Genomic DNA, 48,431 nt, shown 5'->3' on the forward strand with positions numbered 1-48,431 from the left:
TGATGGGCAGAACCACATCAAATTGACAGCCAGCTTCGGGGTGACTCAGCTCCGACCGGCCGACCAGAATATCGAGGCGGCGCTCGCCCGCGCTGACACTGCTCTCTATGCAGCGAAGCACTCTGGAAGGAACTGCGTCAAGAGTTTTGCGGTGCTGGAACGCGAGGGGGGCAAGCTGAGCGCCTGATGATCCCGAGCCCATTCCCCATGCGGATCACAGGAAGATGGCGCACGGCGACAGTAGTGACATAAACTGGAACAGAAGGTTGACCCCGGGGGTTTTAGAGTCCTCTCTGATTGGGGTCGTTGAGGTCAAGGTGCTCCTGCACTTTTTCCTGGACCGTTCCGCAGGTCACTCGCTTCTCTTCGCGGTCGGCGCCTTGGGCGCCGCATGATGGGGTCAGGAGAGAGAGGCGTCTCAATCTGTTTCACGACCCTTGCCGTGGTTTTGGTTGGCAGGCTCGGGACTCTCAACGAGATCGCCTCGCCCGTCGTCCCCACGAAACGATCCGGGCATCGCCCTTTCGGGCAAAAACTCGGTTCTTGTTCCTTGCTCCTTTGCCCGTTAGCCCGGTTCACGCCGCCGCAGCGGCAGGCTCCTTTCCAAAGCGGAATTCGGTGGCGTCGACCCACATGCGGTGCAGGATGACCGCCAGCTTGCGAGCCACCGCCACGCGCGCCCGCGCCATGCCGCGGCGTCGGGCGATGTTCATGCCCCAGGCGCGCAAGCTCGACCATTTCTTCGAGCGCACGAGCAGCGAATGCGCGGCCTCATAGGGAGCGGTGCCGGCGAGTTCGTCGCCGCAGCGGCTGACCTTGCCCTGGATGTCGGTCTCGCCGGACTGGTAGCGCGCCGGCGTCAGCCCCAGATGTGCGCCCACCGCCCGCGACGAGCCGAACCGCTCCGGCCGGTCGATCGCGGCGCGGAACGTAAGCGCCGTGATCGGCCCGACGCCGCCGGTCCGAAGAGCAAAAGGGCTGCCATGTCCTGCCGCGGCGCTGGGTCGTTGAGCGGACCTTCGGCTGGATGATGCGCTGGCGCCGCCTGGTGCGCGACTACGAGCAACGCATCGACGTCTCGACCGCAATGATCCACATCGCAATGGGCGGTGTGCCCATTCGACGAAACGCTCATCCATGACTTTCCAAACAGATGGGGTGACTGGGGTTTCTGCCGAGCCCGGATAAGGGCGGCTGCAACTGTCGTGATGTGAGAACGTGGTCGATGTCGATTCGCCACAAGCATCGGGAAGGAGCAGCCATGAAGTACTTTGCCGGACTGGACGTGTTTTTGGAAGAGACCGCGATCTGCATCGTCGACGAGAGCGGGCGGATCGTCAAGGAAACGCGCGCTGCGAGCGAGCCGGATACGCTGAGCGAAGCATTGCGCAAAGTCGGGCTGCCGCTGGGACGAGTCGGCCTGGAAGCCTGCTCGCTGACGGCTTGGCTGCACGACGAGTTGCGCGCCGAAGCTAGCCGGCTATCTGCATCGAGACGCGTTAGGCTTGCGGCCGACGATCTTCTTGTTGGCGTCATAACCCCTTGTTTCGGCTTGCAGAGCCTTGTCCGTCTGGCTGTCGATCACCGCCGCCGTCGGGCTGGCTTCGCGGCCCTGCTGCTCCCGGTCGAGCATCAGTTCGACATCATGGATGGTCTGGAACAGGAAGCGGCGCGTCAGTTCGCGGAACCAGCCATAAACCGTCCGCCAATGGCCAAAGTGGATCGGCAGCATCCGCCAGCCGCAGCCCGAACGCACCATATAGCGCACCGCGTTGATGACCTCGCGGAAATCGACCTCGCGCGGCCGGCCAAGCGTTCCTGGCTCCGGCATCAGCGGCGCGATCCGCGACCATTCCTCGTCCGTCAAATCCGGCGGATACCGCTTGGTCTTCCGGGCGATCTTGGCCATCCGGCCTCGGGTCTCATCTGTCCACATCCAAAGTGTGAATCACATTCAACCCTCAAACGAAACCCCTCCGACCCAGTTTCCAAACAGTCTCATAGGCGAGCGACGGATAAAGCGGACGACCAATCGATCCGATTTACCGCCACAGAAAGTGCGCGTATGTTACTTTAGGTGCGGTGTCAACCAACTGTTGACCAATTGCGCTGGGGAGTAATCATGACGGAGCGTTCAGCTGTTATCCAGACACAAAGCGGCAGCGCCGACGTCGGTTGGTCAACGCTTGACGGAGTTGTGGTCAATATTACCCAGACAGGTCCCCCGCCTCTTATTTCCGCGCAGATGCATTTTTCTGTGGATCAAGCGTGCCAGCTAACTTCAGTGCTACTGGCAGCGTGCCGAACCGCTGGATCGGAATTGAAAAAGCTTGAACCCGATTCCTCGGATGAACTTCTGGCCTTGGCAGAACGGCTCCGTTCCGATCAGAAAAATTTGACTCCTACTGACCTGCGCGTAGCCGCCGGCTATCTCGAACTGCTCCTTAAATTTGGCGCGGGCAATGCACTTGGGGCTCGCGAGGGATAAGTCCACTTCTTTATGATGTCTGGGATCGCGGAGGCGGGCTGAGGCCTGCCGAACAGATACCCCTGGCCGTGGTCGCATCCGAGGGCCGCGACAATACCCTCGATTTCCACATCTTCGATGCCTTCGGCAACCACGCTCAGCCCAAGTTCGTGAGCAAGATGGGTAATCGAGCGCACTACACTGCGAGCACGACGGCTGCTATTCAGTTGTTTGACAAACGACATGTCAATCTTGATCTCGTCCAGCGGAAATTGAGAAAGGTGCGACAATGACGCATAACCGGTACCAAAATCATCCAGTGATATTTTGAACCCGGCATCTCGCAAGCGAGTTAGAATGGTTTCAAAATCATTGTTGCTGTCCCCGAGAACAACGTCTTCTGTTATTTCGAGTTTCAGTTGTTCAGCGTTGACCGAGTTCGCCAAAGTCTCACGGCACAGAAAATCCACAAAATTGGGATTTCGAAGTTGGCCTGTGGTCAGGTTGACGCTTATACGGATTTCCGGCCAGTCCGAAAGATGCTGGATGACTTGAAGAAGCACAACCTGTGAGAGCGCCTCCCCCATGCCCCAGTCTTTCAGGAGCGGAAGGAAGTGCGCCGGGGTGAGCAGACCGAGGTCCGGGTGCTGCCATCGGATCAGGGCTTCGAACCCCAACAAGGACTTGTCTTTCAGGCTCACGATTGGCTGAAAGTAGGTCTCGAACTCGTTGCGAACGATGCCCGAGCGACCCTGGTTGAACAACTTCTTGCGCTGCTGCGCTGCGTCGCGCAGATTGTCCGTGTAGAATACGTATCGGTTTCGGCCGCCATTTTTTGCCCGGTATAGAGCCAGGTCAGCGGCCTTGAGCAGTGATGCGGGCGCAACCGCGTCGGTGGGATAGAAGGCGATTCCAACCGACGCGGCGGAATGCACCTGTTCGCCGTCAATCGGGTAAGGCTGGTCAAGAAGGCCAAGAAGTTCCTCCGCAAGCGGAACGACGCTCCAAGGCTGTTCGACCGCAAGGAGCAAAGCGAATTCGTCGCCTCCCATTCGAGCAGCGATGGTCGAGGGATTCCGCGAGGTCAAACTCGATAAGCGTTCCGCCACCTGCTTGATCACGAGATCGCCAATATCGTGACCAGAGGTGTCGTTGATTTCCTTGAAGTTGTCCAAGTCCAGTAGCAACAGCGCTACCGTGCATCCCGTCTTGTGTTCCGCGAATGCCTTGCTGATATGATCAATCATGGATCGGCGGTTTCTCAGGCCGGTAAGCTCGTCAGTCTCGGCGAACCCCTTCAGCTGCATTTCGAGCAGCTTTTTTTCTGTTATTTCCTGATGTGAGACGACGGCTCCCAGAGATTGTTTGCCCTGACTATTATCGGAGCCGAATCGAAGCGGCGTTGCCCGGGTCAAGAACCAGCGTTGTTCGGTATGCGAATGACAAGGATACTCGGCCTCGAACCGTTGACGCTTTCCATCCAGCACCTGCCGAATTGCTGTTGCAATTCGATGAGCCGCTTCAGAATCGTCGCCACCCGCCTTCCTGCAAATCTCCAGGTAGTTTACGCCGATGTACGAACCGATGCCGCCGTTGCGGGACGAGAATTGTTTCCAAGCGGCGTTTTCGGCCCGAACGATTCCGTCATGATCGATGACACAAATGCTCGCCGTCAGCGCGTCAACTACGGACAGCGCCACTTGGTCCTCGGATAGCCAGTTCATCCTTTTGCCACCTCCCCATATGGGTTGAGCGGCATCGAAGCGCACTGAAGCTTAAGATAGCTTGAAGATCGAATTCTTCGCGCCAGTTCGGCCGTCGCTTCGGCACCAGCAAACGCACATGCCGCTCACGTTTGAAGAAAATCATAAAACCACCGGAACTATTCCTCCGCGACAACGCTCTAGTAATATCTGAATTTGTACTCTTCCGATCCAGCATAATTGTGACCAGAATTCAAACGACTCACAAATAATTGAGCAAATTGAATAACTTACGGAACTTTGCGCGGAGGCTTTCGTTGCTACTCCCATGCGGAAATGATTTCGCATCAAATCCCAAAATGGAGAGTTCGATGCAACACAATCAGACAGAGTCTCGTGCTGGACCTTTGTCCGCACAGAAATCCAGGAGGACCGTCCTCCAATGGACCGGCGGAGTCGTCGCCACGCTTGCCATATTCGGCGGCAGCCTTCCGAACTTCGGCATCACGCCGGCGTTGGCGGCTGATCTAGGCGAAGGCGATATCGGCATATTGAACTATGCCTACGCCTTGGAGCAGCTTGAAGCAGCTTTCTACACCAAGGTGATCGAAAGCCCCTACGGGGAGATGAGCGGTGACGAGAAGGCAATCCTCACTGACATCCGCGATCATGAAGTCGCGCATCGTGATTTCCTGAAAGGCGCGCTCGCCGACAAGGCAATCCCTGATCTCGAAGTGGACTTTTCCAAGGTCGATTTTGCCAGCCGTGAAAGCGTCCTGACTACAGCCAAGACGTTCGAAGACCTCGGCGTTGCCGCCTATAATGGCGCGGGGAAATTGCTCGAGAAGGGCGACTACCTTGTCGCCGCAGGTCGTATAGTATCGGTCGAAGCGCGACATGCGGCTACGATCCGCGATCTGCTACAACCTGGCAGCGTTGCATTCGCGGGCCCTGACGTGGTCGACAAGAACGGCCTCGACGGAGCGTTGGAGCCTGCGAAGGTTCTCGCCGCCGCTGATCCGTTCATCAAAACCGAAGTCACGGCAAAGAGCCTCTAGGAGGAATGATCATGAACACCAACACCAACACGATCCTTGGCGCGCTCGACCCCGATTTGGCGAGCCGTCTGGTTACAAGCCGTCGCGGCCTCTTCTCCCATGCGGCGTTGTCGCTTGGCGCACTTGCCTCGGCTCCGCTGGTCCTTGCCGCAGCATCGAAGCAGGCTTTTGCGGCAGGGTTGCCGCAACAGATCGTCGATACGTTGAACTTCGCACTGACGCTCGAACATATCGAGGATGCATTCTACCGTTCCGCTCTGGAGAAGGATTTCATCCCCGCCGAACACAAGGCAGTGTTCCAGCAGATCGGCCTGCATGAAGCGGCACACGTGGCCTTCCTGTCCGGCGCTCTCGGAGCGGCGGCTGTCAAGCGTCCAGAAGCCGACTTCACGGCGGGCGGAAAGTATGCCGATGTGTTCTCGAATTTCGAAACTTTCTTGACCCTATCGCAGACCTTCGAAGACCTCGGTGTGGCCGCCTACAAGGGTCAGGCCGGAAATCTGATGGAGAATGACGACATCCTTACGGCCGCGCTCCAGATCCATTCGGTCGAAGCACGTCATGCCGCTCAGGTCCGCCGGATAGGGGGCAAGAAGGCTTGGGATGGTGCATTCGATGAGCCGATGACCAAGGAAGCTGTGCTTGCTGCGGCAATGCCGTTTTTGAAGGCTTAACAAGCGCGCCTACGCCTACATGCCTCGCCGCCAACTGCGGCGGGGCATTCATGTTCTCACGTCTTCCAGCCTCATGACGTTTTGCCAATGTCGTCTCTTCGGCGGAAATCACACTTATGGCGAACCACAGTTACGCTGTGAACGAATGTTCGCTATAGGGAGCTAACCCTGCTACGATGGATTAGAGCCATTGCGCCCACATTGATGCTTTGGACAACGGCTTCTGCCGAGTGAAGGCTTGCGCCGCAGGTTTTCGGCCCCAGAGGCCCCTTCATGTCCCCTGTGTATGGCTGCCCATAACGCCGCCCCTCGCCGTCTCGGGGTGGGCGACCTAATCCGCAGAAACTGTGTCCTTGTGATTCGTGCCACCACTAGCAGGCTGTTGAGGAAGTCAGTTGCGCGCGCAGACGAAGCCTGAATCGTCGCCGTTATGGATGTAGAAGTGCCCGACGAGGCGGCCGGCGATACCGATGGTGGCCCATCCGCGACCGCAGGCGGGGTCATTGTCGTCTTTTCCTTCCCAGGAAAACTCCGCGCAGGCCGATCCGTCGCGCGCGCCGTAGCGGACGTCGAGGAAGCCCTTGAGCGCGCCGAAGGCGATCTCGCCGTCCGCCGCACCCTTGAACTGAGATGCGCTTCCTCGACGAGGTCCAGGAAGTCATCGTCCCAGTTGTCTGATTGGGTGTCAGTCGCTGGTTTGGGAAGTTGCCGGTGTGGTCAATAACCTTAGCTGAGCACAAGCGGGCGACACGGTTGAGCGTGCCTGCTGCCAGCTGGGCTCGCAAATCGCCAAACGTCGAGATTCCCGCAACAAACGTTCCATGACCGTGATCATCAGCAGTTCCCAGAGTGTCAGGGACTGCGATCGAACCAACAATAAGGTCTTCAATCAACGGATGGTCATTTACGCCGCTGTCGATGATGCCGATCAGCGGCGCGTTCTCGGGAAGTTCTGCGAGATCCGGCAGGTCAGCAATCGTCAGGTCGATCATTTGCGCACACTGGTCGTATCGAGTGTAGGAAGGAAGTCGATTTCGGCAATTTCATCGATGGTCAGCAGCGTTTGTGCCACCGCGCCGTCGCATCGGACGCGGATCAGTGTGGTGCTCGGGCCGATGTATCGGTCGAGCTCCTCGCCGTTTCGCGCCTCGACATAGGCTGCGATGTCGTCGACTTTGCGGGTGCGGGCCTAACGCCGGCCGAGGTCCCAGATTTCTATGTCGAGAACATAGTCGGTGCCCGGCCGAAAATTGTCGACCTCCGTGAGTCCCTCCTCGCGTGCGCGCATCCCGATGCGATCGCGGGGTTCAATCGCATCGATCGATTCAATTGCCGCTATGAAAGCCGCGTAGGCAGGGTTTTTCTGGCCGGAAGGAGTGCCCCGGCCATAAGCCTCAAGCCTCTCTCGAAAGGCACGGATCTCATCAGTTGAAGAGAAAAGCACAAGGGTTCGGTCTTCGTCGCTCGAGAGCAGGGTGAGACCAACCCGGTTCCACTCTTCCTCTTGAAGAGCACCGGTCATTTGTACTTTCAGGATCAGGTGTCAACGGCGGAGCAATTCCAGGCCACCGCGGCGGAGTAAAAGCAGGCCACGATCGTGTCCCAGGACGTGGTGTAGCTTGGTAGCGCGGTGGTCATCGGCGCTTTCCGGTAGGGTCTGGTTGCGACACCAACTCCTGCTGGGAAGGAACACCGATGACCGACGACATGATGAACCTGCGCGCGCTTGTGGAGAAGACACCCGACGCCGATCTCCTGCGCGATATGATCGGCTTTGCCGCCGAGAAGCTGATGGAGATGGAGGTCGGAGCCGCGACCGGCGCCGCCTGGGGCGAGAAGAGCCCGCTGGCGGTATCTGCGCGACGAGCGGGACGTCCCGGAAACCGTCATCTGGGCAGCCATCCGGCAGGATCGGATTCGCGAGGGACCGCGTGGCAGCATCTGGGCCGCTCATGTCGATGACGACGGCGTCGTCACCGGCTGGGAAGAACGCGGATCGGAATGGCGGGGCTTTGCCAGCGGCGGCGCAAAGGTCTTGTTTCGACTCGGATCGATCGGCGCCACCCGGCTCTGCGTCACTGAGGCGGCGATCGACGCGATGAGCCTCGCCGCGATCGAAAGCCTTCGGTCCGACAGCCTCTATCTCAGCACCGGTGGTGGATGGGCGCCGGCCACTGAAGCGGCAATTCGGGCGCTTGCGGCCCGTCCCAATGTGCAGCTCGTCGCCGCAACCGACAACAATGCGCAAGGCGAGGTCTATGCCGGCCGTATCGAGGCGATCGCCGTTGCCGCGAGCTGCGGCTACGAGCGGCTGGCGTCTGCACACGAGGATTGGAACGAAGAACTGCGTGCGTCCAGGAGGACCGAGTGGGACGGGTGAGAGGAGAAGGAAACCGGGCTGCCGCATGCCCGCCGTCCGCGTCAAGGGTGAAGCTTCGCCCGGCTAGCGCCGGCCCTTGACCCGGCCGGACGGAGAGGCGGCCGCGGGGAGGGGTCAGGAAGGGCTGAAGTGACGGCGAAATCGGAAGGATGAGCCGCGCTTCAGCCCCGGCAAGGCTGAAGGAGCCGCTCCCATGCTTCACCTCTCCTCAATCCGCAAGATCTTCCAGGGCGTCGCCTACCGGCGCCAGATGTTTCGCATGTTCGATCGCCATGCGCAGCGCCCCAACCCCTGGGAAAACGACGCCAGCGCGCTTTACGCCGGCGAATGGTTCGAGATCGGTGCGGTCGACCACGACTATATGTTGGAGATCCTGCCGCCCCTCTGGATGCGCGGCAATATGTTCGCGATGCGCGAATTCCTGACCGACAGCGTTACCTGTGTTTTCTTCGCGCTGACGATCGACGGCCAACTCCGCCACTTCCACAGCTATTGCGACCTTTTCGACAAGGGATCACCCGAGCGGATGCGCAATGCGATCGTCGATCGGGAATCGCGGCCGCTGAAGGCGATGACACGGACCGAGCGCCTCGATCACATCTGGAGCGTGACCCATGATGATTATCGCGGCTATGCCGGTGAACGCTGGCCGGAGCATGCACGTGGAGAGCGCACCATTTCCGTCTACGGCGGAAGCCGGGGCACGACGTTGAAGCTGCTCGACGATCTCACCGACGAAGAGATCTCCGCCAAGCTCCCGGTGCATCTGCGCACCCTCCCCGACGCGATCGCGGCGTGAGGAGACGGCCATGTTCACGTTTTCCATTCTCGGCGTTCGCAAGGTCATCGAACGCGGAAAGGCGGATGCCGCCGCCAATGGCGGATTCCGCAACCCGTGCTACGGCCTCAAGCCCGGCAAGGGCGAGAACCCCGGCCTCTGGCTGGTCGGAGACCAAGGTGTCTACATCATGTCGAACGGAAAACTTGGCCACGGTGACCGCCCGCTCGTGGTCTATTCGGACGAGTGCCACCCGGTCGGCAATCCCGACTGGTTTCACTACAAGCACCGCCATTTCGGCGGTGATGACGGGATCGAATTCATCGACGCCGAACTGATCTGGTGTCAGGTCGTAGTGGGTCGCAAGGTGACGCTTCAACGACTTAAACTGGTTGCCATCTCCAGGCAGATCAGGAAATCCGGTGTCACGGATTTGCGGACCGCAACTGCCGGAACGGGCTTTTCTTCCGGTTGCTCTGCTGTGGCGCCAGCCGCGAGCCCCGGCACTGGCGGCGTGGGCCTCGGCAATGAGACGGGGAAGCTCGGCTGTCGGACCGGATTTTCGCTGACATAGGCGGCCGCGATATTGGTGGTCAGCCCGATCGAATCGGTTTTCGTCTCCGCAATCTCTTCGGTCATGGTCGTGTTCAGGCGGGTTTCTCGTAACGGCGCCACTGTCATGGCGACATCGTGGGTACCGGAAGAACAGGCTTTCGCAAAGACCTTGATGCTGTCGGCTTACGATCAGCCACAAGGTGTTGAGGCTTGAACCCGCGAGGCTTTGTGCTGGTGACGTGGCTCCGCCGCAAGGCCCATTTCCCCGCTCTTATCGGCTTATTTCCCTAGTTCCAGCCCGGACCTATCCGATCAACCCGCTGCGGGGTCGGACTACGCAAAGCGTGCCGTCGCTCACGGCTTCGCCATCGCGATGATCGCGGCCCCGGCTGGACCCGACGGGCGCCTGTCGAGCGGGGAATGGTCCTCGCGATAACGGGAGCCACACGATGATGCACGAACTCAGCCTCGCTCAGAACCACGCCTGGAACCTCGCGCGCACCCTGATGACGCCGGTCATCCTCTTCAAGGTCGATGAAAACGAGTACGGCGTTCTTCCTGCCGACGACCTCGACGGTGACGAGGTCGAGGCAATTTTCGAATACTGCCCATACGCAGGAGGCCGGCCGGTTCACTGAACCGGCACTGCCGAGCGGCGTGCCGCAGCCAAGCGGCAGGCCGCAAGGGAGGCTGCGCCGCAGTCGGTCGCGATGTGCAACTCGACTGCAATATCTGTCACTGGCCGCCCGCGCCCTTGCCGCCTTTGCTCTTTGCGGCTGTCGCGGAGTGTTCCGCAAAATGTGCGGAGGAGTTACTCTTGAGGAAAGGCCCGGCCAGAACGAGGCCGGGAGAGAAGAATGGAAAAAGCGGATATTGAAGAGCTGCGAAGCCAGGTTGGCTGCGCGGCGGTATTGGAGACCGGCGGCTTTGCGATCGATCTCAAGGAGAGCACGCCCAAGGCAGTCAAATACCGCCATGGCGACGACATCATCATCGTCATCCACGATGGCAAGGGCTGGTTTGACCCGCTGTCGGATGCCAAGGGTGATGTCTATTCGCTGGTCCAGCATCTGGACGGCTGCGATTTCCTGGAAGCCTTCGTGCAGGTGGCGTCGCTTGCCGGCTTCGAGCCAAGCCAGCCGCAATGGCAACGACAATCTCGCGCGCGCGAACCCGATCAATCGATCCCGGACCGTTGGGCAGCGAGGCGCAAGCCATGGCGCGGTTCGGCCACCTGGCGCTATTTGCACGACGAGCGGCACATTCCCGAACAGGTCATCCGTAGCGCTATCGCACAGAACGTCTTGAGGGAGGGACCGCGGGGCAGCATGTGGGCCGCCCATAGCGATACCGCCGGTATCGTCACTGGCTGGGAGGAGCGTGGTCCGGAATGGCGGGGTTTTGCCTCCGGCGGCAGCAAAGTGCTGTTTCGGCTTGGTATTGCTAGCGCCCTGCGCATTTGCGTGACCGAAGCAGCGATCGACGCCATGAGCCTTGCCGCGATCGAGAACATTCGGCGGGATACGCTCTACGTCAGCACTGGCGGCGGCTGGTCGCCGGCGACCGATGCGGCCATTCGGCTACTGGCACCAGGGCAGGACGCGCGGCTGGTGGCCGCCACCGATGCCAACCCTCAGGGTGAAGTATTCGTGTCGCGGCTGCGTGAGCTTGCTGGCGAGCTTTCCAGTGACTTCGAGCGGCTCAAGCCGGCCGCCGACGATTGGAACGCCATGCTACGCGCTGCGGCTCAGACAATGTGAAAGCAGGAAAGGAGACGGAGAAGGAAACCCGGCTGCCGCATGCCCGCCGGCCGCGTCAAGGGTGAAGCTTCGCCCGGCTGCGCCGGCCCTTGACCCGCCCGGACGGAGAGGCGGCCGCGGGGAGGGGTCAGGAAGGGCTGAAAATGATGGGCATCCACAAGGATGGTTCGCGCTTCGGCCCGACGAGGCCAAAGGAGCCCGCCGATGACCCTCTCTCCCATCCGCAAGATCTATCAAGGTGTCTCAGATCGTCGCCAGATGTTCCGCGTGTTCGATCGCCATGCCCAGCGTCCCAACCGTTTCGAGGGTGACGCCGGTTCTCTTTATGCAGGGGAATGGTTTGAAGTGGGCCGTATCGAGCATGACTACATGCTCGATATCCTGCCGCCGCTCTGGATGCGGGGTGAGATGTTCGCACTGCGCGAATTCCTCACGGACTCGATCACCAGCGTCTTCTACACGCTGCGTATCGACGGCCGGCCCCGCTCCTTCCACGGCTATTGCGATCTGAATGTCGCTCGTTCGCCGGTCGAGCTGCGCGACGCCATCGTCGAACGCGAATCCTGGCCGGTGAAGGCGATGACGCATGGTGAGCGTCTTGAGCACATCTGGAGCGCCACGCATGACGAGTATCGTGGCTATGCCGGGGAACGCTGGCTGCCGGAACATCGCAGCAAGCGCACCGTGCTCTACTACGGTGGACGTCAGGGCACCACGCTCAAGCTGCTCGAAGATCTTACCGAAGACGAAATCGCGGCGAAGCTGCCGGTGCATCTGCGTAATCTCCCCGAACGTATTGCGGCATGAGGTGGGGCGATGTTCACCTTTCCGGTCGACCAGGTCCGCGCGGTCATCGCGCGCGGACAATCCGATGCCGCTGCCAATGGCGGCTTCCGCAATCCCTACTATGGAATCAGACCCGGCGAAGGCGAGAAGCCAGGCCTGTGGCTGGTTGGCGACGAAGGGGTTTATCTCTTGTCGAATGGCAAGCTTTCCGAGGGCCAGAAGGCCCTCGTTTGCTATGCCGATGAGTGCAACCCTTCGACCGATCCCGACTACTGGCACTACAAGCGCCAGCATTTCGGGGGCGATGACGGCATCAAGTTCCTGGATGCCACCGAGGTGCTGCGTCTGCTCGACGCCATGCCTGATGTTACGCATCTCCGTGTCGAGATGACCGACACGAGTATCTCGCTGACCCCTGTCTGGCTGCCGGGCCAGCCCTAACCGACGTCAACCTCCGCGCGCGACCCGCCGCCGATCCCGATCGGCGGTGCGGTCTCGTGCGCCTTCAATCAGGAGAATTTCTCATGTCGCATGACGATCCTTTTACCCTCGACCTCTTCGGGTCCACCGGCCTTTCCTCGGGGCTCGGCCTTGGCGTCACGGCCTTTGCCGGCGATTTCTCCGCGAACGATGATGATAATGATGATCCGACACCATCCTCGCCGGCGCCTGCCGCGCAACCGCAGCCGTTGGGCGCCCGAGCCAGCTCGCCGTCACGCGTTGCGGGGGCCAGGAATTTTCATCTCGCGGGTACGCGCGGGCTGGCCAAGGGCTGGAAACAGCGGGCTCACGACAATCTCGAAGCCATTCGTCTGGCGTCCGAGATCGAGCAGGACGAGCGCCCGGCTACGATTGAGGAGCAGGAGCGGCTGATCAGGTTTACTGGCTTCGGCGCGTCGGATCTCGCCAATAGCGTGTTCCGCCGGCCTGGTGAGGTTGATTTCCGCGACGGCTGGAGCGACATCGGGGCCGATTTACAGGATGCAGTTTCCGGCCAGGAATACGCGTCTCTGGCGCGCTGCACGCAATATGCGCATTTCACGCCGGAGTTCATCGTCCGGGCCATCTGGGCCGGGTTGCATCGCCTCGGTTGGCGCGGCGGTCGGGTGCTCGAACCCGGCATCGGTACGGGTCTGTTCCCGGCGCTGATGCCGGAAGCCCTTCGTGATCTGTCGCACGTCACCGGCGTCGAACTCGATCCTGTCACCGCTCGTATCGCGGGACTGTTGCAGCCGCGTGCGCGCATCGTCACCGGCGATTTAGGCCGCACGGAGCTTCCAGCAAGCTTCGACCTCGCCATCGGCAATCCGCCTTTCTCTGATCGCAGCGTTCGTTCCGACCGGGCCTACCGATCGCTCGGCTTGCGCCTGCACGACTACTTCATCGCCCGTTCGGTCGATCTTTTGAAGCCCGGTGGTCTCGCCGCCTTCGTTACCAGCTCCGGCACGATGGACAAGGCCGATTGCACCGCGCGCGAGCATATCGCAAAGTCGGCCGACCTGATTGCCGCGATCCGTTTGCCCGAGGGCAGCTTCCGGGCTGACGCCGGCACGGACGTCGTGGTCGATCTGTTGTTCTTCCGCAAGCGTAAGATCGGAGAGCCCGAGGGCGACCAGTCCTGGCTCGACACCGAGGAGGTCAGGCCGGCGACGGCGGGCGAGGGCGCCATTCGCGTCAACCGATGGTTCGCGCGGCATCCGGATTTCGTGCTGGGCACCCACGCCCTGACCTCTGGACCTTTCGGCGAGACCTATGCCTGCCTCCCGCGTGAGGCTGAGGATCTCGAAGGCGCGCTGGCCGCCGCCATCTCCCTTCTTCCGGAAGCTCTTTATGAAGGCGAACCGACGCCGCTCGATTTTGACCACGAGGATGATGCCGGTCAGCAGGGCGCAGATGGTCCCTCCACCGAGTGGCACGTCCGCGAGGGGAGCTTCTTCATCGCGAAGAACACCGCTCTCATGCAGATGGTCGACGGGGTCCCTGTCACCATCACGGTGCGCAAAGGCAGGAGCAGTGACGGCGTGCCGGAAAAGCACGCACGCATCATCGGAAAGCTGATCCCGATCCGTGATGCCGTCCGCGAAGTCCTGAGGGCCCAGGAACTCGATCAGCCGTGGAAGCCGGCGCAAGTGAAGCTGCGCATCGCCTGGTCGAGTTTCGTGCGGGACTTCGGGCCGGTCAACTTCACCACCGTGTCGGTGAATGAGGACACCGAGACCGGCGAGGTGCGCGAAATCCATCGCCGCCCCAATCTCCAGCCCTTTCTCGATGATCCCGATTGCTGGCTGGTCGCCTCGATCGAGGACTATGACCTCGAGACCAATACGGCGAAGCCCGGACCGATCTTCACTGCGCGCGTGATCGCGCCGCCATCGGCGCCGATCATCGCAAGTGCTGCGGATGCGCTTGCCGTCGTGCTGAACGAACGTGGCCATGTGGACATCGATCACATCGCCGAATTGCTGCACACCGACAGCGATGCTGTTCTGGCCGAACTCGGAGACGCCATCTTCAACGATCCCGAAACCGGCGCATGGCAGACGGCCGACGCCTATCTGTCCGGTCAGGTCCGCGACAAGCTCAAGGCCGCCGAAGCCGCCGCGTCGCTCGATCCCGTCTTCGAGCGCAAGCGTAATGTGCGGGCGTTGATTGAGGTCCAACCTGCCGATCTGCGGCCGTCCGATATCACCGCCCGTCTCGGTGCGCCGTGGATTCCGGCCGCCGATGTTGTCGCCTTCGTGCACGAGACGATGGGGGTGGAGATCAAAATCCACCATATGCCGGAGCTTGCCTCATGGACTGTCGAGGCGCGGCAGTTGGGCTGGATGGCGGCAGGCACATCGGAATGGGGCACCGATCGTCGCCATGCCGGCGAGTTATTGGCCGATGCTCTCGACAGCCGCGTGCCGCAGATATTCGACACGGTGAAAGAGGGCGATAGCGAAAAGCGTGTGCTCAATGTCGTCGATACCGAGGCGGCCAAGGAGAAGCTGCAAAAGATCAAGACCGCATTCCAGAACTGGATCTGGTCTGATCCCGATCGGACGGACCGGTTGGCGCGGATCTATAATGATCGCTTCAACGACATCGCCCCCCGAAAATTCAACGGGGACCATCTGCAACTTCCAGGCGCCTCGGGCGCCTTTTCTCTTTACGGGCACCAGAAGCGTGGCATCTGGCGCATCATCTCGGCGGGCTCGACCTATCTCGCCCATGCCGTGGGGGCTGGCAAGACCATGACAATGGCAGCTGCCGTCATGGAACAGCGCCGCCTTGGCCTAATCGCCAAGGCGATGCTGGTTGTGCCCGGTCATTGCCTGGCGCAAATGGCCCGTGAGTTCCTGGCGCTCTATCCGACCGCCCGTATCCTCGTGGCCGACGAGACCAACTTCACCAAAGATAAGCGCCATCGGTTTCTGTCGCGCGCGGCAACCGCCACCTGGGACGCCATCATCATCACCCATTCCGCGTTCCGCTTCATCGCGGTGCCATCGGCCTTCGAGCAGCAGATGATCCACGACGAGCTGGAGCTCTATGAGAGCCTGCTGGCCAAGGTCGAGAGCGATGATCGTGTTTCGCGCAAGCGTCTCGAGCGGTTGAAGGAAGGCCTGCAGGAGCGGCTGGAGGCGCTTTCGACCCGCAAGGACGATCTCCTCACCATCTCCGAGATCGGCGTCGATCAGATCATCGTCGACGAAGCGCAGGAATTCAGAAAACTCTCCTTTGCCACCAATATGTCGACGTTGAAGGGCGTCGATCCAAACGGCTCGCAGAGGGCCTGGGATCTCTATGTAAAATCCCGGTTCGTCGAGACGAAGAACCCGGGCAGGCGCTTGTGCTCGCCTCGGGCACGCCAATTACCAATACGCTCGGCGAGATGTTCTCGGTGCAGCGCTATCTCGGCTACGAGGCGCTGCTCCAGCGTGGCCTGCATGAGTTCGACGCCTGGGCCTCGATCTTTGGCGATGTCACGACGGAACTGGAACTTCAGCCCTCCGGCAAATACAAGCCGGTGACGCGCTTTGCCACCTTCGTCAACGTGCCCGAGCTGATTGCCATGTTCCGCTCCTTCGCGGATGTGGTGATGCCCGAGGATCTGCGCGAATACGTGAAAATTCCGGCGCTATCGACGGGCACAAGGCAAATTTTCACCTCCAAGCCATCGCCCGCCTTCAAACGCTACCAGATCCTGCTCGATGCCCGCATCAAGGCGATCGAGGAACGCGATGGTCCGCCGGAACCTGGTGATGACATCCTGTTGTCCGTCATCACAGACGGCAGGCACGCTGCCATCGACCTGCGTCTGGTCGATTCCGACAATGACAATGAGCCCGACAACAAGCTCAACGACCTCATCTCGAATGCCTTCCGCATCTGGCGGGAGACGGCGGACGCCACCTATGTACGAACCGACGGAAAGCCGTTCGAGCTTCCGGGTGCCGCTCAGATGATCTTCTCGGATCTAGGCACCATCAACGCCGAGAAGACGAGGGGATTTTCCGCCTACCGCTGGATCCGTGACGAGCTTGTCCGCATGGGCGTTCCAGCGTCGGAAATCGCCTTCATGCAGGATTTCAAGAAGTCGGACGCCAAGCAGCGTCTGTTTGGTGATGTGCGCGCCGGCAAGGTCCGTTTCCTGATCGGCAGCTCGGAGACCATGGGCACCGGCGTCAATGCCCAGCTGCGTCTGAAGGCGCTCCACCACCTCGATGTGCCGTGGCTGCCCTCCCAGATCGAGCAGCGGGAAGGCCGCATCATGCGACAGGGCAATCAGCATGAGGTCATCGACATCTTCGCCTATGCCACTGAAGGCTCGATGGACGCGCAGATGTGGCAGAACAACGAGCGCAAGGCCCGGTTCATTACGGCGGCCCTTTCGGGCGATACCTCAATCCGCCGCCTGGAGGATATGGGAGAAGGGCAGGCGAGCCAGTTCGCCATGGCCAAGGCCATTGCCTCGGGCGATCCGCGCCTGATGCAAAAGGCGGGGCTCGAAGCCGATGTCGCCCGTCTCGAGCGATTGCGCTCCGCGCATATGGATGACCAGCACGCCATTCGTCGCCAGATCCGTGATGCCGAGCGCGATATCGAATACGCGACGCGCCGCATTGGCGAGATCGAGCAAGATATCGACAAGTTGGTTTCGACAACCGGCGCTACCTTCCGTCTGGTCGTCGGTGACGAGGCCATCAACGAGCGCAAGCTCGCCGGCCGCGCGTTGATGAAGGAAATCCTGACCCTCATCCAGCCCCAGCAGGAGGGCGACGCCGTGATCGCCTCGCTCGGCGGGTTCAACCTCGAATATTGTGGCGAGCGGTTCGGCAAGGACGGATACCGCTATATCACCATGCTGATGCGCACCGGTGCCGACTACGAGATCGAGTTGCCGGTGACGACGACCCCGCTCGGCGCAGTCGCCCGCCTCGAGCATGCGTTGTCCGGCTTTGACGATGAGCAGGAGCGGTATCGCAGGCGGCTCGCCGATGCCGAACGTCGCCTCGCATCCTATCGCTCGCGGCAGGGTGGGGAATTCTCCTTCTCGGAAGAATTGGCCGACAAGTGCCGGCAGCTTGCCGAAATCGATGAAGCTCTGGCGATGGAAATCGATGACATCCGGGATTCTATCGCCGCCTGATGCCACGTCATGGCCGGCCTCGTCATGCGGCGGCGCCGGCCATTTTTGTGTGGAGCGGATCAGCGCTGCGTGCCGGAAGTATCGATCTTTTCGGCCAGCCAGATCTTGATGAGCGACTGATAGGGAACGTCGCGCTTTCCCGCGGCGACCTTGATCCTCTCCAGAAGCGAATTGGGAAGCCGCAGCGATATCGAGGTGGAAGACGGCTTCAGATTGGGCAGCCGCACCTTTTCGGCCTTGCTCCAGTCGACATGGTCGGTCGAGTCCTGGCTTTCCCAGAAAGCCCGCTCCTCGGTCTCCGTTGCGAAATGCGGCACGGTGTTACGTGTCCTGTTCATAATAGCTCCGCTCCTTGCGGCTCATGTCGCGGGCCGAAATCACCCGCAGTTTTGTCTCACTTTCCCGAAGCGTGAAGGTGATATGCAGCAGCCTTCCGTCGTCGGTCCGTCCGAGAGCGTGGATACGCGGCTCGCTGGCGCTATGCTTTGCGTCAGAGACCGTCAGCAGCGGCTCGTTGAAAAATGCCTGCTCTGCTTCCGCCTGGCTGACATCGTGCTTTTCCACGCTCTTGCGCGCGTTGCCCGCGTCCCAGTCGAAGCCGGCGATCCGTTTCCAATCGATCATCAATGTATATTGCCGTCATATACAAGAACTTCAAGTGGGGAGAGGGGGAGAGGGGGGAAGAAAAGGAAATAATCCGCTCGCAGACCGGGCGGACCGCTGACGCTATCGCTCAACCGCGCCGCTCGCAATCCCGGCCGTTCGCTCTTCGCAGGGCTGTGAGCCCCGCTTGATCGGCCCGGCAGGGATGCTCGGCCGCAGTTGCACCGGCCCGTCCGCTCGGCGGGCCGGGGGAGGTCTTCGGGAAGAAGACGAGGAAGGATGCTGCGCTTGGCGGTGTCCGGAACCCCCGTGAAGGAGCATTTCCATGGAACTGAAATTTGTCGATCCGCGTGCGCTGAAGGAAAACCCCGACAAGGCGCGACGCTCCAAGTCCAGCCCGCAGGCCGACGCGCTGCTGTTGGCGACGATCCGTGCCGTCGGCATTGTGCAGCCGCCCGTCGTTGCGGCAGAATCCGACGGTGGTAACGGCTATGTGATCGATGCAGGCCATAGGCGCGTCAAACAGGCGATCGCCGCAGGGCTGGACGAGATTGCCGTGCTGGTCATCGAACGCGCCGAGGACGGTGGCGCCATGCGCTCGCTTGCCGAGACGCTGGCGCACGAACACCGTCACAGCCCGGGGACGATATTCTCCTTTCCGTCATCACCGACGGCCGTCATGCGGCCATCGATCTTCGGCTTGTCGATTGCGACAATGCCAATGAGCCCGACAACAAGCTCAATGACGTCGTGACCAATGCCTGGCGCATCTGGCGTGAGACGGCGAGCGGCACCTATGTCCGCTCCGACGGCAAGCCGTTTGATCAGCCGGGCGCGGCGCAGATGATCTTTTCCGATCTCGGCACGATCAACGTCGAGAAGAGCCGTGGCTTCTCGGCCTATCGCTGGATCCGTGACGAGCTGGTCCGCATCGGTGTGCCAGCATCGGAAATCGCCTTCATGCAGGACTTCAAGAAGTCCGATGCCAAGCAGCGCCTGTTCGGCGATGTGCGCGCCGGCAAGGTGCGCTTCCTGATCGGTTCGTCCGACACGATGGGCACCGGAGTCAATGCCCAGCTCCGCCTGAAAGCCCTCCACCATCTCGACGTGCCCTGGCTGCCCTCACAGATCGAGCAGCGCGAGGGCCGCATCCTCCGCCAGGGCAACCAGCACGATGTCATCGACATCTACGCCTATGCCACGGAAGGCTCGATGGACACCCAGATGTGGCAGAACAACGAACGCAAGGCACGGTTCATCGCGGCTGCACTTTCCGGCGATACTTCTATTCGCCGCTTGGAGGATATGGGCGAAGGACAGGCAAACCAGTTCGCCATCGCGAAGGCCATTGCCAGCGGGGATCCCCGCCTGATGCAGAAGGCCGGCCTCGAAGCCGACATCGCGCGGCTCGAGCGGCTGCGCGCGGCACATCAGGACGACCAGTTCGCCATCCGTCGCCAGATCCGCGATGCCGAGCGCGATATCGAATATGCCACCGGCCGCATCGGCGAGATCGGGCTGGATATCGAAAGGCTTATTCCGACTACGGGCGATGCCTTCCACATGCAGGTCGGCGACGGGACCTTTGTCGAACGGAAACGCGCCGGTCGCGCGCTCATGAAGGAAATCCTCACCCTGGTGCAACTTCAACAGGAAGGGGATACCACCATCGCCTCGCTCGGTGGATTCCACCTCGACTATTCCGGCGAGCGGTTTGGCAAGGACGGCTATCGCTACAGCACCATGCTGATGAGAACCGGCGCCGACTATGAGATCGACCTGTCGGTGACCACCACGCCGCTCGGCGCTATCTCGCGTCTCGAACATGCTCTGTCCGGCTTCGAAGACGAGCAGGAGCGATTTCGTCAACGTCTTGCCGATGCTCAGCGGCGGCTGGCGTCCTATCGCTCGCGTGAGGGCGGGGAGTTTTCGTTCTCGAACGAACTCGCCGCGAAGCGTATGCACCTTTCCGAGATTGAAGCGTCGCTCTCCGCCGATGTCGCAGACCTTGCCGGTGTCGAGACGATGGCTGCATGAGCCATTCGCTTGGCTGCCTCCTGAGGCGTGCCTAATGCATATTGCTCGAAGCTGACTGCGCGATCGACACTTAGCGCATGCCATGACAGTGGAGGCATGGCGACATCAGATATCCACGCCCGTTTTTGACGATCGGGGCATCATCGGGATTGGCGATCGCCTCCAGGCCTTCGCCATGGCATTCGGGACATGGCAGTTTGTCCTGCAGCCATTCGTTCTTGCGCTGCTGCTCCTTCATGAGGACGCGTATGCGCCGCAGGTCGCGGGCGTCGAATATCTCCTGCCCGGCGTCGCCGTTCAGATCTGAAGGCTGTCGTTGCCCGTGCCGGTGTCGTTCATCCCCTCCAGCATCACGTCCCAGACCCCCGCCAGCGTCCAGCGCCGGAACTGGCGGTAAACCGAGTTCCATGTTCCGAAGTGGCTGTGAAGATCCCGCCAGGCCGTCCCCGTCCGGGCGATCCAGAACACCCCGTCCAGCACCCGCCGGTGATCACGAGGCCGACGACCCCGCCTCGGCCCCTTCTCGACTACGAACGGTTCGAAGAAGGCCCATTCCGCATCCGACATCAATCCACGAACCAAGGCTGTTCTCCGCAAAGAACAGCCTTGAATCAGTGATCAGCCGATTTGGGAATCCACTTTGTCCACATCGCCTAAGGCTTGGCGCTATGGGGATGTATCCCGGAGCCGTGAGCAAGGTGGTCCTCTACAGGGCGATGACGATCCACCGGGATGCCAAGGGGAGGAATATCAGTTTCCCAGCTTGCATGATGCAAAGATATGTTATACGTAACGTATAACATATCTAGAGGGAGTAGCATGAGGGCGGAGTTCAGGGGCAGCGCAGTTGAGGCGCTGGCATCCAATCTGGGTCCGGGCGTTGCGCTCACCGGCGCCGACGTACCCGATCGGAACCGCCAGGACTGGAGCTTCATGCCCGCAACCCGGCCGGCCGCCGTCTTTCGTCCTTCATCAACGCAAGAGGTCGCAGCAATCCTCCGAGCCTGTCACGACGCCGGATTGGCCGTGACGCCTCAGGGCGGTCTGACCGGGCTTTGTGGTGGAGCATTGCCGCTCGATGGCGGAATCGCGTTATCGCTGGAACGCATGGTCGGGATCGAGCAGATCGACCCGGATGGCATGACGATGACAGTCCTGGCCGGAACGCCACTTGAGGTCGTGCAGAAAGCGGCCGATGAGGCCGGACTGTTCTTTGCCCTGGATCTGGGCGCACGCGGCTCGTGTCTCGTTGGGGGCAACCTGTCCACCAATGCGGGCGGCAACCGCGTGATCCGCTACGGCATGGCGCGCGACCTGGTCCTGGGGCTTGAGGTGGTTCTGCCGGATGGCACCGTGCTGCCGATGCTGAACCGGATGATCAAGAACAATGCCGGATACGATCTCAAGCAGTTGTTTCTCGGTTCCGAGGGTACGCTCGGCGTCATCACCCGCGCCGTGCTGCGGCTGCACCCGAAGCCCGGCTGCGTCGCGGCGGCGCTGTGCGTGGTCACCGGCTACGACAAGGTGGTGGACCTGCTTGCCACCGCGCGCCGCAATCTCGGACCGTTCCTGTCGGCATTCGAGGTCATGTGGGCCGACTATTGGCATCAGGCGACCGTCCGCGTCCCCGGTGGCAAGGCCCCCGTCGCCATTGGTGATGGCACTCACGTTGTGCTGATCGAAATGCAGGGACTCGATGAGGACCTTGACGGAGCGCGCTTCGACGCGTGGCTTCAGCAGCAGTTCGAGGTAGGAGCCATCGAGGATGGCGCGGTAGCCCGCAGCCTGTCGGACCTGTCCGATTTCTGGGGCACGCGCGATGCGGCGGCCGAGTTCGCCAATCCCCAGGTGATCGGCCCGCACATCTCCTTCGACATAGGCCTGCCGATCCGGCGGATCGAAGAGTTCGTGACCCGCTCGAAGCCGGCGCTGCTCGACCGATTGGGATGTCATTCGGTGCATTACGGACATGTCGGCGACGGCAACATCCACATCGTTGCCTGGGTGCCGGGCGCAGCTCCGCAACCGCTGCCCACTGTCAGCGAGATCGTCTACGGCATCGTCCGCGACCTCGGCGGAACCGTTTCGGCCGAGCACGGGATCGGACTGCTAAAGAAGCCCTACCTCAATCACACCCGCGATGAAGCGCAGGTCGACCTGATGCGTCGGCTCAAGCGCTGTCTCGATCCGCACGGGATTCTCAACCCGACGAAAATCTTCGACTAAACCTGCACGGCATGTGCCGCGCGGGCCTAACCAAGGGAGGAAGACATGAAACTGAACCGACGGATGATCCTGTCGCTCGCCGCCGCGACGATGTTGGGCGCAACCCTGTCAGCCACGGCGCAGGACTGGCCGAACGGTCCGGTCACGCTGATCGTGCCGTGGAGCGCGGGGGGCGGAACCGATGCGACCGCGCGCATCATCGGCGGCTTGCTGGAAAAGGAACTGGGCGCCCCCGTTCCGGTCGTGAACCGGACAGGCGGATCCGGAGTTATCGGGCACTCGGCCATCGCAGAGGCTGCTCCGGACGGCCAGACGATCGGAGTGGCGACGCTGGAGATTGGGTCCATGCATACGCTGGGCCTGACTGAACTGACCTACAAGGCCTATACGCCGATCGGGCTCTACAATTCGGATCCGGCCGCAATCTTCGTGCGAGCGGATGCGGCATATGGAGACATGAAGGCGTTACTCGCGGCGCTGTCGGCGGCTCCTGACAGGGAGTTCAAGGCATCTGGATCCGCGCAAGGTGGCGTGAATCACCTGGCGCTCGCCGGAATGCTGCTCGCGGCAGGCCTGCCTGTGGAACGAGTTGCGTGGGTTCCGTCCGAAGGGGCAGCGCCGGGGTTGCAGGATCTGGCTGCTGGCGGCGTGCAGATTGCCACCGCTTCGCTGCCGGAGGCCGCGGCGCTGATGTCGGCTGGGCTGATCAAGCCGCTCGCCGTCTTTGGAAAGGCCCGGTTGGATGCCGCACCTGATCTGCCGACCTTCACCGAGGCGACGGGTCATGATTTTGTGCTCGGCTCGTGGCGCGGCATTGTGGCGCCGGCCGGCATTCCCGCCGACGTCGCAGCCAAGCTTGGCGACGCGATGACCAAGGTGGTGAATCACCCTGACTATTTGGCGTTCATGAAGGAGCGAGGTTACGCCACCCAGTGGACGGCCGGCCCCGATTTCGAAACTTTCATGGCAACCTCCGACGCGGCGCTGGCGCAAAGCTTGAAGGCCGTTGGCCTGGCCAAGAAATAGGGCCCGGCAAACAATCAGGGGCATGGAGGGGATATCTCACCATGCTCCGGCTCGTTCGAAGGAGGATCGAACCGCCATGAAGCTTCATGACAGCCTGATCGGCGGGCTCCTGTTCGCCTTCGGTTTGTGGGTGCTGACCACGTCGCTCGGCTTCCCCCGCCTGTCGGGGCAGAGCATCGGGCCGGGAACATTTCCGAGCGTGCTGGGCAGCCTGTTCATGCTGGGCGGTGTTGCCCTGGCCGTCACTGGTCTGCGTTCGCGCACGAACACCTGGGTCGCGCTCGAGGACGGATGGCGGCATCCCGACCGCTTCGCGGCGGCACTGTTGGCAACAGCAGGAATTGTCATCTTCGCTCTGACCTTTGAAAAGGTGGGCTTTCCCTTGGGCGGTTTCTGCCTTGTGTCCGCGCTGTTCCTGCTGTGCGGCTACCGCAACCCAGCCTGGATGGTCGTCTCGGCGACCTTCGTGCTCGCGCTGCACCTGCTGATGACCCGCTTGCTCTACGTTCCTTTGCCGGCCGGGCTGTTGAAGGGGATCCTCTGATGGTTTTCCAGAACCTCGACGCGGCCCTTGCCCTCGTACTGACCTGGGACTTGCTGTTCGTCATGCTGTCCTGCGCCGTGTTCGGTCTGTTTGTGGGCGCGGTGCCAGGGCTTTCGGCAACCATGGCGACCGCGATGCTGGTGCCGCTGACCTTCTTCATGGACCCGGTTCCGGCCATCGCGGCCATCGTGACCACGGCTGCCATGGCGATCTTTGCCTCTGACATTCCAGCTGCACTGATTCGAATTCCGGGCACTGCCGCCTCGGCGGCCTATGTCGATGACCTCAACGCATTGACCCGGGCCGGCAAGGTTGGGCGAGCGCTCGGCATCTCCGTCACGGCCTCGGCCATCGGAGGTGTGTTCGGGTCGCTGGTGCTGATGTTCGCAGCGCCGCAACTCGCGCTGGTCTCCTTGAACTTCACCTCGTTCGAATATTTCTGGCTGGCGCTTCTCGGCCTGTCGGCGGCAGTGATGCTGGGCTCGTCCTCGCTCCTCAAGAGCCTGATCGCGCTGGGGCTTGGACTGATGATTGCCAGCGTGGGCATGGACACGACTTCGGGGCTGCCGCGCTTCACCTTCGGCCTGACATCGCTGCTGGATGGGGTCGCCTTCGTACCCGCCCTGATCGGCATGTTCGCAATCCCGGAATTGATCCGCACCTTCGTCCACCGGGACACACTGCCGCCCGCGGCGCCGATCGGCAATCCGTTCGCGCTCTTTCGCGGCCTGGGCGGCGTGCTGTGGCGGCGCAAGCTGAATCTGGCGCGCAGTTCGACCATCGGGACCATTATCGGCATCCTGCCGGGCGCCGGCTCCGACATCGCCGCATGGATATCCTATGCCGTATCGAAGCGATTCTCGAAGTCCCCGCAGACCTATGGCTCAGGCAGCGAGGAAGGTCTGGTTGACGCTTGCGCGGCGAACAATTCCGCTCTGTCCGGCGCCTATGTGCCTGCGCTGGTCTTTGGAATTCCAGGCGACAGCATCACGGCGATCGTGATCGGCGTGCTCTACATCAAGGGCCTGAATCCGGGTCCCATGGTTTTCCTCACCAATGCGGACACGATCACGGCGATCTTCCTCGTCTTTCTCATCGCAAATCTGATGATCGTCCCGCTCGGGCTGCTGGCCATCGCCCTCGCTTCACAAGTGCTGCGCGTACCCAAGATGGCGCTCGCGCCGCTGATCCTGGCGTTTTGCATCGTCGGGTCCTATGCGATCAATGCCAGCGCTTCGGGCATTGTGATCATGGTTGTGCTCGGCCTTCTGGCATACCTGATGGAGGAGAACGGCTTTCCAGTCGCCCCAACGATCCTGGGGATCGTCATGGGTTTGCTGGTCGAGCGGAACCTGATCACCTCGCTGATCAAATCCGACGGGGCTTTCCTTGGCTTCGTCGAACGGCCGATCGCCGCGGGCCTCGCGGTTCTGGTGGCCGTTGTCTGGACCGTGCCGGCCTGGCTATGGTGGCGGGGACGGCGCGACAGGCCCAAGGAGATGAGTACATGATGGTCAGCAGGATCACGCCGCCACGGTCCCTGGCCGAAATCGCCGCCAGCCAGATCAGGGAAGCGATCGTGACCGGCGCCTTCAAACTCGGCGAGAACATCTCCGAGGACAGGCTCGTTGCGCAGATGGGCATTTCCCGAACGCCGATCCGTGATGCCATGGCGATCCTCTCGCGCGAGGGGCTCGTCACGGTGCGACCCAAGCGGGGATCTTTCGTGTTCGAGACGTCGCTCGATGATCTGGCAGCGATCTGCGACTATCGCCAGATGCTCGAGGCGCAAGGCGCACGCGCTGCGATGCGCCGTGACAGGGAAGGATATTTGGCCAGGCTGGACGCGGTGGTCACCCTGATGACGGAGGCCCTGGCGAGAAACAATGCCGTCGAATATGGCCGGTTGGACACCGCCTTCCATCAGGCTGCCTTCGATCATTGCAGCAATTCCTACCTGCGCGATTCCTATTCGCTGGTAGACGGCCGCATCGCCGCGTTGCGCGCCAACATCACAGCTCCCTACGAGGCGCGGCGGGCCGAATCTATGGACGAGCACGGCAAAATGCTGGATCTGCTGGTCCGAGAAGATTTTGCCGCCTTCGACGCGGCGCTGACCATCCATGTGCAACGCACCGCCGATGTCTATCAGCGCGCATTGGCCGAAGGGCATCTTGGCCCGACGCATGACCCGGCAAGGAGAATCGCAACTTGAACACCGAACCCATGACGCCGCTGATGTCGGGCGCGGCCCGCTTGAGGGCCCTCCTCGCGACGGGAGACATCGTCGCGGCGCCTGGCGCGCCAGACGTGCTGACGGCACGTCTCGTGGAACGGGCAGGTTTCCCGGCCGTCTACATGACCGGGCTCGGAGCCACCGCGGCACGCTTGGGTCAGCCGGATCTTGGTCTGCTGACTCAGACCGAGATGGCCGACCATGCGCGCGCGATGGTGTGCGCCGTTCGGACCCCGGTGATCGCGGACGCCGATACCGGCTATGGTGGGCCGTTGAACGTGCGGCGGACAGTCGCCGAATACACCCAGGCCGGGGTCGCGGCGTTCCATATCGAGGACCAGGAAAGCCCGAAGCGGTGCGGGCAGATGGCCGGGCTGCGGCTCGTGTCCCGACCCGAGGCCGAAATGCGCATCGCCGCCGCCGTAGCGGCGCGTCAGGCTTTCGGCTCGGACCTCGTCATCATGGGCCGCACCGATGCGCTCCAGCCCGAGGGACTGGCAGCCGCGCTGGGCCGGGCGAAAAGCTACCTCGACCAGGGTGCCGATCTCGCCTTCGTCGATGGCGTTCGCACCCGGGCCGAGGTCGAGGGTATAGCCCGCGGGTTGGCGGGACCGAAGGTCGTCTCGCTCGTGGACGGCACCGACGCAGCCGCGCTGACACGCTTGGAACTGACCCAAATGGGGTTCTCCGTCGTGTTCTACGCGGTGACCACCCTGTTTGCCGCATGCACCGCGATCGAACAAGCGCTAGCGCATCTTTCCGACACGGGGCGGGCAGAGGCGCTCACAGGTCAGATGAGCTATGCGAAGTTCAGCGAAATCGTTGACCTTGGCCGATTCCAAGCCTTTGCGCACGACCACGAGGCGTAGACATCGTGGGAGTTGCTGCTTGAGAGTTGTCGCAGCCTCTATGCACTCGACCGCGTCTCCCACAGGTCGGCGCTGACACGCTTCCTGCACGAGGCGGCCGGAGAAGTCATGAACGAAAAGCTGACTTCCTTCTGCGGCTTGAGAATTTGCCCGGACAAACTGAAAACTGTTTGTCGAGCAATATTTCGATCCTCAGCCGGTCGGCACGCGGGTTCTCATGAGTCCCGATAGGTCCAGTCGGTAATCTCTGCCACCCGGCGAAAGATGCCGTCAACGCCCCCGCTCGTGGGATCAGCGCGCGTGAGCCAATCCTCGGCCCACGCGATCCATTCTCCGAGACTCCGCCCGTCGATTTCGTCGGAAGGGTCAACATCCATCGAGCGCAGCGCCGCGACGAAATCGCGGACAGCTGCAAGCTCGTGCCAGTCCTGCGCCATCTCCTTGAAGCCTCGCCAACGGTTGGCGTCGCGTTTGCGTCTGCGCTGCTCTTCGTATCGGCGCTGCTCCGCCAGTTGACGTTCGCGCTCGGCGGCCTCCCGCTCTTTTCGCAGCTGAACCAGCAACGGTCCTGCTGCTACAAAGGTAGCGAGGATGTCAGGCAACATAGCCTCCATTGCCTGTTTGTCGGTCTCCAGCCATTGGCGCGGCAGGCCGTTTGGCCATTGCCACGTCTTGATCTCGAAGACGAGACGGCCGGTCGGGACCAACTCTTGCTTCCAACCCTTGTCGTCGTGCGAACGCCATCGCTTCTCATCCGCTGTCAGCGGCCGTCGCTCCTGCTTCTGCTTTTCGCGGACCTGAAATTCGACCTTCTCACCCGAGATTTCCGCGAACAGTTCGCGCCGCTCTCCCTGCTTGATTTTGCCGCCCTGACGCTCGATCGCCTTGAACAGAGCGTCGAGAATGCGGTGCTTCCGATGCTCCGCTTGCGTGAATTCACCAGGATCGTACAGTTTGCGAGTCCATGGATCTCGCTCCCGGCGCGCTTGCCGCTTCTTCTCTTCATGCTCGGCGAGCCAGGATGCGACGACCGCATGCGGCCTGAGAAGACGCTCTTGGACAAGGATGCTTGACTCGTTGGCGCGTGCCTTGTCGACCTGCTGCTTGACCTCTTGGGGCAATTCGATTGGGGGCGGCGGTAACGGTGTCGGACGGATGGTGATCGAGCGCGAGCGATCGGATTTCGACATAGGAGACGCTTTCGGCGCCTTGCCCACCGCATGCTTCGCCCAGTAGCCGCGCGGCGGATACGGAATGTCCTCCCGATGGCAAATCTTGGCGAGGCCATTGCCGCTGATGCCGTACTGTTCGGCAAGTCGCGCCATCGGGGTGGCCCAAACTGCGCTGTACAGCTCCTCACGCGTCATCATCGTCGGCCGTGTCGGAGGCGGTTTCAATGCCACCGTAGGTGTTTCAGAGAGCATCACCGGGACATTAGGCTCGGGTATCGAGTCCAACCTTGGCGCCGCAATTACTTTAGGCCGGCGCCCTACACCACGCGCCTCGGTATCCAGAAGCAGGGGCTCCGCGCATCCTGCCGGTGCTGGCGGTAAGGCCATTTGCGCAACAGGCTTCCCAAACTCTTTTCGCATCCAATAGCCGGAAGGCGGTGTCGGGATATCTGCGCGACGCGGCAGAGCACCTAGGATCCCAGGCGTCGTACCCAGTTCTGAAACGAGGTGAGAAATAGGCTTGGACCAAACTTGGTCATACAGTTCTTTGCGAGTGAAACGGTGTTCCATGAAATAGGGCTAGACCTTCCCGTTGGCCTTCGGCTTGATGGATGTGTCGGCATCAGACGGTCTCCAGAGTCGTCGTGAAAAATCGTCAATCCGCCAGCGGGGGACTACAACAGTTTGAAGCGGTCTTTCATCTCGTCGGCGCGGACCCACGGGTCACCGGGCAGCTGCTCGATGAACGTCTCAAAGACGCGTCTGAATGCAAGTAGCGTCGACTCGTCTGAAATCAGTTCAGCCTGCGCGGCCGGCAATAGAGGCTTCATATCGGTCAGGAAGCGCGGTCGCGCGAGCTTGGCCAACACGCTCCTGCCCGATCGCCCGCGTGATCGCATTGCCCGACAGCCCGACATAACGCCCAAGCAAGTCGACGACTTTCGCGGAGTCGAGCCGTCGAATGTCTGAAGTGCATGGGCGAGGTCGTATAGGTCACGTCCCTTATCGCGCTGCAGGAGCGCCCGCAACTTGGTGGCGAGCATTTCCTCGCGCGAAAAGGTCGGCACCATCGTGTGGCCCACGAACCATGGATTATCGACGGCAAAAGGCAGGTCCAAGGGTGAATCAAACGCCTCGATCTCGCTGATATTGGTTTCCACCTTGAGCCGGATCGGCACGCCGCTGCCGTCCTCTGCTTCGACCCGAAAGCGCAGCTTCGGCGCGACGATGCTGGGGTCGTACTGCGCTTGACCGAGCCACGGTTGCAGGGCCGCGCGCAGCGCGTCTAGAACCGGCCCGATCGGACCAGCCGTTGTGCGCACGAGATCGATGTCTTCCGAGTACCGCAAGGGCGTTGGAAAATGCAGCTTGTTGAGCGCGGTGCCACCGCGAAAGCGCACCGCCGTCCGCAGGAACGGGTCCTCGAAAAGGGCGACGATCGCCCGGCTAATGATCAAATCCTGCTCGACCTGGCGCGGGTCAGCCCAGGGGACAACGGTGCCCCAGGCGACGATATTCTGCGCCGGGATCATTCATCCACCTCGGGCATGCGGCGCACAATCACCTGCCAGCGCGGATCGCGTTCCTGCTCCGGGGGTGTGAAGTCGTGATCGCGTATCTCCGTGCGGTCCAGCTCCGTCCAGGAAAGCGGACAGCGAGCCGCGAGCGCCGTGTGCATGGGCGCGGCGCGCATGCCATGACCCAGCCTGTCTAGAAGATATCCGAGCCGCTGGACGACGGGACGCTCGGCGGCGGTCGAGAGCGCGGCCAGCTGCTCGCCGTCGATCTTCTCCCCAAGATCGGTGAGGACAGTGGCAATGTTATCAAGGCCGCCAGCAGCACGCGGATAACGCAGCAGATCGAGCGCCGTCAGAGCGGGCCCGGACAGCCTCATTGTACCGGTGTCAGTCTTCCTCTCCTCGATGCCGCCCGCGACCGCCGCCATGTCCTTGCGGTAGTAGAAGACGACAAGGTTGCGTCCGGCGCGGATTTTCGGCAAGCGCTTGCCGCTGACAACCTGAAACTCCATGACCGCCTGATGGGTCGCCCCGTGCAACTCAGCCGCCTTGAGCAGGCCGACATAGTAAGCTTGGCCCTCATGGCGCATCAGGGCATCGATGTACCAGTTCGGCGGCGGCGAGCCCCATGAGGCGAACTGCGGGGGGACGATGACGTAGAAATCTTGGCGGGGATTGAGAAGGTGATGCCGACGCTGCAGACGCTCGGCAGCGTCAAGCAGCGCCCCGCGTCCCACGCCCAAGGCCGCCTCGGCTTCGCCGCCGCTGAAGATCACCCGTCCTGCGGAAAGCAGGCTGGACATATAGCTGGATAAGGCGGAACGCCGATCATGAATCATGTTCTATTATTCTCTCTAGATGCGGACTTTTCAACATGATTAATTCCGAGTGTGAAAAATTGTTTCCGTAAATCCGCGTTAGGTGCGGATATTTCATAATGAATATGTCGCCTCTCTTGCGATAAGCTCGCACTGATGTCGCCGTCGGCAGCGACCCAGGCCACTTCCTTCTTCCAAGGCAATTGGATGATGGAGGATGCATCCGGAACCGCAAAGAGATCGGGATTCGCGGGCGTCAGATCGAGCTGGGTCGCGAAACCCGCGAAACTGGTGCGCCTGTTCGGCAGCTGAGCGGCGCGGTCAGGTTTCCGGAAAGAGCTTCGGGAACAACGTATCGAGCGCGTCGGCGGGAAAGCGCAGCGATACGGGCCCCTTGGGGGTGTCCGAAGCCAGCAGGCCGAGCGCGATCACCTCGTTGAACACCCTCCTTGCCGTTCGCTCCGGCAGGCCGGTGATGCGCGCGATCTCGCCGCGCTCGAATTCGCCGCGCATCAACGCTTCTTCCAGAAGACGGCCCGCCTCCGGCTTCAGCTCGCTTTGCGCGGCGTAGCCGCGCAGCCGCTTGGCCAGCGTGCCGAGATCGAACAGGCCGGACATGAACGTCACCTGGTCGAGGCAGACGCGCAGGAACCACAGCGTAAAGTCGTCCAACGCGCGCAGCGAGAGGGTGCCGCGCCCGTCGCGGTCGCCCTGACGCGGCATGTCGGCATGGTCCATCATGCTCTTGTAGTCCGTGCGGCTTTTCAGGCCACGCGCCAGGCCGCGCGAAATCGACCACAGGCCATGCGCGGCGATGCCGGCTTCATGCGCCATGGCATGGCTCATCAGGCGACTGACGCGGCCGTTGCCGTCCGGGAACGGGTGGATGAAGTTGAAGCGGTGATGCGCCGCGGGGATGGCGAGAACGCGGCCTGCTTTGCCGAGCTTCGCAATGCGGTAGCGCGTCTCGAAATACTGCATGAACGCATCCACGCGCGTGCTGGAGGGTGGCTCGTGCCGGCCAACCGCGACGTCGTGCTCGGGCTGCGAACGCCATTCCCCCGGCACCATCAGGAATTCGCGACCGGCGCCTTTGATGCGCAGCATCGGCTCCTCGGCATCGCGGTAAAACTCCGCATGCAGCCACCGGAGGAAATCGCAGGACGCGGGCTCAGGCAGCGTGCCGCCTGCGGCCAGCCGGTCGATCTCCGCTTGCAGCCGGACATGCGCCGCGGCTTCGAGCTGGAGGTTGCGCCGGTCCTCGTCCTGGTCAAACTGCCCCGCCAGCGCGCGCTCGATATCGCGCGGGCGTGTGTCGTGGCCTTCGATCAGGTTGCTATAATAGGTGTTCATGATATGCACGAGGTCGGCAAGGTTGGCGGCCGTGCGCGGGTGAAGGCGGCTGCCCAGCGTGGCCGATGCCGCGACAAGCTCCGCCAGCACGTCGGAGAGGATCTCGGACGTTTCTTCAAGCCGGGCGGGCTCGATGCGTTGTACGGTTTCTTCCATCGCGTGGCCGATCTATGTCTTTGCTAACTGCATAATCATAAACGCATATTGTTAATTTGCGAGAGAAATTGGCCGATGTTTTGGCCGATCTGCGCTTGGTCATGCTCCACTATGGATTCCGGCCGAAGAGGTGAGGCTGCAAGCCCTTGTGAGGGCAGCACAATCTAGCCCGCTTGATGCATAGCGACCGGTTTTCGGCTGGCTGATCCGGCGATCTGGTCGTCCTGGTGGTGCGTTTTCACAACGTTGATCGGGCGCCGGCGGTGATCCGTCGTGAAGGAATGTGGGGTTTGCGGGTTGATGGGGACGGGTTCGTTTCGGGACGTCTGCGCCCCATCATTTATGTCACGTGTCGCTTGGCAGTTAAATGCAAAAATGCGGCGGTTTTGTCCAGAGTGGGCATTTAACTATGAGAATCTCCGCGATCAGATCCTCAAATTAGCTGCATCTGCGGAGTGACTCTCAAGCTGCTAGATCGAGCTATCATGCTCTCGGCGGCGTCAGTGAATCGGACTTTGTTGTCGCCCATCATGTGCCGACGCAGCATCCGGAGCATCTCTGGTCCGGCACGCTCGGCGATAGCAACGCCTGCAAGCAGAGCTGGCCGCATGTAGAGTGGCAGGATCGGTTTTGCAGGGGTCGGGAGGTTCTCGTGTTCTGCGGCAACGACATCGTCGAGATCGGGAATGATGGCGCCGAGCACCCTGTAGCGCCAAAGCTCATGCTCACGCGGCAGAGGCCAGATCACTCTCCGCATCAGGAGAAGCCGTGCGATTTCGGTTGGCGATGTCCAGGTTCGGATGCCGCGTTCGGCTTCATCGTCGAGCAGCTTTTCACCACGCAGAGCCGCACGGTGATATTGCCGGAAGGGGGAGGGGAGCTCCCCATCGCCGAGCTCTCGCAGCAATGCTCCGCAATGCGGGCAGGTAATCCGCCACCCCAGCAGCTGGCTTCGCAGGATTGGTGCTGGTTCCGGGCCACCAGGGCTGCAAAGTGTACAGGTCTGAGCCGGCCTCGCGGCGATGAGCCGATGCGATGACTTCGGCACATTGATGAAGGTCATTAGACGCAAGACGGCCGATTCGATGGCGAACATGCTGGCGAGGCGGATTTCCTGATCGCTGCTCAAATGGAGATCGGCTGCTCGCAACGAGGGAACATCCGGCAAGCAATGTCGAAGCATGACGAGTGGTGGGATCGCGTAGAAGGCGGCATGGCGACTGATCCAGGACGACAGAAGCTCGTCCCAATGGGGCGGTAAAACCACCGGTAGACGGCGCAAAACTGTTTCGTTTATCATGCGAATGCCGCCTCGGCCTCGAACTCCGGCTCCCAGTTTTCGACAGCATCGTCTGCAATATGCTCTCGGCCGCCTTCGATCGCGTCAACCGCGAGATCGTTGATCATGTGGAAGATGCTGGCGGTGATCCCCTCGGTGATCTGTAGAATCCGCCGCAGTGATTTCGGCGTGAGCACCGAGGGTCGACGCAGCGGCGTATTGCGCAGGATCGACGCCACCAGCGTCTCGAACTGCTCGTTCGCGGCCCACCTGCTCAAGGTGAACTGCTCGAATCGGCGTGCAAGCTGGACGTCGCCACCGATCGCTTCGCGCGCGTCGTTGACGCCGAAGCAGACAAGCGAGATCTGTAGGCGGTTGCTCAGGAAGCGCAGCGTGTTCAGGACGATCCGCTGCTCGCGATAAGTTCCGGCGAGGATGTTGTGCACTTCGTCGATTACCAGCACCTGCACGCCGATGGCTTCCATGATGCGTAGCGCCGCCTGCTCCATCTGGGCGATGTCGGCGCGCGGTCGTTGCGGCGCGCCGAGAAGGGTGAGCAGTTCGGCATAGAAGCGCCGCTCGCCAGGTCGGCTGGTCATTTCCATCGCGAGCACTGGCGTCTTCAGCGTGCCTGTCAGCGGGTTGAAACTCGGCGGGTGCTCATCGCGGAAGCGCTTCATGATCATGGTTTTGCCCATGCCGCTGTCACCATAGATCGCGACCGAAGGCATCCGTGTGCCTCGCGGATGGTCGAGCAGACGATTGAGCCGGTCGAGGGCTTGCTTGGCCCGCGGGTAAAGTACCCAGCGGCGAGATCGTATCGCCCGAATACGTCGCTCGTCCATTTCTACGAGCAGCGAAGCGGCGTTTGCGGTCAGGTGAGAGACATCATCGTTCATATTTACTCCAGCTCAATCTGTATCCTCGACAAAGGGTACAGGTTTGCTGGAGTCGACGCCGCGGAGCGAGCCCCATCCCCGATCATCCACCTTCGATTTCGAGGAAGCCTTCCCGCGCCGCGCGGCCGCTGTCTTTCTGGTCGCCGCTTCAATCAGCTCGCGCTGCGCGATTGCTGTGCGGACGATGGTGCGGGTATCGACTTCACGGCGGCCTTTCGCAAGCAGGGTGCGTCGGGCGGTCACCGCCTCGTGCAGTGTTATCGAAGGCAGGGTCACATCGGCATAGCGGGCTTCCACAAAATTCCCCGACGGCCGTCGCACGAAGACGCGCGCCATGTCGCGGGGGTCATATTTGACAAGCAGTCGCCGGTCCGAACGCCCGACGTCGGCGCTGAGAGCGGCCGACCAATAACGCAGGCCGAACAGGTGAATGCCCGTCGGCCGCAGGGTTCGCTCCTCTTCGGGCAGGAATGTCAACCAGAAGCGCAGTCGATCCTTTGGCAGCCGAAGGGGGATCTTACCTTCGTGGTCCCGCCAGACTGCAAGCGGCGGGCGACCGAGGCTGCTGTGAATCGACTGATGGTAGGATCCCACGATGTCCAGGGCGAGATAATGCTCAAGCTCCCGCAGTGTCAGCGCCGCGTGCCGCTTCGAGTCATACTCGCCAAGCTCCTGTTCGTTACTGAATGTCGTCCCAGGCAGCAGATGCAGCTTTCCCATCTGCGTTCCGATCAGCCGCTCGATATGACCGCCGAAGCGTGGCTCGCCCGGTGGCCGCCATTCGATCGCAACGCTGGCATCCTGGCACCCTCTCTTGAATGCACGGCTACGGAAGTCGGCGCCGTTGTCGACGTGCAGCAAGTCCGGCAGGCCGGCGACAGGCCACGGTTCCGTAATCTCGCGTTCCCGCAGCCATGCCGACTTGTCGAAAACCGAGTGCAACAGGCAAAGGCTTGTTGATAACCGGGACGGTGCATCCATCGTGAGGTAGAAACCGGTGACCATCCGGCTGCACACATCCATCGCCAACGTCAGCCACGGCCGGCCAACGGGTTGCCGGTTCTCCTCATCGACCACAAAGACGTCGGCCTTGGTATGATCGATCTGGACGATCTTCAGGGGGCGGGAAGCGCCAAGGGCTCCAGGAACAGCGGTGGTCGCCTTCACGATCTTCTGTTCGCCACGCCGTTTGGCGCGTTTTTGCAGGTCGATGTCCCGGAGGCGAGCCACGATCGTTCGGCGATGCGGCGGCTTCACCCCGACCGAGATGCAGTTCGTCTGCACATCTCGCACCAGTTGCGATACCGTCGGCCGGGTCCGCTTCAGGTAGTAAGCTGTGATCGTTGACCGGACGATTTGCTCTCGTTGATCGTCCAGAACACGATGGCCCTCCGGCCGTCCGCGCTTGCGACCTACCAGCGAAAGCACGGTCCCGCCGCTGCGGAACAGTTTGATCAGTCTGTACGCCGTCGCTTGGCTGACTTCCATCTCAGCAGCAAGTTCGGCAACCTGTGCCGCCGTCGCGTTGCCGGTCCGGCCTTTCAGGAATTCTCGGATCGCATCCGCCCGCCGGCACGCTTCGTCCCAAAGCGCCTCGTCAATCTCGTCAGGGAATGGATCGTTCATGGTACGCCCGCGAGCAAAAACACCGCGAGCTGCTTTCTCACATTAAGTGACAAAACCCAAGGTGCATTATCAAATTACCTGCCCATTCGCAAATTAAGTGCTCACGCAACATATTGAAATCGTTTGCATAGCATTATCATTATTAAGTGCCAAGCAACATGACCTGAAATTGTCGACCAACCATGCCAGATGCTGAGCCGGCAGCTCGATAGGCGGCATCTTCAAGCGAGCCAACGCGCGCTGAATGGTCTCGTCGTACATATTATCGTTGGTCGGAATGGGTCCGTAGTTTCGAAGAAACCGGATCCAGTTGTTGGTCGGCATGCGCTATCCCCCCACGACTGCCGCCTTGCGCTGACGACCGTCCTGGAATTCCAGTGCAGCCCCATGAAAATCAGTCAGTTGCAGACTACTGTAGAACTCGTGAAACGCAACAATACAACCCGAATGCTGCCGCGGATCGCCTCTCTCTCGAGCAGCAGGTTTCGCCCGTTCAGTTCCTTTCGCGCTGCCAGCGAGGCCGGAGTATGGTGGGCGATTGAAGGCCGGTGCACCAAACAGAAAGCGTGTGACGATGATTCCTGAATCAGCCGGCGCCACGCCCTACGGCATTTTCCTCTTGGCGGACGACTACCTGTCTGCCGCCAAGCTCGCCTTTGGGGATCCGAAGATCGGCACCGGGCCGGTGCGATTGATGAGCTATCATGCGGCTGAGCTCTTCCTCAAAACCTACATGCGGTCCGCCGGGGAAACCGTTGATGCCTTGCGGGCCTTGGGCCATGACCTCGAGAGGATGGTCGTTCGCGCCAAAGCGCTGGGGCTGAAACTGCCCGCCCAGATTTTGGCCCAGTCCCGCAAGCTGACGGCAAATACGACTACGTGCGGGCACGCTACGTGGTGGTCCGAGAGACCACCGACATCTCCGACGAGAGCGTTCTTCGATACTGTCGGACGATTAGGTCGAGCGTCATCAAGGCGCTCAATATGGACGAGCAAGGTGTGCCCCAAGGTCAGCATTGGCTTGGCGCCCTGCCACCCGATTATCCGAAAGAAATGCCGACAGAGTCGCCATGACCCACGGGATTCTCGCAGAGAGTGCCGAAGCAAGGGTTCGTCCGAACCGAGGACATGGTTCAAACGTCGTAACAAAGCAATTGCCGACTGCAGCGCGTTGATTAAGCATGAGCGATAGCAAGGAAACTTCGAGCGGCAACGATCGTCCCGGCGCGACTGCGGCATTTCCGTATGACCGTATGACGGTCGAGCGGTTTCGGCGGACCTTTCCTCGCGCCCGCTGGAATGATGATCTGAAGGCGTGGTTCGTCCCGGGCAAAATCGCCGCGCAGCGTTTCGATCGATGGCTCCAACGAGAGCGTTCTCAGACTGAAACGCATGCCGACCTCAAAGGGCGCGACGCCTTTGCCTTTGACCCCATCGTCTCGAAGTACCTTCTGCGCCTAGATGATCATTTGGAAGTGGTGACCCCCTATTCCCGTACTGTCGTTGACGAGATGCGCGAGGTGCCGTTTGCCGCTTGGGATGGCGACCGCCGTGCGTGGACGGTGCCGTACCGGTCATATGACGCTCTACGCCGGCACTGGAGCCGAATCGAGGAGGCAGCCATCCGCAACGAGCCGGAACAGCGCAAGAAGCGCCGAGAGGCTAGTCGCGGGTCGGAAAAAGAACGAGCCGCGCGTGCCCGCGCCACCGAACGCCGCCGCCGCCGCTATCCGCTTGATCCCGAGAACCTGCCGCCCTTTGGCCGGCCGGTTATGACGTCTACATATGGCGTGGTCGTTTTCGTCGGGTGCGATGGCGAGCCGGTCGATCCAGAGATCATTGGCACCTCTTACGCCGATGTCCCAATCTCATCCGACAGCGTTTGGGGACAATGGCGCCCGGCTACACTCGCCGAACTTGTGAAAACTTGGCCCTCGCGTCCCGGGTCGAAGATTGAACACGGGATCTGGAGGCAGCCCACGATCGACGAGTTACGCGTGGCAAGAAAGACTGCCGCCAGCAGGGAGCGACAACGCTCTAGCACGGGCGCCTAAGCGTGGTTGTTCAGGTCATGCTCGATCTGTTGTGCCGAGGCGAGAATGTCATCAAAGTTGGGCGGGGCGCCGAAGATCATCGCGGTCGTGTTGGCGTAGTCTCGCGAAAGCGCGTCGATCATCCCGGGCACCGGCTCAATGGCGAAGCTCCCCGGCACCGCCGAGGCCAGATCATAGTCGGGACGATCGAAGAACATGCGCGCATGACGCACGCAGTCGGCGCCGAGATCGAGGTTGGCGAGCGCAGCCTTGCCGGTTTCCGATTGCATGAGACAGTGCAGGTCGTAGTAGTGGCGTGAAACCCGCTGCCCTGCCTGCCGCAATTCACCGCGCCGCTCATACCAGCGGCGCAGTCCGTGAGCGATCGCCACCTTGTCCCAGAAGGTTCGCGTCGCTTCGATCGTGGTGACGTCCGGTACGGCGAGGTCAACGCCAGCTGCGTCTCCGGCCACATAGGGCGCAATCGTCAGCGGCCCGTGGGGATCGAGTGCCGATTTTGCGCCGGATTCGAGACGTATCGCCGGTCGGACATAGGCCCCATCACGCGGTTCCACCTCGGGATACCAAAGCAGCAGGGTCTGCCCATCAGGATCGGCGTCATCAATTTCCACGCGACCCACCCCGTCGGTGACGTCTGCCAACTGGGCGGCAAGGAACGCATTGAGCGGGCCGGTGATATAGGCCCGACAGGCATCTCGGATCGCGTTCAGTTTGGCGCGGCGCTTCTTGTTCGACAGCGCTTCGAGCTCTTCGACCGACGCGGGCTCTTCGAGGTCATCGCGGAACACCGTGACGTCGATATCCTCGGAGAAGCGCTTGATGAGGTCATAGCCCTTTGAGAGCGACGTGCCGCCCTTGAAGAGCAGCCGCGGCTCTCCTGCCGGCCGTTCGTGATAAAGCGCATTGAGTGTCCAGCAGACCCAGAAGTCCTTTTCGACATTGCCGACTGGGGCGCCAATACGGTTGGCCGTGGCGAGAAACAGATCGAGCCGGTCACGGGGCGACGCGGCAATAATCTGACGGTAGGCCGCGGTCGTCATGGCTTGCCCTCCGGCCCAGCGGTTGGGCCGAGGAGTTGGCGCAGGAACTCCTGCATCCAGATCGGCACGGCGGAAAGACCAGCGCGCAGATCCGCGCGGATCGCCTCGCCGTGCTTGGGGTCAGAAAGCAGGCGGCGCAATATGGTCGCGATCCGCTTGCGCTCGCTGTCCTGGGTCAGCATATCCTGCATCCAATATAGCGCCTGCACGACCCGCATTCCCGGCCGATCCGCCCAATAAAGGCGGCTCGGGGCCGCATACTTGAAGTGGATTTCCTGGCTGCCGAGTTTGATCGGCTTCAATCTCGCATCGACCAGCACCTCGATCCGCGCGGGGACGGCCGTCGTGAGCCCAAGATCGTTGGCGGCCGTCATGCCATCGATGACGGTGCGCGCGTTGTCGCGGCGCGTCACGGCCCGGATCACGGCGCGATAGTCCGGCACGGTGGCGCGGCCGGTCAGAGTATTGGTCCGCGGCTGGTCGTAGAGACCGCGGTCGATCCGGCGAAGCTCTTGAGCTGCAGCCAGTCGCTGCAGGGTCTTGTCCACGGCGGCGCGCGCGCCGAGATCGGCAAAGTCGCCGGGGGTCCAGACCTCCTCGGGCTTGGACCCGATGCGTGCGAGCACGCGCGAGCGAATATCGGTGTCGTGTTCGACCGTTGTCATGTCCGAAATATGTGACAAGTTTCGGACAACGGCAAGGGGGAGTTGTCCGAAGAATGCTACAAATTTCGGACACCTCTTTAGTCCGCCCGTCTCGGCCGAACTGACGTGCACGTTCCGTGCTTAGAAAGTCGCATAGAGGGCAGAGTGGAACTTTACAACAGTCGCAACATCTCTGCGTTTCGTCGTCGTCATCTCATCGACTGTTATAGCCGCCTCCCATTTCCGGGTGACGGCGTAGCGCTATGCCTACGGCTTCTTGTCTTCTGCGCCGGGCTTAGGCGGCTCTGGTCCTCATCGGCCGTTCGGGCATCCATATTCAACGTCTCAGGTGTCGTGGTGGACAACACAGGAATGATCTGGAAATCGGGGCGCAAGGAAGGGTGGATCGCTGTCGTTCGTATCGAGCGCCAAAGCGCGTACAGCCCGTAGAGGGCGTACACTCCACCCATCGCGACGAAAAAGCCGTTTGGACCCATGACGTCCATCAGGCGGCCACCGAGCTGGGGCCCCACCATATTACCAATCCCGTAGACGATCAGCAGCCCGCCCGAGACCTGTATGAACTCGTCCGCGTCTGCCTGGTCGTTGGCATGCGCCACATTGAGCGCATAGATGGTGAACAGGACAGAGCCCAGCGCAAACATGCCTGCAATTATGCTTGTCGGTTCGGTTGGCGCTATGACGATCATCGCGATCGAAATCGCCACCCCTATGGCACCCGCTAAAGCCATCACATACCGTCGGTCGAAGCGATCGGACAATTTGCCAAACGGCACCTGGAACACCATTCCCCCGACCATCGCCGCCGTCAGCATCGCTGCAATGCCCGTCGCCGACAGCCCCATGGCTTTGCCATATAGTGGGCCGAAATAGATCCAGTTGCCAAAGATCACGCCAGCGAGGAACGAGCCGACGACGGCAACCGGCGATCTTCTGAACAGCGCTCGTGCATCGATCCTGACCTGGGTGAGCGGTTGCGGAGCCGGCGCAACTGATAGAGCCACGGGGATAAGCGCGGCTCCGAAAGCAATGGCTGCTACCATGAACAGGGTCTCATTCATTATGTCGCCGAGGGGCAATATGAACTGGCCTGCGGCTACACCCGACATCGATACGATCATGTAGGCTGCAAAGATTGTGCCGCGGTTGGAATTGTCGACACGCTCATTCAGCCAGCTCTCGACAACCATGTAACCGCCGACGAGAGTCAAGCCACCGACGGCACGGAAGGCGGCCCAGGCGAAGGGATGAGGTACCAGCGCCAGCAGTAGCATCGAAGCGGCAAGTAGCGTCTGCAGGATGGCGAAGACCCGGATGTGACCGACGCGTCTGACGAAGAGCGGGGTCAGAAGGCAGCCAGTAGTAAAGGCGACCGCATAGGCCGTTCCAATCCAGGCGATTGTCGTCGACGACCAGCCTTCCGCCGACGCTCGTAGCGGTATCAGAACATTGCCAAGCCCGGTCCCAACCATCATCAGGAAGGTGCCGAGAAGCAGAGCCGCAAATGAACGAACTTGAAGCCACACGATGAATGCTCACGTCAATGCTTCGCCTCAGTGTAGGGCGGGTTGCTGAAGGGCGACCGCACGAAAGCGCCATTTTGCTGGCGCTTTCAGCCAACCCGCAGTGAACGCCTGCTCGCTTACGCACCTCTGCCTAGGCATGGAATTCACTATGATGCGGTGTGCCATCAAATCCGATCAGGGATTGGAATTCACTGTTGCCTTTGCGCCGCTTCCGTTCAGTTCGCGGGAAAGCGACGGCATGTCGCCATGGGACGAGTTCGGCCTCGACCACAACGAGACCCGTTCCTGGCATGGCTGGTATCGGCACGTTTCGCTCGTCATGCTCGCCTTCGCGATGATGGCCGCGATCCGCCATCATGCCAATGCCGCGCCGCCCCCAAAAACGACGCGAAGGACAAGATCGGGAACCCGCCGCTGATCCGCTGGTCGGTTCAGGAAATCCGCCGCATCGCCACTCGTCTCGCCCGACGACGTATCCACCCGGCAACTGTCATCGCATGGTCGCTGTGGCGACGAGCACATCAGGCCGCAGCTCGACAATCCCACCTCAAATCAAAAGCGCAACTGTAATGCTAGGGTAAGGGCCACCCCCACAGCCATTGTAAGTGGAACTTAAACGTATTGTCTTATGAAACAGTCGTGGCCGGTTTTCGCTCAGCAGACACCGACCGGACAGTTCAAGGGCAGGACGGGGTCTCCAATAGTGTCAGAGGTGAGGCCATTTGAGCAGAACGACGCCCTCGCAGTCGGGGAAATGTTTCTGCGCGTCCTCCGCCACGAGTCGCCGGCCAACGGAGCGGCTGATCTTGCGGCCTATCTCGACGATCTCTTTTGCGGGCCATACGGGCGCGATGGGGAAATCGCCTCGCGCGTTCACATCGCAGAAAGCGGCCGTGTAAACGGCTTTATCGGGGTACTTCCACAGGCCATGGAACTGGACGGGGAAAGCCTAAGGGCGGCCATCTGTACCACATGGATGGTCGACGACCATGAAGCCGATCCTTTTGCCGGCGCTCGCCTTCTCAAAGCGGTGCTTTCAGGACCGCAAGACCTCTGTTTCAGCGAGACGTCCAACAATCTGGCGACAGCGATGTGGCGCAGGATGGGCGCGCATGTGCTGTCGTCGTACAGCCTGGAATATGTGCGTGTACTCCGCCCGATTGGGTTCGTTACGCGCATGGCTGCTGATCGGTTTGGCTTGCTCGGTGCATTCTTATCATTGGCCGGCTTGGCTGACCGCGCCGTTGGCGCCGGCGGGAGAGGACTTTCCTGGGTCGGCTACCAGCCGCGCTCCGGCAAGGCCGACATGTTGACTGAAACCGAACCGAGCCGGGCCGAACTCGTTGCGGCCGTCCAACAGCTTGTCGTGCACCATCCTCTGAACCCGCGATGGCGCGACGAACAGCTTTCGCGCATGCTCACGCATGCTGACGTGAAGGCCAAACACGGCGAGCGTGTCCAGCGCCTCCTGCTGACACGAGGCGGAAAACTTGCCGGCCTGTTCATCTACTATGGTGACCGAGCAGGGATTGGCCGCGTTATGCAACTCATGGCCGTTCCGGGCATGGAGGCGCTGATCGTCGAACGGCTGCTCGCCAACGCCCATGATCGGGGCCTTGCCGCAATTCGCGGTCGCTCCCAGCCAGCGTTGCTCGATGCTATGCTAGATCGCAAATTCGCGTTTCTCCATGCCTCTTCCACGACGCTATATTCCCTAAGAGCAGATGTGGTTGCCGCGGCAACCCAAGGGCGCGCGTTCCTCAACGGCCTGTCGGGCGAGAGCTGGACGCGCCTTATCGGCGATCGCTTCGATTGATCGGAGGAGTAGCACGATGTGCGGGATAACCGGTTTTCTGGGATCGACCGTTTCGACCGATGCGGCAGCGCCCCTGCTGAAGAGCATGACCGTCGCGCTCTGCCATCGCGGGCCGGACGAGAAGGGCGTCTATACTGCGCCGGGCGTCGGTCTCGGTCATGCCCGGCTTTCGGTTGTCGGCCTGGCAGACGGCAAGCAGCCCATGGCGGCTGCAAATGGTGATCTCGTCATTTCCTATAACGGAGAGGTCTTCAACTACGTTGAACTCCGCGAACGTTTGCAGGCCCGCGGAAGACGTTTTCTGACCACCAGCGACACAGAGGTGATCCTGCATCTCTATGACGAGATGGGTACGGCCTGTCTCGACGAACTCAACGGCGATTTCGCGTTCGCATTGTGGGACGCGCGGCGTCAAAACCTGTGGCTGGCGCGCGATCGCATTGGCGTGCGTCCGCTCTACTATACGGAAATCCGCGGCACGCTTTTTTTCGCTTCCGAGATCAAGGCGTTCATGGCTGCGCCGGGCTTTGCAGCCGAACTCGACCCCGTCGCGCTGGACCAGATTTTCACGCTCTGGGCGCCGATAGCACCTCGAACGGCTTTCAAGGGTGTCAGAGAGCTGCCGCCTGGGCACATGATGATTGCGCAGGGTTCCAGCCGGACGGTGAGCCAGTGGTGGCGTATGGAATTTCCCCGCGATGGCGAGTTCAAGACGCCTGAGCGTCCAGTCGAACAGCTTGGAGAGTTGCTGGAAGACGCCACCCGCATTCGTCTTCGTGCAGACGTGCCGGTTGGCGCCTATCTTTCCGGCGGTCTCGACTCTTCGCTCATCACCGCCCTTGCCGCGCGGGTGGCGCCAGGGCGTCTCGAAACGTTCTCGGTCGGGTTCCGTTCCCCAGAGCATGATGAAAGCCTGTGGCAGGCGGAGGTCGCCGAAAAAACTCGGCGTGCAAAACCATCAGGTGCGGTGCGGAGAAGACGAGATCGCTGCCGAATTTCCTACCATAATCGCGCACACCGAATGCCCGGTACTGCGCACGGCGCCGGCACCGCTCTACCAGCTCGCGAGCATCGTTCGTGCAAATGGCATGAAGGTTGTGTTGACCGGCGAGGGCGCCGACGAGATTTTCGCCGGCTACGATATTTTCCAGGAGGCTGCGGTGCGGCGCTTTTGCGCCCGTCAGCCAGGCTCGACACGCCGGCCGCTTCTGTTTCGCCGCCTATATCCCTATCTGCCGCAGTTGCAGCACCAGAGCGTGGACTATCTCGCACGTTTCTTCTCCACCGGTGGAGACGGCCTCACCGATCCGCTGTTCTCGCATCGGCCGCGCATGCGTTCGACGGCGGCGGCGAAACTCTTCTATTCCCCCGATCTGAAATATACGCTCGGCGATTACGATGCGGCGGCCGATCTCGCAGCGCAGTTGCCCGGCGATTTCAGGCGCTGGCATCCGCTCAACCAGGCGCAATATCTCGAGGCCCGTTTTCTGCTCCCAGGTTACATTCTCTCCAGCCAGGGCGATCGTGTCATGATGGCCCACGGCGTGGAAGGGCGGTTTCCGTTTCTCGACCACCGCGTCATCGCGTTCGCCGCCGGACTCCAACCGGAGCTGAAGATGCGGGGGCTGCGCGAAAAGTTCATTCTGAAGGAGGCCGCGCGCGGCCTTGTGCCAGATACGGTCGTCAACCGGCCCAAACAGCCGTTTCGAGCGCCCGACAGCCAGGCATTTTCCACTCCCGCAGCCCGTGCATCGACCGAGACGGTCCTGTCGGAAGGCGCGCTGGCTGAAACCGGTCTGTTCAATTCTGCGATGGTCGAGAGGCTGAAAGTCAAAGCCATTAACGGTCGGGCAACCAGCTTCAAGGACAATACAGCCTTTATGGGCATTCTCTCGGCGCAACTGTGGCACAAGGTCTTTGTCACCGACCAGCCGAACCGGACGGAAACAAAGTGAGGGTTGGCGGCGTGGCAAACGATGCGCAAGAAAAAATCCGTGATTTCATCGTCGAGAATTTCCTGTTCGGCGACGACGTTCAGCCTCTGCCCGGCGACCTTTCACTCATGGAAAACGACCTCGTCGATTCCACCGGCGTTCTCGAACTGGTCGGATTTATCGAGGAAGCGTTCGAAGTAAAGGTCGGAGACGCCGATATCGTGCCGGGGAACCTCGATTCCATCGACAGGATCGCAGCCTTCATCGAACGCAAAAAGGCCGCCTAACCTGGCCGGGAGACGCATCGATGCGCATTGAAGGCCACCTTCGCGAAAGCTGCCGCAAGCATGCCGGCAAGACCGCGATCGTGGACGGCGCGCAGCGATTTAGCTACGCGGAACTTTCAAATGCATCGGAGAGGCTTGCCGCATCGCTGGCGACCAACGGTGTCGTCAAGGGCGACCGGGTCCTGGTGTTAGCCGCAAATGGCTGGCAAACCGCCGTCGCGTCTTATGCCGTCTGGATGGCGGGTGCCGTGCTTTGTCCGGTCAATCCTTCCACCAAGGCAAGGCGGCTGTCCTTTATCGTCAACGATTGTGAGCCGAAGGCGATCATCGCGGACGCGAGGAGCGCGCCTACGGTTGCGAACATGCTGTCGTTAGCCATCAAGGTTCGACCCAAGGTAATCCTGACGCGGCCGCACGCCCAGCTTCCCGAAGCCCTCGACTTTGCCCATTGCCTGTTGGCCGAACCTGCTCTGGCTGGCCTGGATCTTTCCGACAGCGACCTTGCCAGCATCATTTACACCTCGGGATCGACCGGTGACCCGAAGGGCGTGATGATGGGGCACGACAATATCGACGCCGCAACCGCATCCATCGCGGCCTACCTTGGCAACAACGAAAACGACGTCATCCTCAATGTGTTGCCGCTATCTTTCGGATACGGACTGACGCAACTCCTCACTGCAGTGCAAACGGGCGCCACATTGGTGCTGGAGAAATCCTTTGCCTATCCGGCTGTCATCTTCGAGCGGCTGCGCGAAGAGGGCGTCACCGGCTTTCCCGCGGTTCCTTGCATGCTCGCCATGATGTTGCGGATGGAGAATCTGGATCCGGCTCTGTTCGCAAGCCTGCGCTACATCACCAGCGCGGCCGCACCCTTGCCAGTCGCCCACATCCGCAGGCTGCGAACCCTGTTTCCCCACGTGCAGCTTTACTCCATGTACGGCCAGACCGAATGCGTGCGCGCGACCTGGCTTCCTCCTGGCGAGATCGACCTGCGGCCCGACTGCGTCGGCATTGCCATTCCGGGCACTGCGATCCAGGTCGTCGACGACCTGGGATTCGAAGTTGCCCCGGGAACCGTCGGGGAACTTGCCGTGTCGGGGCCCCACGTGATGCGCGGCTACTGGAACAACCCTGCGGCGACGCAATTCACGGTGCGCCCCGACCCACTGACCGGGACCAGACGCCTTCACACGGGCGATCTGTTCCTTGCGGATGGCGACGGCCACGTCACATTCGTCTCCCGCAAGGACGACATTATCAAGACGGGTGGTTTCAAGGTTGCGCCGCGGGAAGTGGAATCCGCGCTCTACGAACTGGAAGGCGTGGTCGAGGCGCTTGTCGTCGGCATGCCGGATCCGGTGCTCGGCGAGACGCTCAAGGCGCTGATCGTGAAGTCGATCGATACGTTAAGCGCCGAGGATGTTCTGCGTTATTGCGCACAGATCCTAAATGATTTCATGGTGCCCCGGGAAGTCGAGTTCTGCGACACCCTGCCAAAGACTCCGAGCGGGAAACTCAGCCGACGCCTCGCTTCACGCAGACGCAAAGCGGCATGAACATGATGATATCAGCCTTCGAACTTTCCGCCCTTTCCATCGATGCTGAAAGGGAGGCAGAGCGATCGCTTCGAGAATGCGCGACGCGCTGCGCCACGACCTGCGCAAGCGCGGTTTTGTAATTGGAATTTCCGGCGGCATCGATTCAGCCAGTCTGTACGGCGCTGGCCGTGCGTGCCGTCGGGCCCGCGCGGGTGTTCGGCCTGCTGATGCCAGAGCACGATTCCGACCCGGACAGCCTGCGGCTCGGTACGGCTGTGGCTGAAACTTTCGGCATCGAGAATGCGGTAGAGGATATCGGCCCCACGCTCGAGGCTACGGGGTGCTATTCGTTCGCCGCGACGACGCCATCCGCGAGGTTTGTGCCGGATTACGGCGCAGGATGGTCGAGCAAGATCGTCTTCGATAGTGCGCTGACGTCGGGCGGCTACAACATCTCGTCGCTTGTGGTGCGCTCGCCCGATGGCCAAATGCGCAAAGCTGCGCCTGCCGGCGGGCATCCTATCTCGGCGTTGTCGCATCGACCCAACATGAAGCAGCGTACCCGCAAACAGCTTGAATACTACCCACGCCGACCGGCTGAATTTTGCCGTCATCGCACCCCCACCTGCTCGAGTACGATCAGGGCTTCTTCGTCAAGAACGGTGACGGCGCAGCCGACATCAAGCCGATCGCGCCATCTCTACAAATCGCAGGTCTACGCACTTGCCGCCCATCTCGGTGTACCCGCGGAAATTCGCAAACGCCCGCCGGACCACCGATACTTACTCACTGCCTCAAACGCAGGAAGAGTTCTATTTCTCGCTGCCCTACGCGAAGATGGATGCGTGCCTGTACGCGCTCGACAGCAACCTTTCCGCTTCGCAAACCGGTGCGGCCATAGGGCTTTCTGAAGCCCAGGTCGAGGCGGTGTGGAGCGATATTGCGGGCAAAACGCAAGGTGGCGCGCTATCTACACATGGCGCCCGTTCTGGTGGAATGATTTTGCTCGAGCGGCGCTGGATCCACCGAGGTGCTCCTCGAGAACGATGCGGTCAATCATGGCATGGCTCCGCTCGCCGAGATGGTGTCCAGAGGAAGGCCAAGAGGGCAGCGAGTTCCGGATCTTCATCACAACTGGATCGAGTTTTGGTGTGACCGACGAGGCTAGCGGCGCCGTCTCGTAGCGGCGGACTACCGACCCCGGGCAGAAGATATTTGTCCGTCGTCAGAACATTTGGCTCAGCTTAGAGCATCGGGACATTTAATCGGATGCATATCCTGCCTTTTTCATGTAGTTCCAGCACTCGTCTGGACTGAAGAGGTCGCAGATGTTGCCGATGGCCTTCTAAAGCTCGTCGAAGGTTCTGGCCTGGCAGCCCGTAGGTGCGCCTTGAGCTTGGAGAAGGCCATC

At 61.3% G+C, this 48,431-nt stretch carries 35 protein-coding genes and 17 pseudogenes (1 of these 52 running past the window's edge); 31 read left to right on the forward strand and 21 right to left on the reverse strand.

Features of this window, described 5'->3' with window-relative positions; genetic code table 11:
* Positions 1-187: the end of a sensor domain-containing diguanylate cyclase gene (locus tag GA830_RS18245; protein WP_195165091.1), read on the forward strand. The gene continues 758 nt to the left of window position 1, outside the view; 187 of the gene's 945 nt are visible here — the last part of the coding sequence; its start codon lies beyond the left edge, outside the window; its stop codon occupies positions 185-187.
* 388 nt (positions 188-575) lie between these two features.
* Here the strand turns inward: GA830_RS18245 and GA830_RS18250 are convergent.
* Positions 576-956, reverse strand: a pseudogene (locus GA830_RS18250) (transposase); the annotation flags it as partial.
* A gap of 17 nt (positions 957-973) precedes the next feature.
* Here GA830_RS18250 and GA830_RS18255 point away from each other — a divergent pair.
* Together GA830_RS18255 and GA830_RS18260 are read left to right on the forward strand one after the other, a co-directional pair.
* A pseudogene (locus GA830_RS18255) lies at positions 974-1,141 on the forward strand (transposase); the annotation flags it as partial.
* 120 nt (positions 1,142-1,261) lie between these two features.
* Positions 1,262-1,500: pseudogene (locus tag GA830_RS18260) on the forward strand (IS110 family transposase); the annotation flags it as partial.
* Positions 1,501-1,504: 4 nt separating this feature from the next.
* On the opposite strand, the pseudogene GA830_RS18265 reads toward GA830_RS18260, so the two are convergent.
* Positions 1,505-1,936 (reverse strand): annotated as a pseudogene (locus tag GA830_RS18265) (transposase); the annotation flags it as partial.
* Between the two features lie 186 nt (positions 1,937-2,122).
* On the opposite strand from GA830_RS18265, the gene GA830_RS19875 reads away from it, so the two are divergent.
* Complete coding sequence (locus GA830_RS19875) at positions 2,123-2,488, forward strand: hypothetical protein (RefSeq protein ID WP_210330867.1); 366 nt, start codon at positions 2,123-2,125, stop codon at positions 2,486-2,488.
* Here GA830_RS19875 and GA830_RS18270 read toward each other — a convergent pair.
* Positions 2,428-4,191: a putative bifunctional diguanylate cyclase/phosphodiesterase gene (locus GA830_RS18270; protein ID WP_195165092.1), complete on the reverse strand. Its 1,764-nt coding sequence runs from the start codon at positions 4,189-4,191 to the stop codon at positions 2,428-2,430. The two genes, GA830_RS19875 and GA830_RS18270, sit on opposite strands and share 61 nt — an antisense overlap.
* A gap of 350 nt (positions 4,192-4,541) precedes the next feature.
* Between GA830_RS18270 and GA830_RS18275 the strand changes: the two genes are divergently transcribed.
* Together GA830_RS18275 and GA830_RS18280 are read left to right on the forward strand one after the other, a co-directional pair.
* On the forward strand, positions 4,542-5,228 hold the full coding sequence (locus GA830_RS18275; protein ID WP_258045714.1) for a ferritin-like domain-containing protein: 687 nt from the start codon (positions 4,542-4,544) through the stop codon (positions 5,226-5,228).
* Positions 5,229-5,239: 11 nt separating this feature from the next.
* Positions 5,240-5,902: a ferritin-like domain-containing protein gene (locus GA830_RS18280; protein WP_195165094.1), complete on the forward strand. Its 663-nt coding sequence runs from the start codon at positions 5,240-5,242 to the stop codon at positions 5,900-5,902.
* Between the two features lie 391 nt (positions 5,903-6,293).
* Here GA830_RS18280 and GA830_RS18285 read toward each other — a convergent pair.
* The 3 genes and pseudogenes from GA830_RS18285 to GA830_RS18295 all read right to left on the reverse strand — a co-directional run.
* Positions 6,294-6,583: pseudogene (locus GA830_RS18285) on the reverse strand (hypothetical protein); the annotation flags it as partial.
* Positions 6,574-6,894 (reverse strand): annotated as a pseudogene (locus tag GA830_RS20465) (S8 family serine peptidase); the annotation flags it as partial. The pseudogenes GA830_RS18285 and GA830_RS20465, both read right to left, overlap by 10 nt.
* A 197-nt stretch (positions 6,895-7,091) precedes the next feature.
* Complete coding sequence (locus GA830_RS18295) at positions 7,092-7,424, reverse strand: hypothetical protein (protein ID WP_195165096.1); 333 nt, start codon at positions 7,422-7,424, stop codon at positions 7,092-7,094.
* Between the two features lie 173 nt (positions 7,425-7,597).
* Here GA830_RS18295 and GA830_RS18300 point away from each other — a divergent pair.
* The 4 genes and pseudogenes from GA830_RS18300 to GA830_RS18315 form a co-directional block, all read left to right on the forward strand.
* Positions 7,598-7,744, forward strand: a pseudogene (locus GA830_RS18300) (IS256 family transposase); the annotation flags it as partial.
* A pseudogene (locus GA830_RS18305) lies at positions 7,701-8,282 on the forward strand (DUF3991 and toprim domain-containing protein); the annotation flags it as partial. The pseudogenes GA830_RS18300 and GA830_RS18305, both read left to right, overlap by 44 nt.
* 193 nt (positions 8,283-8,475) lie before the next feature.
* Positions 8,476-9,081 carry a DUF1419 domain-containing protein gene (locus GA830_RS18310; protein ID WP_195165097.1) on the forward strand — a complete coding sequence of 202 codons (606 nt, stop codon included), beginning with the start codon at positions 8,476-8,478 and terminating at the stop codon, positions 9,079-9,081.
* A 10-nt stretch (positions 9,082-9,091) separates the two neighbouring features.
* A pseudogene (locus GA830_RS18315) lies at positions 9,092-9,400 on the forward strand (DUF3085 domain-containing protein); the annotation flags it as partial.
* A 35-nt stretch (positions 9,401-9,435) separates the two neighbouring features.
* Here GA830_RS18315 and GA830_RS20470 read toward each other — a convergent pair.
* Positions 9,436-9,741 carry a MucR family transcriptional regulator gene (locus GA830_RS20470; RefSeq protein WP_374939339.1) on the reverse strand — a complete coding sequence of 102 codons (306 nt, stop codon included), beginning with the start codon at positions 9,739-9,741 and terminating at the stop codon, positions 9,436-9,438.
* A 323-nt stretch (positions 9,742-10,064) separates the two neighbouring features.
* Between GA830_RS20470 and GA830_RS18320 the strand changes: the two genes are divergently transcribed.
* From GA830_RS18320 to GA830_RS18340, 5 genes and pseudogenes are all read left to right on the forward strand, one after another.
* Entirely contained in the window at positions 10,065-10,253 is a 189-nt protein-coding gene (locus tag GA830_RS18320) for a hypothetical protein (RefSeq protein WP_195165099.1), read from the forward strand.
* A gap of 219 nt (positions 10,254-10,472) precedes the next feature.
* Positions 10,473-11,440: pseudogene (locus GA830_RS18325) on the forward strand (DUF3991 and toprim domain-containing protein).
* 139 nt (positions 11,441-11,579) lie between these two features.
* The gene (locus tag GA830_RS18330) at positions 11,580-12,182 is read left to right on the forward strand and encodes a DUF1419 domain-containing protein (RefSeq protein WP_195165101.1); all 603 of its coding nucleotides are present in this window, start codon (positions 11,580-11,582) and stop codon (positions 12,180-12,182) included.
* A 9-nt stretch (positions 12,183-12,191) separates the two neighbouring features.
* Entirely contained in the window at positions 12,192-12,602 is a 411-nt protein-coding gene (locus tag GA830_RS18335; RefSeq protein WP_195165102.1) for a DUF3085 domain-containing protein, read from the forward strand.
* A gap of 83 nt (positions 12,603-12,685) precedes the next feature.
* A pseudogene (locus GA830_RS18340) lies at positions 12,686-17,796 on the forward strand (DEAD/DEAH box helicase family protein).
* Positions 17,797-17,855: 59 nt separating this feature from the next.
* Here the strand turns inward: GA830_RS18340 and GA830_RS18345 are convergent.
* Together GA830_RS18345 and GA830_RS18350 are read right to left on the reverse strand one after the other, a co-directional pair.
* Positions 17,856-18,134, reverse strand: coding sequence for a BrnA antitoxin family protein (locus GA830_RS18345; RefSeq protein WP_195165103.1), 279 nt, complete (start codon positions 18,132-18,134; stop codon positions 17,856-17,858).
* On the reverse strand, positions 18,118-18,420 hold the full coding sequence (locus GA830_RS18350) for a BrnT family toxin (RefSeq protein ID WP_195165104.1): 303 nt from the start codon (positions 18,418-18,420) through the stop codon (positions 18,118-18,120). Before GA830_RS18350 ends, GA830_RS18345 begins: the two co-directional genes overlap by 17 nt.
* 304 nt (positions 18,421-18,724) lie before the next feature.
* On the opposite strand from GA830_RS18350, the pseudogene GA830_RS18355 reads away from it, so the two are divergent.
* From GA830_RS18355 to GA830_RS18365, 3 genes and pseudogenes are all read left to right on the forward strand, one after another.
* A pseudogene (locus GA830_RS18355) lies at positions 18,725-19,024 on the forward strand (ParB N-terminal domain-containing protein); the annotation flags it as partial.
* A gap of 2 nt (positions 19,025-19,026) precedes the next feature.
* Positions 19,027-20,436, forward strand: a pseudogene (locus tag GA830_RS18360) (helicase-related protein); the annotation flags it as partial.
* 82 nt (positions 20,437-20,518) lie between these two features.
* The gene (locus tag GA830_RS18365; RefSeq protein ID WP_195165105.1) at positions 20,519-20,743 is read left to right on the forward strand and encodes a hypothetical protein; all 225 of its coding nucleotides are present in this window, start codon (positions 20,519-20,521) and stop codon (positions 20,741-20,743) included.
* On the opposite strand, the gene GA830_RS18370 is transcribed toward GA830_RS18365, so the two are convergent.
* The gene (locus GA830_RS18370; protein ID WP_195165106.1) at positions 20,734-21,018 is read right to left on the reverse strand and encodes a transposase; all 285 of its coding nucleotides are present in this window, start codon (positions 21,016-21,018) and stop codon (positions 20,734-20,736) included. The genes GA830_RS18365 and GA830_RS18370 overlap by 10 nt on opposite strands.
* A gap of 237 nt (positions 21,019-21,255) precedes the next feature.
* Here GA830_RS18370 and GA830_RS18375 point away from each other — a divergent pair, with 237 nt between their 5' ends.
* From GA830_RS18375 to GA830_RS18400, 6 genes are all read left to right on the forward strand, one after another.
* Positions 21,256-22,662, forward strand: coding sequence for an FAD-binding oxidoreductase (locus tag GA830_RS18375; RefSeq protein ID WP_195165107.1), 1,407 nt, complete (start codon positions 21,256-21,258; stop codon positions 22,660-22,662).
* Positions 22,663-22,707: 45 nt separating this feature from the next.
* Positions 22,708-23,688, forward strand: coding sequence for a Bug family tripartite tricarboxylate transporter substrate binding protein (locus GA830_RS18380; RefSeq protein ID WP_195165108.1), 981 nt, complete (start codon positions 22,708-22,710; stop codon positions 23,686-23,688).
* A 76-nt stretch (positions 23,689-23,764) separates the two neighbouring features.
* Positions 23,765-24,232 (forward strand): tripartite tricarboxylate transporter TctB family protein, encoded by a 468-nt coding sequence (locus GA830_RS18385; protein ID WP_195165109.1) that lies wholly within the window; start codon positions 23,765-23,767, stop codon positions 24,230-24,232.
* Complete coding sequence (locus GA830_RS18390) at positions 24,232-25,743, forward strand: tripartite tricarboxylate transporter permease (protein WP_195165110.1); 1,512 nt, start codon at positions 24,232-24,234, stop codon at positions 25,741-25,743. The genes GA830_RS18385 and GA830_RS18390 overlap by 1 nt, the downstream gene beginning before the upstream one ends.
* Positions 25,740-26,447: a GntR family transcriptional regulator gene (locus GA830_RS18395; protein WP_195165111.1), complete on the forward strand. Its 708-nt coding sequence runs from the start codon at positions 25,740-25,742 to the stop codon at positions 26,445-26,447. Before GA830_RS18390 ends, GA830_RS18395 begins: the two co-directional genes overlap by 4 nt.
* A gap of 23 nt (positions 26,448-26,470) precedes the next feature.
* The gene (locus GA830_RS18400; RefSeq protein WP_195165131.1) at positions 26,471-27,337 is read left to right on the forward strand and encodes an isocitrate lyase/PEP mutase family protein; all 867 of its coding nucleotides are present in this window, start codon (positions 26,471-26,473) and stop codon (positions 27,335-27,337) included.
* Between the two features lie 215 nt (positions 27,338-27,552).
* On the opposite strand, the gene GA830_RS18405 is transcribed toward GA830_RS18400, so the two are convergent.
* The 7 genes from GA830_RS18405 to GA830_RS18435 all read right to left on the reverse strand — a co-directional run bounded on the left by GA830_RS18405 (position 27,553) and on the right by GA830_RS18435 (position 36,157).
* Positions 27,553-28,707 (reverse strand): hypothetical protein, encoded by a 1,155-nt coding sequence (locus GA830_RS18405; protein WP_195165112.1) that lies wholly within the window; start codon positions 28,705-28,707, stop codon positions 27,553-27,555.
* 476 nt (positions 28,708-29,183) lie between these two features.
* A complete protein-coding gene (locus GA830_RS18410; RefSeq protein ID WP_195165113.1) occupies positions 29,184-30,041 on the reverse strand; it encodes a nucleotidyl transferase AbiEii/AbiGii toxin family protein in 858 nt (285 codons plus the stop codon).
* A complete protein-coding gene (locus tag GA830_RS18415; RefSeq protein WP_195165114.1) occupies positions 30,038-30,865 on the reverse strand; it encodes a type IV toxin-antitoxin system AbiEi family antitoxin domain-containing protein in 828 nt (275 codons plus the stop codon). The genes GA830_RS18410 and GA830_RS18415 overlap by 4 nt, the downstream gene beginning before the upstream one ends.
* 300 nt (positions 30,866-31,165) lie before the next feature.
* A complete protein-coding gene (locus tag GA830_RS18420; protein WP_195165115.1) occupies positions 31,166-32,353 on the reverse strand; it encodes a Fic family protein in 1,188 nt (395 codons plus the stop codon).
* Between the two features lie 433 nt (positions 32,354-32,786).
* Positions 32,787-33,653 (reverse strand): hypothetical protein, encoded by an 867-nt coding sequence (locus GA830_RS20110; protein WP_258045716.1) that lies wholly within the window; start codon positions 33,651-33,653, stop codon positions 32,787-32,789.
* The gene (locus GA830_RS18430; protein WP_195165116.1) at positions 33,650-34,531 is read right to left on the reverse strand and encodes a TniB family NTP-binding protein; all 882 of its coding nucleotides are present in this window, start codon (positions 34,529-34,531) and stop codon (positions 33,650-33,652) included. Before GA830_RS18430 ends, GA830_RS20110 begins: the two co-directional genes overlap by 4 nt.
* A gap of 12 nt (positions 34,532-34,543) precedes the next feature.
* The gene (locus GA830_RS18435; protein ID WP_195165117.1) at positions 34,544-36,157 is read right to left on the reverse strand and encodes a Mu transposase C-terminal domain-containing protein; all 1,614 of its coding nucleotides are present in this window, start codon (positions 36,155-36,157) and stop codon (positions 34,544-34,546) included.
* 1,181 nt (positions 36,158-37,338) lie between these two features.
* Here GA830_RS18435 and GA830_RS18440 point away from each other — a divergent pair.
* Positions 37,339-38,211 (forward strand): hypothetical protein, encoded by an 873-nt coding sequence (locus GA830_RS18440; protein ID WP_195165118.1) that lies wholly within the window; start codon positions 37,339-37,341, stop codon positions 38,209-38,211.
* On the opposite strand, the gene GA830_RS18445 is transcribed toward GA830_RS18440, so the two are convergent.
* The 3 genes from GA830_RS18445 to GA830_RS18455 form a co-directional block, all read right to left on the reverse strand.
* A complete protein-coding gene (locus tag GA830_RS18445; protein WP_195165119.1) occupies positions 38,208-39,251 on the reverse strand; it encodes a nucleotidyl transferase AbiEii/AbiGii toxin family protein in 1,044 nt (347 codons plus the stop codon). The two genes, GA830_RS18440 and GA830_RS18445, sit on opposite strands and share 4 nt — an antisense overlap.
* A complete protein-coding gene (locus tag GA830_RS18450; RefSeq protein WP_195165120.1) occupies positions 39,248-39,916 on the reverse strand; it encodes a DUF6088 family protein in 669 nt (222 codons plus the stop codon). Before GA830_RS18450 ends, GA830_RS18445 begins: the two co-directional genes overlap by 4 nt.
* Before the next feature lie 203 nt (positions 39,917-40,119).
* Complete coding sequence (locus tag GA830_RS18455) at positions 40,120-41,442, reverse strand: MFS transporter (protein ID WP_195165121.1); 1,323 nt, start codon at positions 41,440-41,442, stop codon at positions 40,120-40,122.
* A 253-nt stretch (positions 41,443-41,695) separates the two neighbouring features.
* Here GA830_RS18455 and GA830_RS18460 point away from each other — a divergent pair.
* The 6 genes and pseudogenes from GA830_RS18460 to nadE all read left to right on the forward strand — a co-directional run.
* Positions 41,696-41,860, forward strand: a pseudogene (locus GA830_RS18460) (IS701 family transposase); the annotation flags it as partial.
* 336 nt (positions 41,861-42,196) lie between these two features.
* Positions 42,197-43,258, forward strand: coding sequence for a hypothetical protein (locus GA830_RS18465; protein WP_195165122.1), 1,062 nt, complete (start codon positions 42,197-42,199; stop codon positions 43,256-43,258).
* A gap of 16 nt (positions 43,259-43,274) precedes the next feature.
* Positions 43,275-45,213: pseudogene (gene asnB / locus GA830_RS18470) on the forward strand (asparagine synthase (glutamine-hydrolyzing)).
* An 11-nt stretch (positions 45,214-45,224) separates the two neighbouring features.
* Positions 45,225-45,479: an acyl carrier protein gene (locus tag GA830_RS18475; RefSeq protein ID WP_195165123.1), complete on the forward strand. Its 255-nt coding sequence runs from the start codon at positions 45,225-45,227 to the stop codon at positions 45,477-45,479.
* Positions 45,480-45,499: 20 nt separating this feature from the next.
* Positions 45,500-47,038 carry a class I adenylate-forming enzyme family protein gene (locus GA830_RS18480; RefSeq protein WP_195165124.1) on the forward strand — a complete coding sequence of 513 codons (1,539 nt, stop codon included), beginning with the start codon at positions 45,500-45,502 and terminating at the stop codon, positions 47,036-47,038.
* A pseudogene (gene nadE, locus GA830_RS18485) lies at positions 47,035-48,020 on the forward strand (NAD(+) synthase). The gene GA830_RS18480 and the pseudogene nadE overlap by 4 nt, the downstream one beginning before the upstream one ends.
* Before the next feature lie 261 nt (positions 48,021-48,281).
* On the opposite strand, the pseudogene GA830_RS20115 reads toward nadE, so the two are convergent.
* Positions 48,282-48,431, reverse strand: a pseudogene (locus tag GA830_RS20115) (IS630 family transposase); the annotation flags it as partial.

The sequence above is a fragment of the Mesorhizobium sp. NBSH29 genome (genome assembly GCF_015500055.1).
In the GTDB taxonomy this organism is placed as follows: domain Bacteria; phylum Pseudomonadota; class Alphaproteobacteria; order Rhizobiales; family Rhizobiaceae; genus Neomesorhizobium.

What these genes read in the sequence shown, in the direction of transcription:
- GA830_RS20470 (WP_374939339.1), bottom strand. Translation starts at nt 9,741, where the DNA reads ATGACAGTGGCGCCGTTACGAGAAACCCGCCTGAACACGACCATGACC.
- GA830_RS20110 (WP_258045716.1), bottom strand. Translation starts at nt 33,653, where the DNA reads ATGATAAACGAAACAGTTTTGCGCCGTCTACCGGTGGTTTTACCGCCC.
- GA830_RS18390 (WP_195165110.1), top strand. Translation starts at nt 24,232, where the DNA reads ATGGTTTTCCAGAACCTCGACGCGGCCCTTGCCCTCGTACTGACCTGG.
- GA830_RS18350 (WP_195165104.1), bottom strand. Translation starts at nt 18,420, where the DNA reads ATGATCGATTGGAAACGGATCGCCGGCTTCGACTGGGACGCGGGCAAC.
- GA830_RS18320 (WP_195165099.1), top strand. Translation starts at nt 10,065, where the DNA reads ATGATGCACGAACTCAGCCTCGCTCAGAACCACGCCTGGAACCTCGCG.
- GA830_RS18335 (WP_195165102.1), top strand. Translation starts at nt 12,192, where the DNA reads ATGTTCACCTTTCCGGTCGACCAGGTCCGCGCGGTCATCGCGCGCGGA.
- GA830_RS18310 (WP_195165097.1), top strand. Translation starts at nt 8,476, where the DNA reads ATGCTTCACCTCTCCTCAATCCGCAAGATCTTCCAGGGCGTCGCCTAC.
- GA830_RS18440 (WP_195165118.1), top strand. Translation starts at nt 37,339, where the DNA reads ATGAGCGATAGCAAGGAAACTTCGAGCGGCAACGATCGTCCCGGCGCG.
- GA830_RS18275 (WP_258045714.1), top strand. Translation starts at nt 4,542, where the DNA reads ATGCAACACAATCAGACAGAGTCTCGTGCTGGACCTTTGTCCGCACAG.
- GA830_RS18465 (WP_195165122.1), top strand. Translation starts at nt 42,197, where the DNA reads ATGTTTCTGCGCGTCCTCCGCCACGAGTCGCCGGCCAACGGAGCGGCT.
- GA830_RS19875 (WP_210330867.1), top strand. Translation starts at nt 2,123, where the DNA reads ATGACGGAGCGTTCAGCTGTTATCCAGACACAAAGCGGCAGCGCCGAC.
- GA830_RS18450 (WP_195165120.1), bottom strand. Translation starts at nt 39,916, where the DNA reads ATGACAACGGTCGAACACGACACCGATATTCGCTCGCGCGTGCTCGCA.
- GA830_RS18385 (WP_195165109.1), top strand. Translation starts at nt 23,765, where the DNA reads ATGAAGCTTCATGACAGCCTGATCGGCGGGCTCCTGTTCGCCTTCGGT.
- GA830_RS18280 (WP_195165094.1), top strand. Translation starts at nt 5,240, where the DNA reads ATGAACACCAACACCAACACGATCCTTGGCGCGCTCGACCCCGATTTG.
- GA830_RS18420 (WP_195165115.1), bottom strand. Translation starts at nt 32,353, where the DNA reads ATGGAAGAAACCGTACAACGCATCGAGCCCGCCCGGCTTGAAGAAACG.
- GA830_RS18405 (WP_195165112.1), bottom strand. Translation starts at nt 28,707, where the DNA reads ATGATGACGCGTGAGGAGCTGTACAGCGCAGTTTGGGCCACCCCGATG.
- GA830_RS18375 (WP_195165107.1), top strand. Translation starts at nt 21,256, where the DNA reads ATGAGGGCGGAGTTCAGGGGCAGCGCAGTTGAGGCGCTGGCATCCAAT.
- GA830_RS18330 (WP_195165101.1), top strand. Translation starts at nt 11,580, where the DNA reads ATGACCCTCTCTCCCATCCGCAAGATCTATCAAGGTGTCTCAGATCGT.
- GA830_RS18270 (WP_195165092.1), bottom strand. Translation starts at nt 4,191, where the DNA reads ATGAACTGGCTATCCGAGGACCAAGTGGCGCTGTCCGTAGTTGACGCG.
- GA830_RS18445 (WP_195165119.1), bottom strand. Translation starts at nt 39,251, where the DNA reads ATGACGACCGCGGCCTACCGTCAGATTATTGCCGCGTCGCCCCGTGAC.
- GA830_RS18345 (WP_195165103.1), bottom strand. Translation starts at nt 18,134, where the DNA reads ATGAACAGGACACGTAACACCGTGCCGCATTTCGCAACGGAGACCGAG.
- GA830_RS18435 (WP_195165117.1), bottom strand. Translation starts at nt 36,157, where the DNA reads ATGAACGATCCATTCCCTGACGAGATTGACGAGGCGCTTTGGGACGAA.
- GA830_RS18410 (WP_195165113.1), bottom strand. Translation starts at nt 30,041, where the DNA reads ATGATCCCGGCGCAGAATATCGTCGCCTGGGGCACCGTTGTCCCCTGG.
- GA830_RS18400 (WP_195165131.1), top strand. Translation starts at nt 26,471, where the DNA reads ATGTCGGGCGCGGCCCGCTTGAGGGCCCTCCTCGCGACGGGAGACATC.
- GA830_RS18480 (WP_195165124.1), top strand. Translation starts at nt 45,500, where the DNA reads ATGCGCATTGAAGGCCACCTTCGCGAAAGCTGCCGCAAGCATGCCGGC.
- GA830_RS18395 (WP_195165111.1), top strand. Translation starts at nt 25,740, where the DNA reads ATGATGGTCAGCAGGATCACGCCGCCACGGTCCCTGGCCGAAATCGCC.
- GA830_RS18365 (WP_195165105.1), top strand. Translation starts at nt 20,519, where the DNA reads ATGACAGTGGAGGCATGGCGACATCAGATATCCACGCCCGTTTTTGAC.
- GA830_RS18430 (WP_195165116.1), bottom strand. Translation starts at nt 34,531, where the DNA reads ATGAACGATGATGTCTCTCACCTGACCGCAAACGCCGCTTCGCTGCTC.
- GA830_RS18295 (WP_195165096.1), bottom strand. Translation starts at nt 7,424, where the DNA reads ATGACCGGTGCTCTTCAAGAGGAAGAGTGGAACCGGGTTGGTCTCACC.
- GA830_RS18380 (WP_195165108.1), top strand. Translation starts at nt 22,708, where the DNA reads ATGAAACTGAACCGACGGATGATCCTGTCGCTCGCCGCCGCGACGATG.
- GA830_RS18415 (WP_195165114.1), bottom strand. Translation starts at nt 30,865, where the DNA reads ATGATTCATGATCGGCGTTCCGCCTTATCCAGCTATATGTCCAGCCTG.